This window comes from Roseibium sediminis (assembly GCF_008711325.1).
GTDB lineage: Bacteria > Pseudomonadota > Alphaproteobacteria > Rhizobiales > Stappiaceae > Roseibium > Roseibium sediminis.
Genome location: NZ_VXDB01000024.1, coordinates 1 through 55745 on the forward strand (window position 1 = coordinate 1; position 55745 = coordinate 55745).

General features: G+C 58.3%; 59 protein-coding genes and 2 riboswitches (1 of these 61 running past the window's edge). Of the genes, 40 read left to right on the forward strand and 19 right to left on the reverse strand.

Features of this window, described 5'->3' with window-relative positions:
- Positions 1-253 (forward strand): hypothetical protein (locus F0155_RS23665; RefSeq protein ID WP_204934538.1); only part of this gene is annotated, 253 nt, incomplete at its 5' end.
- A gap of 14 nt (positions 254-267) precedes the next feature.
- Here F0155_RS23665 and F0155_RS19085 read toward each other — a convergent pair.
- Both F0155_RS19085 and F0155_RS19090 read right to left on the reverse strand, forming a co-directional pair.
- Complete coding sequence (locus tag F0155_RS19085) at positions 268-1515, reverse strand: GGDEF domain-containing protein (protein WP_150526159.1); 1248 nt, start codon at positions 1513-1515, stop codon at positions 268-270.
- 304 nt (positions 1516-1819) lie between these two features.
- On the reverse strand, positions 1820-2401 hold the full coding sequence (locus F0155_RS19090; RefSeq protein WP_204934540.1) for a DUF6101 family protein: 582 nt from the start codon (positions 2399-2401) through the stop codon (positions 1820-1822).
- Between the two features lie 280 nt (positions 2402-2681).
- Here F0155_RS19090 and F0155_RS19095 point away from each other — a divergent pair, with 280 nt between their 5' ends.
- The 6 genes from F0155_RS19095 to lpxK all read left to right on the forward strand — a co-directional run bounded on the left by F0155_RS19095 (position 2682) and on the right by lpxK (position 8254).
- Entirely contained in the window at positions 2682-4025 is a 1344-nt protein-coding gene (locus tag F0155_RS19095; protein WP_150526160.1) for a TldD/PmbA family protein, read from the forward strand.
- Entirely contained in the window at positions 4012-4824 is an 813-nt protein-coding gene (locus F0155_RS19100; RefSeq protein ID WP_192913847.1) for a 3'(2'),5'-bisphosphate nucleotidase CysQ, read from the forward strand. Before F0155_RS19095 ends, F0155_RS19100 begins: the two co-directional genes overlap by 14 nt.
- Positions 4825-4856: 32 nt before the next feature.
- A complete protein-coding gene (locus F0155_RS19105; protein ID WP_150526161.1) occupies positions 4857-5093 on the forward strand; it encodes a DUF4170 domain-containing protein in 237 nt (78 codons plus the stop codon).
- A gap of 37 nt (positions 5094-5130) precedes the next feature.
- Positions 5131-5829 carry a lysophospholipid acyltransferase family protein gene (locus F0155_RS19110; RefSeq protein ID WP_150526162.1) on the forward strand — a complete coding sequence of 233 codons (699 nt, stop codon included), beginning with the start codon at positions 5131-5133 and terminating at the stop codon, positions 5827-5829.
- Positions 5822-7111 carry a 3-deoxy-D-manno-octulosonic acid transferase gene (locus F0155_RS19115; RefSeq protein WP_150526163.1) on the forward strand — a complete coding sequence of 430 codons (1290 nt, stop codon included), beginning with the start codon at positions 5822-5824 and terminating at the stop codon, positions 7109-7111. Before F0155_RS19110 ends, F0155_RS19115 begins: the two co-directional genes overlap by 8 nt.
- A gap of 117 nt (positions 7112-7228) precedes the next feature.
- Positions 7229-8254 (forward strand): tetraacyldisaccharide 4'-kinase, encoded by a 1026-nt coding sequence (gene lpxK / locus F0155_RS19120; protein WP_150526164.1) that lies wholly within the window; start codon positions 7229-7231, stop codon positions 8252-8254.
- Positions 8255-8271: 17 nt separating this feature from the next.
- Here the strand turns inward: lpxK and F0155_RS19125 are convergent, their stop codons facing one another.
- On the reverse strand, positions 8272-8490 hold the full coding sequence (locus F0155_RS19125; protein WP_150526165.1) for a DUF2093 domain-containing protein: 219 nt from the start codon (positions 8488-8490) through the stop codon (positions 8272-8274).
- A gap of 303 nt (positions 8491-8793) precedes the next feature.
- Here F0155_RS19125 and tldD point away from each other — a divergent pair, with 303 nt between their 5' ends.
- The 3 genes from tldD to F0155_RS19140 all read left to right on the forward strand — a co-directional run bounded on the left by tldD (position 8794) and on the right by F0155_RS19140 (position 12679).
- Positions 8794-10218, forward strand: a complete 1425-nt coding sequence (gene tldD / locus F0155_RS19130; RefSeq protein ID WP_150526166.1) for a metalloprotease TldD — start codon at positions 8794-8796, stop codon at positions 10216-10218.
- 7 nt (positions 10219-10225) lie between these two features.
- Positions 10226-10885 carry an HAD family hydrolase gene (locus F0155_RS19135; RefSeq protein ID WP_150526167.1) on the forward strand — a complete coding sequence of 220 codons (660 nt, stop codon included), beginning with the start codon at positions 10226-10228 and terminating at the stop codon, positions 10883-10885.
- A 63-nt stretch (positions 10886-10948) separates the two neighbouring features.
- Positions 10949-12679, forward strand: coding sequence for a monovalent cation:proton antiporter-2 (CPA2) family protein (locus F0155_RS19140; protein ID WP_150526168.1), 1731 nt, complete (start codon positions 10949-10951; stop codon positions 12677-12679).
- Between the two features lie 67 nt (positions 12680-12746).
- Here F0155_RS19140 and F0155_RS19145 read toward each other — a convergent pair whose 3' ends face one another.
- Entirely contained in the window at positions 12747-13244 is a 498-nt protein-coding gene (locus tag F0155_RS19145) for an invasion associated locus B family protein (protein WP_208999378.1), read from the reverse strand.
- Between the two features lie 617 nt (positions 13245-13861).
- Between F0155_RS19145 and coxB the strand changes: the two genes are divergently transcribed.
- The 8 genes from coxB to F0155_RS19180 all read left to right on the forward strand — a co-directional run bounded on the left by coxB (position 13862) and on the right by F0155_RS19180 (position 20530).
- Positions 13862-14785, forward strand: coding sequence for a cytochrome c oxidase subunit II (gene coxB, locus F0155_RS19150; RefSeq protein ID WP_150526209.1), 924 nt, complete (start codon positions 13862-13864; stop codon positions 14783-14785).
- 77 nt (positions 14786-14862) lie between these two features.
- Positions 14863-16458 carry a cytochrome c oxidase subunit I gene (ctaD, locus tag F0155_RS19155; protein ID WP_150526169.1) on the forward strand — a complete coding sequence of 532 codons (1596 nt, stop codon included), beginning with the start codon at positions 14863-14865 and terminating at the stop codon, positions 16456-16458.
- A gap of 156 nt (positions 16459-16614) precedes the next feature.
- Positions 16615-17547 (forward strand): heme o synthase, encoded by a 933-nt coding sequence (locus F0155_RS19160; protein WP_150526170.1) that lies wholly within the window; start codon positions 16615-16617, stop codon positions 17545-17547.
- Positions 17544-17705, forward strand: a complete 162-nt coding sequence (locus F0155_RS23610; protein WP_192913848.1) for a hypothetical protein — start codon at positions 17544-17546, stop codon at positions 17703-17705. Before F0155_RS19160 ends, F0155_RS23610 begins: the two co-directional genes overlap by 4 nt.
- Positions 17706-17723: 18 nt before the next feature.
- Complete coding sequence (locus F0155_RS19165) at positions 17724-18335, forward strand: cytochrome c oxidase assembly protein (RefSeq protein ID WP_150526171.1); 612 nt, start codon at positions 17724-17726, stop codon at positions 18333-18335.
- Positions 18336-18381: 46 nt separating this feature from the next.
- Positions 18382-19248 (forward strand): cytochrome c oxidase subunit 3, encoded by an 867-nt coding sequence (locus F0155_RS19170; protein ID WP_150526172.1) that lies wholly within the window; start codon positions 18382-18384, stop codon positions 19246-19248.
- A 132-nt stretch (positions 19249-19380) separates the two neighbouring features.
- A complete protein-coding gene (locus tag F0155_RS19175; RefSeq protein ID WP_150526173.1) occupies positions 19381-19758 on the forward strand; it encodes a DUF983 domain-containing protein in 378 nt (125 codons plus the stop codon).
- Positions 19751-20530 (forward strand): SURF1 family protein, encoded by a 780-nt coding sequence (locus F0155_RS19180; RefSeq protein ID WP_150526174.1) that lies wholly within the window; start codon positions 19751-19753, stop codon positions 20528-20530. The genes F0155_RS19175 and F0155_RS19180 overlap by 8 nt, the downstream gene beginning before the upstream one ends.
- A gap of 85 nt (positions 20531-20615) precedes the next feature.
- Here F0155_RS19180 and F0155_RS19185 read toward each other — a convergent pair whose 3' ends face one another.
- Positions 20616-21098 carry a peroxiredoxin gene (locus F0155_RS19185; protein WP_150526175.1) on the reverse strand — a complete coding sequence of 161 codons (483 nt, stop codon included), beginning with the start codon at positions 21096-21098 and terminating at the stop codon, positions 20616-20618.
- A gap of 117 nt (positions 21099-21215) precedes the next feature.
- Positions 21216-22064 carry a protein-disulfide reductase DsbD domain-containing protein gene (locus F0155_RS19190; protein WP_150526176.1) on the reverse strand — a complete coding sequence of 283 codons (849 nt, stop codon included), beginning with the start codon at positions 22062-22064 and terminating at the stop codon, positions 21216-21218.
- Positions 22065-22250: 186 nt separating this feature from the next.
- On the opposite strand from F0155_RS19190, the gene F0155_RS19195 reads away from it, so the two are divergent.
- From F0155_RS19195 to F0155_RS19215, 5 genes are all read left to right on the forward strand, one after another.
- Complete coding sequence (locus F0155_RS19195; protein ID WP_150526177.1) at positions 22251-22847, forward strand: YqgE/AlgH family protein; 597 nt, start codon at positions 22251-22253, stop codon at positions 22845-22847.
- A 139-nt stretch (positions 22848-22986) separates the two neighbouring features.
- The gene (thrC, locus tag F0155_RS19200; protein WP_150526210.1) at positions 22987-24393 is read left to right on the forward strand and encodes a threonine synthase; all 1407 of its coding nucleotides are present in this window, start codon (positions 22987-22989) and stop codon (positions 24391-24393) included.
- A gap of 2 nt (positions 24394-24395) precedes the next feature.
- Entirely contained in the window at positions 24396-25682 is a 1287-nt protein-coding gene (locus F0155_RS19205; RefSeq protein WP_150526178.1) for a M16 family metallopeptidase, read from the forward strand.
- Between the two features lie 13 nt (positions 25683-25695).
- Positions 25696-26334 carry a GNAT family N-acetyltransferase gene (locus tag F0155_RS19210; protein WP_192913849.1) on the forward strand — a complete coding sequence of 213 codons (639 nt, stop codon included), beginning with the start codon at positions 25696-25698 and terminating at the stop codon, positions 26332-26334.
- A gap of 105 nt (positions 26335-26439) precedes the next feature.
- Positions 26440-29277, forward strand: coding sequence for an EAL domain-containing protein (locus F0155_RS19215; RefSeq protein ID WP_280177013.1), 2838 nt, complete (start codon positions 26440-26442; stop codon positions 29275-29277).
- 15 nt (positions 29278-29292) lie between these two features.
- On the opposite strand, the gene F0155_RS19220 is transcribed toward F0155_RS19215, so the two are convergent.
- From F0155_RS19220 to ispH, 4 genes are read right to left on the reverse strand one after another with little or no spacing between them, the layout of a single operon-like run.
- On the reverse strand, positions 29293-30171 hold the full coding sequence (locus F0155_RS19220; RefSeq protein ID WP_150526180.1) for a diacylglycerol/lipid kinase family protein: 879 nt from the start codon (positions 30169-30171) through the stop codon (positions 29293-29295).
- Positions 30172-30215: 44 nt separating this feature from the next.
- A complete protein-coding gene (gene rnhA, locus F0155_RS19225; protein WP_150526181.1) occupies positions 30216-30665 on the reverse strand; it encodes a ribonuclease HI in 450 nt (149 codons plus the stop codon).
- Entirely contained in the window at positions 30662-31627 is a 966-nt protein-coding gene (locus F0155_RS19230; RefSeq protein ID WP_150526182.1) for a homoserine kinase, read from the reverse strand. Before F0155_RS19230 ends, rnhA begins: the two co-directional genes overlap by 4 nt.
- A gap of 6 nt (positions 31628-31633) precedes the next feature.
- Positions 31634-32632, reverse strand: coding sequence for a 4-hydroxy-3-methylbut-2-enyl diphosphate reductase (ispH, locus tag F0155_RS19235; RefSeq protein WP_150526183.1), 999 nt, complete (start codon positions 32630-32632; stop codon positions 31634-31636).
- A gap of 182 nt (positions 32633-32814) precedes the next feature.
- Between ispH and F0155_RS19240 the strand changes: the two genes are divergently transcribed.
- The 7 genes from F0155_RS19240 (at position 32815) to gcvPB (ending at position 39277) form a co-directional block, all read left to right on the forward strand.
- Positions 32815-33408, forward strand: a complete 594-nt coding sequence (locus tag F0155_RS19240; protein WP_208999375.1) for a hypothetical protein — start codon at positions 32815-32817, stop codon at positions 33406-33408.
- Positions 33409-33682: 274 nt separating this feature from the next.
- Positions 33683-33776: riboswitch (glycine riboswitch) on the forward strand.
- 3 nt (positions 33777-33779) lie between these two features.
- Positions 33780-33883, forward strand: a riboswitch (glycine riboswitch).
- A gap of 59 nt (positions 33884-33942) precedes the next feature.
- A complete protein-coding gene (gene gcvT / locus F0155_RS19245) occupies positions 33943-35094 on the forward strand; it encodes a glycine cleavage system aminomethyltransferase GcvT (RefSeq protein WP_150526184.1) in 1152 nt (383 codons plus the stop codon).
- A gap of 23 nt (positions 35095-35117) precedes the next feature.
- Complete coding sequence (gene gcvH, locus F0155_RS19250; protein ID WP_150526185.1) at positions 35118-35489, forward strand: glycine cleavage system protein GcvH; 372 nt, start codon at positions 35118-35120, stop codon at positions 35487-35489.
- Positions 35490-35504: 15 nt separating this feature from the next.
- Positions 35505-36005 (forward strand): OsmC family protein, encoded by a 501-nt coding sequence (locus tag F0155_RS19255; RefSeq protein WP_150526186.1) that lies wholly within the window; start codon positions 35505-35507, stop codon positions 36003-36005.
- Positions 36006-36012: 7 nt separating this feature from the next.
- Positions 36013-37359 (forward strand): aminomethyl-transferring glycine dehydrogenase subunit GcvPA, encoded by a 1347-nt coding sequence (gcvPA, locus tag F0155_RS19260; RefSeq protein ID WP_150526187.1) that lies wholly within the window; start codon positions 36013-36015, stop codon positions 37357-37359.
- The gene (locus F0155_RS19265; RefSeq protein WP_150526188.1) at positions 37356-37688 is read left to right on the forward strand and encodes a hypothetical protein; all 333 of its coding nucleotides are present in this window, start codon (positions 37356-37358) and stop codon (positions 37686-37688) included. Before gcvPA ends, F0155_RS19265 begins: the two co-directional genes overlap by 4 nt.
- Complete coding sequence (gene gcvPB / locus F0155_RS19270; protein WP_150526189.1) at positions 37685-39277, forward strand: aminomethyl-transferring glycine dehydrogenase subunit GcvPB; 1593 nt, start codon at positions 37685-37687, stop codon at positions 39275-39277. Before F0155_RS19265 ends, gcvPB begins: the two co-directional genes overlap by 4 nt.
- Positions 39278-39338: 61 nt before the next feature.
- Here gcvPB and F0155_RS19275 read toward each other — a convergent pair whose 3' ends face one another.
- Positions 39339-40010 carry a glutathione S-transferase family protein gene (locus F0155_RS19275; RefSeq protein ID WP_150526190.1) on the reverse strand — a complete coding sequence of 224 codons (672 nt, stop codon included), beginning with the start codon at positions 40008-40010 and terminating at the stop codon, positions 39339-39341.
- Between the two features lie 92 nt (positions 40011-40102).
- Between F0155_RS19275 and F0155_RS19280 the strand changes: the two genes are divergently transcribed.
- Both F0155_RS19280 and F0155_RS19285 read left to right on the forward strand, forming a co-directional pair.
- On the forward strand, positions 40103-40555 hold the full coding sequence (locus F0155_RS19280; protein WP_150526191.1) for a MarR family winged helix-turn-helix transcriptional regulator: 453 nt from the start codon (positions 40103-40105) through the stop codon (positions 40553-40555).
- A gap of 111 nt (positions 40556-40666) precedes the next feature.
- Complete coding sequence (locus F0155_RS19285; RefSeq protein WP_150526192.1) at positions 40667-41566, forward strand: glycoside hydrolase family 18 protein; 900 nt, start codon at positions 40667-40669, stop codon at positions 41564-41566.
- 12 nt (positions 41567-41578) lie between these two features.
- Here F0155_RS19285 and F0155_RS19290 read toward each other — a convergent pair whose 3' ends face one another.
- The gene (locus F0155_RS19290; RefSeq protein ID WP_150526193.1) at positions 41579-42451 is read right to left on the reverse strand and encodes a LysR family transcriptional regulator; all 873 of its coding nucleotides are present in this window, start codon (positions 42449-42451) and stop codon (positions 41579-41581) included.
- A 132-nt stretch (positions 42452-42583) separates the two neighbouring features.
- On the opposite strand from F0155_RS19290, the gene F0155_RS19295 reads away from it, so the two are divergent.
- From F0155_RS19295 to F0155_RS19315, 5 genes are all read left to right on the forward strand, one after another.
- Positions 42584-43645 carry a sodium-dependent bicarbonate transport family permease gene (locus F0155_RS19295; protein WP_150526194.1) on the forward strand — a complete coding sequence of 354 codons (1062 nt, stop codon included), beginning with the start codon at positions 42584-42586 and terminating at the stop codon, positions 43643-43645.
- Positions 43646-43879: 234 nt separating this feature from the next.
- Positions 43880-44347 carry a MarR family winged helix-turn-helix transcriptional regulator gene (locus F0155_RS19300; RefSeq protein WP_150526195.1) on the forward strand — a complete coding sequence of 156 codons (468 nt, stop codon included), beginning with the start codon at positions 43880-43882 and terminating at the stop codon, positions 44345-44347.
- A gap of 19 nt (positions 44348-44366) precedes the next feature.
- A complete protein-coding gene (locus F0155_RS19305) occupies positions 44367-45017 on the forward strand; it encodes a cysteine hydrolase family protein (protein WP_208999376.1) in 651 nt (216 codons plus the stop codon).
- Between the two features lie 227 nt (positions 45018-45244).
- Positions 45245-46525, forward strand: coding sequence for a tyrosine--tRNA ligase (gene tyrS, locus F0155_RS19310; RefSeq protein WP_150526196.1), 1281 nt, complete (start codon positions 45245-45247; stop codon positions 46523-46525).
- A 124-nt stretch (positions 46526-46649) separates the two neighbouring features.
- A complete protein-coding gene (locus F0155_RS19315) occupies positions 46650-47285 on the forward strand; it encodes a DUF1287 domain-containing protein (RefSeq protein ID WP_150526197.1) in 636 nt (211 codons plus the stop codon).
- 2 nt (positions 47286-47287) lie between these two features.
- On the opposite strand, the gene F0155_RS19320 is transcribed toward F0155_RS19315, so the two are convergent.
- Entirely contained in the window at positions 47288-47899 is a 612-nt protein-coding gene (locus F0155_RS19320) for a TetR/AcrR family transcriptional regulator (RefSeq protein WP_150526198.1), read from the reverse strand.
- Positions 47900-48034: 135 nt separating this feature from the next.
- Here F0155_RS19320 and F0155_RS19325 point away from each other — a divergent pair, with 135 nt between their 5' ends.
- From F0155_RS19325 to F0155_RS19335, 3 genes are read left to right on the forward strand one after another with little or no spacing between them, the layout of a single operon-like run.
- The gene (locus F0155_RS19325; RefSeq protein ID WP_150526199.1) at positions 48035-48412 is read left to right on the forward strand and encodes an MAPEG family protein; all 378 of its coding nucleotides are present in this window, start codon (positions 48035-48037) and stop codon (positions 48410-48412) included.
- A gap of 41 nt (positions 48413-48453) precedes the next feature.
- Positions 48454-48795, forward strand: coding sequence for a TfoX/Sxy family protein (locus tag F0155_RS19330; RefSeq protein ID WP_150526200.1), 342 nt, complete (start codon positions 48454-48456; stop codon positions 48793-48795).
- Positions 48795-49442 (forward strand): TIGR02453 family protein, encoded by a 648-nt coding sequence (locus F0155_RS19335; RefSeq protein ID WP_161599843.1) that lies wholly within the window; start codon positions 48795-48797, stop codon positions 49440-49442. The genes F0155_RS19330 and F0155_RS19335 overlap by 1 nt, the downstream gene beginning before the upstream one ends.
- 71 nt (positions 49443-49513) lie before the next feature.
- Here the strand turns inward: F0155_RS19335 and adh are convergent, their stop codons facing one another.
- The 6 genes from adh to F0155_RS19365 all read right to left on the reverse strand — a co-directional run.
- On the reverse strand, positions 49514-51034 hold the full coding sequence (adh, locus tag F0155_RS19340) for an aldehyde dehydrogenase (RefSeq protein ID WP_150526202.1): 1521 nt from the start codon (positions 51032-51034) through the stop codon (positions 49514-49516).
- A gap of 134 nt (positions 51035-51168) precedes the next feature.
- Complete coding sequence (locus F0155_RS19345) at positions 51169-52131, reverse strand: helix-turn-helix domain-containing protein (protein WP_208999377.1); 963 nt, start codon at positions 52129-52131, stop codon at positions 51169-51171.
- Positions 52132-52301: 170 nt separating this feature from the next.
- Positions 52302-53384, reverse strand: a complete 1083-nt coding sequence (locus F0155_RS19350; RefSeq protein WP_192913850.1) for a site-specific DNA-methyltransferase — start codon at positions 53382-53384, stop codon at positions 52302-52304.
- A gap of 198 nt (positions 53385-53582) precedes the next feature.
- A complete protein-coding gene (locus F0155_RS19355) occupies positions 53583-54260 on the reverse strand; it encodes a DNA-3-methyladenine glycosylase I (RefSeq protein WP_150526204.1) in 678 nt (225 codons plus the stop codon).
- Between the two features lie 375 nt (positions 54261-54635).
- Positions 54636-55433, reverse strand: a complete 798-nt coding sequence (locus F0155_RS19360; protein ID WP_150526205.1) for an amino acid ABC transporter permease — start codon at positions 55431-55433, stop codon at positions 54636-54638.
- A gap of 46 nt (positions 55434-55479) precedes the next feature.
- Positions 55480-55745 carry the 3' portion of a transporter substrate-binding domain-containing protein gene (locus tag F0155_RS19365; protein ID WP_192913851.1) on the reverse strand. It continues 541 nt past the right edge of the window, so only the last 266 of its 807 coding nucleotides appear in the window; its start codon lies beyond the right edge, outside the window; it ends in the stop codon at positions 55480-55482.

Below are 55745 nucleotides of genomic sequence, written 5' to 3' on the forward strand. Positions count from 1 at the left end.
GCAGCGGGTGCCCCTTTGGCACGCGAGCCTCAAGATCCACGTAGGAAAACAGCTGAGAAGGCCGAAAATCCGCACCGCGCATCCGCATCTATCCATTGCCAATCACGATGTCATCATCCAACCAGGATTTGAGCGAAAAAACCAGCGGGTTATTCAGCAGCCTGCTAGAGCATTTCCAGGCGAAGTGGATACCGGTTCGCCGTCAGGAAATGCTCCAAATCAATTATTTAGAGCACGTCGAGTGATTCAGTGAATGCGAGACGTGCTCTAGGCGTCGGGTCTGAGAATGGCGGGACTCAAAGCTTTGTTGGATAGCGGCACTTTCGACACAGCCGGTGTGGCCGCTTGGACGCGGCGGCTATAGTACACGCGGTTGCGACCGGAGTTCTTGGCGTCATAAAGTGCACGGTCGGCCTGGCGGAGCGCGTTCGAGAGCGTGCAGTCCCCTGCCATATCGTGGTGGTATCCCGCACTCAGCGTTGCCTGTATCCGGGCAGTTTCCAGACGTTCGACCTCGGCGGGAAACCGCTCCCGAATTGTTTCTGTGAACGCCCATGCGTCCTTCACGGTGCAGCCCGGCAGGAAGATTGCAAATTCTTCTCCCCCCATCCGGCCAATGATAGCGCCTCTTGGAGCATGAGCACGCAGGGTGTTTGCCGCGATCTGGAGAACGCGGTCGCCGGTTGCATGGCCGTGTATGTCATTGACTGTCTTGAAGTGATCAAGATCTACCATGATGACCGCAAACCCGGTTCCGTTGTTTTTTTGCAGCCAGCCTTCATTCTGCTCCATGAACGAGCGCCGGTTGGCGAGGCCGGTCAGGGGGTCCGTATGGGCGAGCTGCTGGTACCGATGCTTCTCTCGCTCCATGACCATCGCGAAAACCAGCACCACAGTCGCCAGCAGCGTAACCGCCATGGCTGCAAGGTATCCCCCGGCAGAATTCAGCCCGACATAGGGCTGCAGAGCCAGTATCTGCGGAGCGAGTGCCGTAACCACCACATAGGAGTGGATCAGGGCTGCTGCGAATATGTTGACGGCAAGCCAGTTACCGGTCCGCAGTCTGTCATCGTTGCACGCAAAGGACACAATTGATGTTGCGATCCAGATCAGCGTCAGGGAAGTGTGAATGTAAACCAAAACACCGGTGTAGTTGGTCGTGACAGGCGTCGTCAGGCAAAGCGCAACCCAGACCAGTCCGGGAACTGCAGAAAACTGCCAGTAGGACTTACGCCCCCAGAAGACCGAAAGGGCAACCCGGCGCAGATCTGCACCAAGGAGCAGGATGGCGTTTCCGAGGATCATGCTGAGCCAGATCGGAGCGATCCCACGAAGCGCCAGAGCAAAAAGCGCGGTTCCGACGAGAACGTGGGATATGGCCCAGATGAGAACACTTCTTTTGCTTCGGGGGTCGATTGATCCTCTGGCCGAGCACAGGAAGAGAAACAAAAAGAGTGCGCCGATAAGCTCGATGGCTATGGCAATGATAAGCAACGTAACAACATCGAGTGTCATCGCGGCTCGGTGCCTCTCCTTTGATCTTTCACTTGCGGAACTGCGTAGCTGAGCGACGCTTCATGCTAAAGGTCTTTGGCCAAGTGAACGACCTTGTTGTTTTGGAGGTTCAGTGCAGTTCAATCATTGCGTGTGAAACCTCGTCAATTCACGCAATGTTAACCATTCCAGTTGTGATGGGAACGTAATCTCTGGATATTTCCGTTAAATGCACAGAAAACACGAAACCAGACGGCGGGAGGAAGCCGTCTGGTTCGGTGTTTTGAACGACGCATCCGGAGGAGGAGTGGATGCGTAACCAAGGTCAATTGCGTGCAATGATCTCGCGTTCATGCCGGTGAATGACCGGGCATCCTTCGCGGTGCTTGCCAATCTCGCGCTTGACCAGAAAACGCGGACGTCGTCCGGTGAGCATGGCGAGCTTGCGACGCGGTGTCGGTGTTGCGGCTGGTCGAGCGCTGTAGGCCTCGATTGGCTTGATGTCGCCATTGATATCGCAGACGAGCATCGGCAGAGCCAGCAGCTTTGACCACTCGGGCCAGAGCGTGGAAAACGCCTCCGGCTGTACGGTTTCAGCCAGAACAAGCGAAATCGCCGGATCCTTATGTTTCAGCGTCAGGGACGCAAGGACCGTTCCGGGAACGTCGCCGGGAAGAACGGTGACAACAATTCCCTCGAACATGTGAACGGGGACAACAAGTGTCAGCGGCAGCCCATTTGCCCTACGCTTGATGATTACGGTATCCCGGTCCAGATATATTTGCGCGGGCTGATCGCAACCCTGCATCTGTTGGGTGAAGTTGTGAGGCATGGAGCCGGGATCAAGAAAAATCCTGTATCCCGGTTCCAAACCTGTGGCTTCACTGTGAGCTGTTTGACGTCTCAATTTGCCTCTCCGTCGGACCTATTTGTTTTTTTCATCGGTCGTTGGACGAATACATGAATAGATCACGGGGAGTGCTTATTCGCTTAAGAAGCAGGGTTAAAAAAGTATAATCCTTAACACGGTTACTGGTTTCTCACCTGCCCCTTCACACCTTGTTAACCTGTTCACAGGTGGGCACATCGGGAGAACTGTGTTTGACGAGTTGCCGCGCGCTGCGCATCGTCCTAAACAACTTGAGTACAAAAACGCCTGAGTCCCTTCGGCCAACCGCAGGAAAACCATGTCTGACCTGATTGACCAGAACGCCCTTGCAGCAAAGGCTGCCCAACTGGTTGAAGCGGCCCGCAAGGCGGGCGCCGACGCCTGTGACGCTATCGCCCTGACTGGCACCTCCATGACGGTCGAGGTGCGCGATGGCAAGGTCGAGGAGACAGACAGGGCAGAAGGGGATGATGTCACGCTGCGGGTCTTGGTTGGCAAGCGAACAGCGGCGGTTTCCTCCAATTCGTTCAGCGACCCGGCGGCTCTGGCCGAACGCGCTGTCGCAATGGCGAAGGTTGCGCCCGAAGACCCTTATTCAAGTCTGGCTGATGAAGACCGCTTGCTGAAAACAATTCCGGAGCTGGAACTGCTGGACAAAACTGAAGTCTCGGCATTGCAGCTCACCGAATGGGCACGCGAAGCCGAGGCGGCAGGGCTGGAAGTGTCCGGTGTTTCCAAGTCCGGTGGGGCGAGCGCCTCATGGCGCCTGTCTGGCGCGGTACTGGCGACGAGCCACGGCTTTTCAGGTGCCTATGTCTCCTCCCGCCATGGCTTGTCCATGACCGCTGTTGCCGGTGAGGGCACGGGCATGGAGCGGGACTATGATTACGACTACCGGACTTTCCTGGAAGACATGGAAAATCCGGCAGTCATAGGCCAGCGCGCAGGAGAGAGGGCCGTCCGCAGGCTGAGCCCGAAAAAGCTCAAGACCGGCAAGGTCAACGTCATCTATGAATCGCGGGCCGCCAAAAGCCTCGTCGGTCACTTCGCCAGGGCCATCAATGGCTCCTCCGTGGCCCGCAAGACAAGCTTCCTGAAAGACAAGATGGGCAAGCCGATCTTTGCCCCCGGCATCCGCATCACCGATGATCCCCACAAGCGCAGGGGGGCAGCAACGCGCCCCTTCGACGGCGAGGGGACGGGAGCAGACCTGCTGCACATGATCGACGATGGTGTGCTTCAACACTGGTTTCTTGATACGGCAACCGCCCGTGAACTGGGCCTTGCTCCCAATGGTCGGGCGCACAGGAGCGGAGCAGGAACCTCTCCGGGCGCAACCAACCTGACACTTGAGCCGGGCAGCAAGAGTGTCGAGGAAATGATGGCCGAGACCGGATCGGGTCTTCTGGTGACCGATCTGATCGGACACGGTGTCAATGCAGTGACCGGTGATTATTCGCGCGGGGCGTCCGGGTTCTGGTATGAAAACGGCCAGATCGTGCATCCGGTCGCCGAGATCACCATTGCTGGCAACCTGATCGACATGTTTGCCCGCATGGTTCCCGCCAGCGATCTCGATGCCCGTTATTCCGTGGCAGCACCGTCCATCTTGATCGAAGGGATGGCCCTTGCAGGTGAATGATCCCGGTCGTGCCGCAGCTGGGAATGCTGCTGATCTTGAAATTCTGAAAGAGGCGGCGCTGGAGGCGGGCGAACTGGCGCTGACTTATTTTGGCAAGGATCCCGAGACCTGGTTGAAGGGCGGGAAGTCCCCGGTGTCGGAAGCCGATATCGCCGTGGACAAGTTCCTGGCGTCCGAGTTGCGCGGCAATCGCCCGGACTACGGCTGGCTGTCGGAGGAAACAACCGACAATCCAGACCGTCTGGACCGGTCCCGCACCTTCATCGTTGATCCGATCGACGGGACCCGTGCATTTCTTGCCGGTGGTGATGAATGGACCGTCGCGCTTGCCGTTGTGGAAGAGGGACGGCCGGTTGCCGGTGTGGTCTACGCACCGGTTCGCAAGGAGCTCTATTTCGCCCAAAGCGGGCACGGCGCGTTTCTGGACAAGGCTGCAATCTCGGTGTCTTCGGTCACGATGGTGTCAAACGCGACGCTGAGCGGCCCACCTTCTGTTGTCGACAACAAGGGACTTGGCGAGCATGGCATAATTGCCAGACCCTATATCAGATCGCTGGCCTACAGGATGGCCTTGGTGGCCAACGGGCAGGTGGATATCGGCGTTGCCCGGGCCGGCCCCAGTGATTGGGATCTTGCAGCCGCAGACCTTTTGGTGCAGGAAGCGGGCGGACAACTTACGGACCTGATCGGTGAACCGCTGCTGTACAACAAGGCGCGCACCCGCCATCCGGCCCTTATTGCAACCTCTCGAGCGTTGCAGGAACCGGCGCGGGAAGCCCTTGGCGACCTGCTCCGCTGATCTCTGACTGACGAATTCTGAAAGGGCCTCACATGAGCGGCACCGAACAATCCAAGCAGCTTCTTCACCTTGTTTTCGGCGGTGAGCTGGAGTCTCCGGAAGGCCTGACCTTCCGCGATCTCGACGAGCTGGACATTGTCGGCATCTATCCGAATTACGCCGAAGCGTATACTGCATGGAAGTCCAAGGCGCAGTCGACAGTCGACAACGCCCACATGCGCTATTTCATCGTGCACATGCATCGCCTTCTGGACCCGGAAACGGCGTGATGATCGCCGCTAGGTTTGAGCAGGTGATCTGAACAACATGTTGAAGAAGCTTGGCCGCCATCCCCGTCTGCTCCATGCCGTTGGTGTGATCATGGCGGAGTATCTCAGGTTCGTGTACCGCACGAACCGGTTTACCGTCGCGCCGGACGGCATTCTTGACACGGTGGAGGATGATATTCCCTATGTCGTGGCCATGTGGCACGGGCAGCATTTCATGATGCCGTTCACCCGCCCGCAGCATGTTCCGGTCAGCGTTATGATTTCCCGCTCCGCGGACGGTGAAATCAACGCAGTTGCCGCCAAGCGTCTGGGCATTGGCCTTATCCGGGCTTCCGGCAGCCAGAAGGCACATCAGATCCAGAAGCGCGGCGGGCTGCGCGGCTTCATCGAGTGCCTTCGCACCCTGAAGGAAGGCACAAGCGTGGCCTTGACCGCTGACGTTCCCAAAGGGCCAGCGCGCGTGTCGGGCATGGGGATTGTGCAGATTGCAAAGCATTCGGGTCGACCGATCATGCCGGTCGCGATCTGCACCAGCCGCAGCATCGAACTGAACAGCTGGGACAAGGCGAGCATCAATCTTCCCTTTGGCAAGGGCGCAATCGTTTACGGCGAACCGATCCATGTGAAGGACGGGGCAACCGACGAGGAACTGGAAGAGGCGCGCCTTGCTGTCGAAAACGGTCTGAACGCGGTCACGCAAAAGGCCTATGAAATGGTTGGCAGGCCGAATGGCTGAAAACCGCCCCCTTCCGGTTACCTTGTATGTGGCGGCAGCTCGTGCTGCCGAGCCCCTTTACCGGATGCTGCACAAGCGCCGCGTCCACAAGGGCAAGGATGATCCGGAACGAGGTGCAGAGCGGTTCGGAGTTGCCGGCAGGCCAAGGCCGGGCGGCCAACTTGTTTGGCTGCATGCCGCCAGCGTTGGCGAAACCAATTCCATCCTCCCCCTGGTGCGGTCGCTGTCGGATCAGGGAACCACGGTGCTTTTGACCACCGTCACGCGAACGTCGGCTGAGATCGCAGAAAAGCAGCTGCCAGAGAGCGCGATCCATCAATATGCGCCGTTTGACAGCCCGCGCTTCATTTCCGCTTTCCTTGACCACTGGCAGCCGACACTTGCGCTTTTCGTGGAATCCGAGATCTGGCCGGCAACGCTGTCTGCGCTGAGGGACAGAGGTTGCCCGGTGCTGCTGGTAAATGGCCGGATGTCTGCCCGCTCTCACAAGGGCTGGTCGCGGGCTGCAAGATCGGCTCGCGATATTTTCGGAACCTTCGATCTTGCGTTCGCGCAATCGGAGCAAGACGGCAAACGTCTGGCGGAACTCGGCTGCACCCGTGTCGAATGTCCCGGCAATTTGAAATTCGATTCCCAGGTGCCCGACCCCGGCACGGCGGACCTTGCGACGCTGCGTGCTGCCATTGGAGAGCGGATTGTTTGGCTGGCAGCCTTGACCCATCCGGGGGAAGACGAGGCAGCGCTGGCGGCACACAAGCAGGTTCTAAACCATCATCCGGACGCTCTCTTGTTGCTGGTGCCGCGCCATCCGGACCGGCGAGCTGAAATCCGCGATCTGGCAAACCGCGAGGGGTTTTCCCTGCATGCCCGTTCTGAAGGCGCAATGCCCCATCCTGACTGTCAGGTTTATCTGGGGGATACGCTGGGCGAAATGGGGCTGTTCTATTCGCTCGCCAATGTCGCGTTTTTGGGCGGATCAGTGACCGATCGTGGCGGCCATAATCCGCTGGAAGCCATTCAGTTCGAGACGGCGCTCGTGACCGGACCTCACGTGGCCAACGCGCGAAACGTCTATCGCGATATGTGGAGCGCCAAGGCAGCCCGCCGGATCGAAGAGGCAGGCGAGCTTGGACGTGAAATCATTTTTCTGCTTGAAAACACAGCCGAAAGAACGGCACAAATATCCCGTGCTAAAACGATTATTGAAAATGGCCGGGGTGCCTTGGGCCGGGTGATGGCCCATATCGAAACCTATTTGAAGTCCGCCGGAGACAAGGCCTGACGCTGATTTTGACAGGTATCCGGGTTGGGTAAGCCATAGGGGACGGGCGGAACTGTTCGAAGACAGAGCCGCGCAACGGTATAAGATCCAACAAGGCCTTTGAGGGGTAGACGTTCAGTGAAAGCTCCTGACTTCTGGTGGTCCAGATCCCGGACGCTGTCCGCGCTCCTGCTTGCCCCTGTCTCATGGATTTATGGTTGGGTTTCCGGGCGGCGCATGCACGCCAAGCCTCTAGGCGAATGTGCTGTTCCTGTTGTTTGCGTTGGAAACTTCGTTGTTGGCGGAACGGGCAAGACACCGTTTTCCCTGATGCTGGCGGAAATCCTGAAGAATCAGGGTTTCAAACCGGGTTTCCTGCTGCGTGGATATGGTGGCTCTGAAATCGGCCCGCTTGTCGTGGACCCGGCCACACATTCCGCAGCCGAGGTTGGTGACGAAGCGCTGATGCTGGCCAAGGTGGGGCCAACCGTCATTTCCAGCGACCGCGTCTATGGCGGACAACTGGCCGAAAAGCAGAATATCGATGTGCTGCTGATGGATGACGGGTTCCAGAACCCGACCCTCCACAAGGATCTTTGTTTTGTGCTGGTTGACGCAGCCACCGGGACAGGCAACGGCATGTGTTTGCCGTCTGGCCCGCTGCGCGCTCCCTTGGCAAAACAGATTGTCTCGACCGATGTGCTTGTTGTCGTGGGCGAGGGATCCAGGGCCGAAGAGGCCGTGAAGCTTGCCTCTCGAAAAGGCATCCCGATCATCTATGCCCGCCTTGAAGCAGGATACTGTGAAGAGCTTCGGGATGTCAGCTTGCTGGCCTTTGCCGGCATCGGACGCCCCGAGAAGTTCTTCGACACCTTGAGGGCGCTGGAGCTTGATGTTGCCGAGACACGGAGTTTTGCGGACCATCACGCATTTACCGAAGCCGAGGCGCAGTCGCTGCTCAAGGATGCTGAAAGCAGACATCTGCAACTGGTGACGACCGAAAAGGACATGGTCCGGATCGAAACCGCACAACCGGAAATCTTCAGGTGGCTGGAAGTCAGAAGCGAAGTCTTGCCGGTGCAGATGCGGGTTCCGGATGCGCTGCGCCTGTCACATATCGTGCAGGAGCGGGTGAAAAAGCGGCGTTTTCAGCTCGGAATATAGGCCGCGGCCGGATTATCTCAGCGGCTCACGGTTTCCTGAAAGCGCTTCAACGAGGCTGCCGCGTCCACATAAGGCTCCTGCAATTCAACCGACCAGTATTTCAGCTCGTCGAGAGGGATCGTGGTGCCAGTTACGGCGCAGCGGACGAACGTGCCCGGTGATTCGACCTGATAGTCGCCGTCCAGATATCTGATGCGCGCTTCGGTTGGCATGCCTGATTTTTCAAAGCGGTTCATGGACCCGCTGCCCCTTGATTGTGGATCGGCCCCTTTTAAGCGAGCTTGTCCGCAAGAGCAACATTAGGGCACCGCCAATAACGCAGCTCTTGCCTTACCATCGCAGCGATGCGGCGGTAATTGCTTCACAAATCTGCGTACGGCCCGATGGTTTTGGGTGATTTGGGCGGCAAATGCCCTATTGTTGGGAACAAGGTTCGAATCTGCGGGTTTCGCCCTGTCTGACGCTGCCAGCCCAAATGGCCAAGACACATCGCTCAGGCAACCAGCAAGTGGCCCGCGACCAGCATGCGAGGATGATCCATGTCCGATATTAGCACCGATCTCATCGAAGCCTCCGGTCTTGGACTGGAAAAAGCCCGACAGATCACCCGTCAGGCTCTCGACGGCGCAGACGATGGCGAATTGTTTGTGGAGTATAAGCAGACAGAGGGGCTGGTTTTCGACAACGGGCGCCTCAAGGCCGCCAATTACGATACCTCGCAGGGCTTCGGTCTGCGCGCGGTTGCCGGTGAGGCTGCGGGATACGCGCATGCCGGCGATATCTCCGAAGCCGCACTGAAGCGCGCCGCAGATGCCGTGTCTGCCGTAAAATCGGGCCATTCCGGCACTTATGCCGCTGCCCCCTCACGCACCAACCAGTCCCTGTATTCCGACATCAATCCCATTGGCAGCCCGACCTTCGAGGAGAAGGTTCGTCTTCTGCAGGAGATCGATGCCTATGCCCGCCAGAAGGATCCGCGTGTTCGTCAGGTAACGGCATCTCTTGCCGGACAGTGGCAGGTGGTCGACATCCTGCGCGCCGACGGGCACCGCGTTCGCGACGTGCGCCCGATGGTCCGGTTGAGCATTTCGGTGGTTGCGGGCAATGACGATCGTCAGGAGAGCGGCTCCTATGGCTGCGGCGGTCGGGAAGCGTTTGGCCGGTTCATCGATACCGCCAACTGGCAGGCCGGGGTGGACGAAGCCCTGCGTCAGGCCTTGGTCAATCTGGAAGCTGTTCCGGCGCCCGCTGGCACGTTTGACGTGGTTCTGGGGCCGGGCTGGCCGGGCATTTTGTTGCACGAAGCTGTCGGACACGGGCTTGAAGGCGACTTCAACCGCAAGAAGACGTCCGCCTTTGCCGGGCTGATGGGCCAGCGGGTTGCAGCGCCCGGCGTGACGATTGTCGATGATGGCACGATCCCGGATCGGCGCGGGTCCATTTCCGTTGATGACGAGGGAACACCTTCATCACGAACCGTTCTGATCGAGGACGGTATCCTCAGGGGCTACATGCAGGATCGACAGAACGCTCGCCTCATGGGCATGGAGCCGACCGGCAACGGTCGTCGCCAGTCTTATGCGCATATTCCCATGCCGCGCATGACCAACACTGTCATGATGAACGGTGACAAGGATCCGAAGGAGATCCTGGAATCTGTGAAAGACGGCATTTACGCCGTATCCTTTGGTGGCGGTCAGGTTGACATCACCTCCGGCAAGTTCGTTTTCTCCTGTACCGAAGCTTACCGCGTCGAGAACGGCAAGGTCGGGGCACCCGTGAAGGGGGCCATGCTGATCGGCAACGGTCCGGATGCCCTGACCCGTGTCTCGATGATCGGCAACGACATGCAGCTTGATCCGGGACTTGGAACCTGCGGCAAACAGGGCCAAGGCGTGCCGGTTGGCGTCGGCCAGCCCTCCATGCGCATCAATGCACTGACAGTTGGTGGAACGGCGGTCTAGGAAGGAAATGACAGAAGAACACCGTGAAATCAGGTTCGTCATCTTCGATCTGGACGATGTCCTTTACGATTTTGACCACCCTCTGCGACTGAGACTGCTTCATGAGCTGACAGGCCGCCCGGCCGCCGATATTGACCGCGACGTGTGGGGTGGGCCGGAAGAAGATCTTGCCGAAACCGGGGTTCCGGCAACTGCCGAGGGGTATTTGCAGCAGTTTGGCGACTTGCTGAAATATCCCATCGACTATGAAACCTGGGTGGATATCCGCACCAGAATGCTGCGCCCGCGTCCGCAGGTTCTGGACATGGTGCGCCAGCTGAAAACGCAGGCAGACATCGCGCTCCTGACCAACAACGGCATGCTGTTGAAGAAGGCCTTGCCTGTCTGCTCGCCGGAAGCGGTGGAGCTCTTTGGTGAAAAATCCCACGTTTCGGCGGATTTTGGAGCCAGAAAGCCCGATCCTGTGGTCTATCAGCGCATCTGTGACCATTATGGCTACGCACCGTCACAGTGCTTCTTCGTTGACGACAAGCCGGAAAATATTGAAGGCGCGGAACAGGCCGGGTTGAAGGCGCATCTTTTCGTCGATGCCGATGGGCTGTTGCGCTCGCTCAAGGCACTCGGGTTCAAAATGACTGATATTCAATCAGAAAGTGCGGTCGCATAGACAGCACGTTTTTGGTCAGCCCCGGGATTGTGGGCAGGACCGTCCTCTAGTTTCGGAAAAATCATGGCTTCAGAGAATGCCCCTCCGTTTTTTGCAGAATCCATCGTGTTTCTGGCCGCAACCGTGGTGGCCGTGCCGATTGCAAAACGTCTGGGTCTCGGATCGGTCGTGGGGTATCTGGCCGCTGGTGCAGCCATCGGTCCGTTTGGCCTCGGTTTTCTGGGATCGGGAGAAGACGTTCTCAAGATTGCGGAGCTCGGCGTCGTCCTGCTGCTTTTCGTGATCGGACTGGAGCTTGACCCGGCAAAGCTCTGGCGCATGAAGCGCGATATCTTCGGACTGGGAACCGCTCAGGTGATCCTGACCGGGATCAGTCTCTTCAGCATCGCGGCCTATTCGGGCATGGGAATGAGCGCGGCGGTGGTCGCCGGGTTCGGACTTGCCCTGTCGTCGACGGCCTTCGCGTTGCAGATCCTGCAGGAACGCGGTCAGCTTTCCTCCGCCTATGGCCAGCGTGCGTTCGGCATTCTTCTTCTACAGGACATCGCCATCGTTCCGCTTTTGGCGATGGTTGCCATCCTCTCCCCGAACAAGGCCAGCAGCTCGGGCGCCGGGGCCTTTATGGAAGTCGGCACGGTTCTGGCCGCCGTGGCAGCGGTTATTGTCACGGGTCGTTACCTGATTTCGCCAGTCTTCTCGCTTCTGGCAATGACCCGTGCCCGCGAGGTCATGTTGTCGGCTGCCCTGCTGGTGGCCCTTGGCAGTGCCGGGATCATGCATGCGGTCGGTCTTTCCATGGCACTGGGCGCGTTTCTTGCCGGGGTGCTTTTGGCAGAATCCAGCTTCCGCCACACGCTGGAAGCCGACATCGAACCCTTCCGGTCCCTTCTGATGGGGCTGTTCTTCGTTGCTGTCGGGATGTCACTCGATTTCAGCGTGCTGGTCGACAATCTCGGCCTGGTCTTTCTTGGCGTTTTGGTGGTCATGCTGGTGAAGGGGTTGTTTCTTTGGGCGGTCTCCCGGGCGACGGGGTCTTCCAACTCCGATGCATTGCGTATCGCGGTGACCCTGCCTCAGGGGGGGGAATTCGCCTTTGTCCTTTTCACCGCAGCTGTCAGCGGCGGTCTGCTGGCCTTTGAAACTGTCAATCTTCTCAACGCCATCGTGATCCTGACAATGCTGTTCACGCCCGTTGCCTGCCTCGGGCTCGACATGATTGCTGCCCGGATCAAGGCGAGCGGGGTCGAAACAACGGCCATCGAGACATTCGATGAAGCAACGCCCACTGTGCTGGTCGTCGGTTTCGGTCGTTTCGGCATGACAGTTGCTGAAACGCTGACTGCAGATGGTCTGGAAATCACGGCGATCGACAATCGCCCGGACCGGATCTCCTATGCTCGCAAGCTCGGGTACAAGGTTTATTACGGCGATGCCACGCGCGCTGACGTACTGATGGCAGCAGGTGGGGGCAAGGCACCGCTGATTGCCCTTTGCATCGAGAATGACCGCGTCATGGAGCGGGCCATCGACATGATTCGGGACGATTTTCCGAACGCAAAACTGTTCTGCCGGGCCACAGACCGGGCTCATGCCCGCTCCCTGAAGCTAAAAGGCGTGGATTACCAGATCCGTGAAACCTTTGAATCCAGCCTTGCCTTCGGCCGTGCTGCGCTTGCAGCGCTGGGCACGCCGACGGATCGGATACAGCAGATCGAGGAAGAAGTGCGCGAGCACGACCGCGAGCGGATGGAAATTGAACTCGCCGCAGAGATTGCCGCCAAGCCTGCCAAATAGGCGCCGCCGTCGCTTGCCCGGGCTGATCGGGAAATAAAAAAGGGGCCAATCGGCCCCTTTTTTAAGTTTATGGCAGGGCCGTGAAGCCTGCTGAAAAGCCTTTCAGAGAGATCGGGATGCCGATCCCTTCTTCCGGTGTCTGGAAAATGATGAAGGTTGCCAGCGATCCTGCCTGGAATTTCGACAGGAGCTCATCTTCCAGAATGACTTCGGCAATGCAGCCGTTGGGCAGGCAGCGCACGAAAGCCGCACGGCCGATGTCGGCATTGTCCACCTTCAGCCCGAGACCGGACGGCAACAGCACGCCCAAGGGAGCAAGAACACGAAGGATCTTGGCCTGCTTGTCAGCCGTCTTGAGCACGATGACTGAAAGCCCGACATTGTCGCGATCCTCGGCGGTCACGTTCTGGATCAGCGCACATTGCTCGCCGCCGGCACCTGGAGGTGTGTCGCAGCGCAGCTGCCAGTCGCCATGAGTCGACTTGATTTCACCCTGGGCCAAAGCGTTGCTGTTGGAAGCAGCCACAATGCCCATCGTGAGAAGGGCGGCACAAGCCACGCGCATCACCTGATCTTTCAGGCAGAATGGGGACCACCGCGACAAGTCTGGACGAGGAAGGTTCGTGAAGGTCAGCAAGGGTTCCTCCGGGAGGCTTCGGTATTTCACGCGGAACGAACGAGAGGGTCGCCTTGCGCGAATCAGGTCAAATTTCATTTCAGGACATTGCAACATGGCTGGGGACGATTCCAGCCCCTTCGAGGCCGACTTTCCCCAGATCTCCATAAGCTTGGTGGATTTACTTAAACTCTGTGTTGTCCTTGATCTTCATCAAATGCATAAGTGACACAGAAGCTCGGCGAAAAAGAGTCATAATCGTTGCGAATGGGCGCTTCTTGTGGTTTTTGTGCGCCTGAAACATGTCCGGTCAGGAGATGCGGCACTTCGCCGCTCAGACTAACGGCTCCGTCGCCATATATGCGCGTTTATGATTACACTTGCGCGCGAGTGGCCAAACAAGTCGACTGGACGTGCGAATTCGGACGTCTGAACAAGATGTCGACCGAAGGTTTTTTGATCATTGAAGCCCGTCAGGGGTTTCGACAACTTGCATGCGAAGGCCGCACGATTGGGTGCGGTTGAGGGAAGGGAGCGCAGACGTGAAGGCAGTCTTCAAGCGTCTCATGAGCTGGATCGCAATGGCGATCGCATTTGCCGGAGTAGCCCCTGCGGCGCTTGCGGCTGAAAACGGGATGTCACCTTGGCAGCTCGGTTTGCAAAGATCCGTATCAGATGTGATGGACTACATCATCTGGTTCGAACAATTCACCTTGGCCATCATCGTGGTCGTCGTTCTGTTCGTTCTGGCGCTGCTGATCTATGTGATGGTTCGCTTCAATGCGAAGTCCAATCCGGTTCCGTCCAAGACATCGCACAACACGGCGATTGAAATTGTCTGGACCATTGCGCCGATCCTGATTCTGGTCGTCATCGCCGTACCGTCCTTCCGCCTGCTGAACAAGCAGCTGGAAATTCCGGAATACGAAATGACCATCAAGGCGACCGGTTACCAGTGGTACTGGGGCTATGAGTATACCGATGAGAACATGAACGGCTTGTCCTTCGACGCCATCATGGTTGGCAATTCGCTTGATCTGGAAGAAGACAGGATTGCCCGCCAGGAAGTGGCTGACGAACGAGGCGTTTCCCTCAACGAGGTTCCGCGCCTTCTTGCGAACGACTATGACCTCGTTGTCCCGGTCGACACCGTTGTTCGACTTCAGATTGCTGCTGCTGACGTGATTCACGCGTTTGCGATGCCGTCCATGGGCGTGAAGATTGATGCGATACCGGGGCGTTTGAACGAAACGTGGTTCAAGGCTCGTGAAACCGGCGTTTTCTACGGTCAGTGCTCGGAGCTTTGCGGCAAGGACCATGCATTTATGCCGATCTCGATGCGTGTAGTTACCAAGGAGCAATTCGCTCAGTGGTCTGAAGCCGCTCAGGACGACATCGATGTTGCCAACGAGCAGCTCTGGGCTGCAGTTGCTTCCGAAAAGAAGGCTGCGTCTGCAGCTTCCGACGCAATCTCTGTCGCCGCAAAGTAATTTCGGCGTTTCGTAATCGGGCGAGGGGCGCCAGTTCGGGCGCCCGCCCTTCAAAGGCTTAGTAGAGGGAGCACACAATGGCTGCTACCGACGTGCACGGTGCACATGACCATCCGACAGGATGGAAGCGGTGGGTCTATTCGACCAACCACAAGGATATCGGACTTCTCTACCTGTATTTCGCGATCTTCGCGGGTATCATAGGTGGTGCGCTCAGCGTCGGGATGCGTCTCGAACTGCAAGAGCCGGGCATGCAGATTTTCTCCAATCCGCATACCTTCAACGTGTTCACCACGGCACACGGCCTGATCATGGTCTTCTTCATGGTCATGCCGGCTGTTATCGGTGGTTTCGCCAACTACTTCGTGCCGATCATGATCGGTGCGCCGGACATGGCGTTCCCGCGGATGAACAACATCTCGTTCTGGCTTCTGCCGCCCGCATTCCTGCTGCTGCTCCTGTCCCTCTTCGTTGAAGGACCTCCGGGTGCATACGGCGTTGGTGGTGGCTGGACGGTCTATCCGCCGCTGTCGACCTCCGGGCAGCCTGGCCCGGCAATGGATCTGGCGATCCTGTCCCTGCACATTGCAGGTGCCTCGTCGATCCTGGGTGCGATCAACTTCATCACGACCATCTTCAACATGCGTGCGCCGGGCATGACCCTGCACAAGATGCCGCTGTTCGCATGGTCCGTGCTGGTAACCGCATTCCTGCTGCTTCTGTCCCTGCCGGTTCTGGCTGGTGCGATCACCATGCTTCTGACCGACCGTAACTTCGGCACGACCTTCTTCGATGCCGCAGGCGGTGGCGACCCGATCCTGTTCCAGCACCTGTTCTGGTTCTTCGGTCACCCGGAAGTGTACATCATGATCCTGCCGGGCTTCGGCATCATCAGCCACATCGTCTCGACCTTCTGCCGCAAGCCGATCTTCGGCTACCTCGGCATGGCTTACGCCATGGTCGCCATCGGTGTTGTCGGCTTCATCGTGTGGGCACACCACATGTATACGGTCGGCATGTCAGCTGAAACGCAGGCCTACTTCGTAGCCGCGACGATGGTGATTGCAGTTCCGACCGGCGTTAAGATCTTCTCGTGGATCGCCACCATGTGGGGCGGCTCCATGGAGTTCAAGACACCGATGGTCTGGGCAATCGGCTTCATCTTCCTGTTCACCGTTGGTGGTGTGACAGGCGTGCAGCTTGCCAATGCCGGTCTCGACCGCGCGTTCCACGACACCTACTACGTTGTGGCTCACTTCCACTACGTTCTGTCGCTCGGTGCCGTGTTCGCGATCTTCGCAGGCTGGTACTACTGGTTCCCGAAGATGTTCGGCTACATGTACAACGACACGATCGGCAAGATCCATTTCTGGGTCACCTTCGTTGGCGTGAACCTCGTCTTCTTCCCGCAGCACTTCCTCGGCCTGAACGGCATGCCGCGCCGCTATGCCGACTACCCGGATGCGCTTGCAGGCTGGAACGCGATTTCCTCCTACGGTTCCTACATCTCCGCCTTTGCGGTCTTCATCTTCCTTTACGGAGTGTTTGAAGCTTTCGCCAAGAAGCGTGTTGCAGGCAACAACCCGTGGGGCGAAGGGGCAACGACCCTGGAGTGGACCTTGACCTCTCCTCCGCCGTTCCACCAGTTCGAAACCCTGCCGCGCATCAAGTAAGATCCGGCATGGGGTGGCTCGGGGGTCCCACGGCCACCGGCTAGAAAAAACAGACCGCGCCTGCCTCGGGCGCGGTCTGGCCAACTCAGAACGAAACGACCCGGCCCCTCATGAAGGTGCCAGACAAACGGTCGACAAAAACAAGGAATTGACGGCATGTCGCTTGCCGATCGCCAGGATACATTACCCGCCGCATGGGAAGGCGGAATGGGCTCTGCCGGGGACTACATCGCCCTGCTGAAGCCGCGCGTGATGTCACTGGTCATTTTCACCGCATTTGTCGGCATGATGCTGGCTCCGGGCAACGTTCACCCGGTCATTGCGGTCGTTGCGATCCTGTGCATTGCAGTTGGTGCCGGAGCCTCCGGTGCCCTGAACATGTGGTATGACGCCGATATCGACCGCGTCATGTCGCGTACCGCCAAGCGCCCCATCCCCGCTGGCAAGGTAACCCCCGATGAGGCGCTCGCCTTTGGCATCACGCTGTCGATCGGCTCCGTGCTTACGCTCGGCCTGCTGGTCAACTGGTTTGCCGGCGCGTTTCTGGCCTTCACGATCTTCTTCTATGCCGTCGTCTACACGATGTGGCTGAAGCGCTCGACCCCGCAGAACATCGTGATCGGTGGCGCGGCTGGCGCATTTCCTCCTATGATCGGATGGGCAGCCGTAACCGGCAACGTCTCGCTGGAAAGCTTTGTCCTCTTCCTGATCATCTTCATGTGGACGCCGCCGCATTTCTGGGCTCTCGCGTTGTTCAAGAAGGGCGACTACGAGACCGCCGGTGTCCCGATGATGCCGGTGATGGCAGGCGAGACGGTGACCCGTCACAACATTCTGGCCTATTCCATCCTCTTGGCGCCAATTGGTGTCGCACCCTATTTCCTCGGCTATGCGAGCATCGCCTATGGTATGATGGCTGGCGCGTTGGGTCTGGCCTTTGTCGCGCTTGCCTATGACGTTTGGCGCAAGCGCGAAGGGGACGTGGCCCGCGTTGCCTGTGTCCGCCTGTTCAAGTTCTCGCTCTACTACCTGTTCCTGCTCTTTGCCGGTCTTCTGGCAGAAAGCCTCGTTAAGGGGTTCGTGGCATGAGCGGGGAAGACAACGGGATCAAGTTGACGGACGACCAGAAGTCCAAGCGCCGTTCGCGCTCCATCGCCATTGCCGTGACCCTTTTTACACTCGTCGTCGTGTTTTACATCGTGACGATCGTGAAGATGGGTCCCGATATCCTGAACCGACCCTTGTAAGAGCGAGCCGGGACTGAAATGAACCAGGAAGACCAGACAAAACAGCAGACAACAGCAAAGGCAAATCGCAAGGTTGCCATTGCCTGTGTGGCGCTATTTGGCACGATGGTCGGTGCCGCCTATGCAGCGGTGCCCCTTTACGATCTCTTTTGCCGCGTCACCGGATTCGGCGGCACCACACAGGTTGCCGATCAGGCCGCCGACGTGGTTCTGGATCGCATTGTGACAATCCGTTTCGATGGCAACGTGAACCGCGACCTTCCTTGGGAATTCAAGCCCGAACAGCGCTCGGTTACACTGAAGATGGGCGAGACAGGGCAATTGTCCTACGTCGCCAAGAATGTCAGCAGCGGACCTACCGTCGGAACATCAACATTCAACGTGACGCCTCTGGAAGCGGGAGCCTATTTCAACAAGCTTCAATGCTTCTGCTTCACGGAACAGGCGCTTGCCTCGGGCGAGCAAGTCGAAATGCCGGTAATTTTCTTCGTGGATCCTGAAATGGACAAGGATCCCGTGCTCAAGCACGTGAAGGAAATCACCCTGTCTTACACCTTCTTCCCGGCTCATGATGCCGAGCAGCCCGTTGCTGCCCGTGTCAAGGCGTCGGAGACCGAAACGAAATTGTGAAATTCCGTCCGAGAGGGCGGGTAAACTAGTGTTGGGGAGCTAGCCTATGGCTGAGGCACATACCAAAAACCACGATTACCATCTTGTAGACCCGAGCCCGTGGCCGTTCCTGGCATCTATCGGTGCCTTCATCATGGCGCTGGGTGCGATCGGTTTCATGAAACTGTCGAACGGATCCGAATTCGTCATCGACTTTCATGTCTTCGACATCGACCTGACCGGCTGGGGCCTGTTCGCCATTGGTCTGGTGATCGTCCTCTACACGATGTTCGTCTGGTGGCGTGACACGATCCGTGAAGCTCATGAAGGCTATCACACGCGGGTTGTTTCCCTGCATCTTCGCTACGGCATGATCCTGTTCATCGCCTCCGAAGTCATGTTCTTCGTTGCCTGGTTCTGGGCCTATTTCGACGCTTCGCTCTATGCCGGCGAAGCGATCAACTATGCCCGTGCAGAATTCACTGGTGGTCAGTGGCCTCCGGTCGGTATCGAAACATTCGATCCCTGGCACCTGCCGCTCCTGAACACCCTGATCCTGCTGCTCTCCGGCACCACGGTCACCTGGGCGCACCATGCCCTGCTGCACGATGACCGCGAAGGCCTGAAGTGGGGCCTGATCTTCACCGTGATCCTCGGTGTGCTCTTCACGATCTGCCAGGCTTACGAATACAGCCACGCTGCGTTCGAATTCGGCGGCAACATCTATGGCGCGACATTCTACATGGCGACCGGTTTCCACGGCTTCCACGTGATCGTCGGAACCATCTTCCTGGCGGTCTGCCTGTTCCGTGCGCTTGCCGGTCATTTCTCCGCCAAGCAGCATTTCGGCTTCGAAGCTGCTGCCTGGTACTGGCACTTCGTTGACGTCGTCTGGCTGTTCCTCTTCGTCGCAATCTATATCTGGGGCGAATAAGAGCCAGTCTCGGGAAACCCGAGTGATCCAATAATCGAAGGCGCCCGGCTCTGGTTTGGAAGTCGGGCGCTTTTTTTTGCCCACCGCATTGCATGGGTGATGCGGGTGCCAGGAAAGGCAAAGGGAAGCGGAATGGAAGACAAGGCCCTCTTTCCGCCGGTCAATCCGGTATATTCCGCCCTGAAGGGCCAATGCCCCAATTGCGGGCAAGGGCGGCTGTTCAAGGGCTTCCTGACAATTGCGCCCGGTTGTCAGGCCTGCGGTCAAAAGTTCGACTTTGCCGATTCGGGCGACGGCCCGGCCGTGTTTGTCATCATGATCGTTGGATTTGTGATCGTCGGCCTCGTGCTCTGGCTGGAACTTTCCTATGAACCGCCTATCTGGGTGCACATGGTCCTATGGCTGCCTCTAACGGCAATTCTTGCTGCGGCGGTGCTCAGGCCGCTGAAGGGTTTGATGATCGGCCTGCAATTCAAGCACAAGGCGGAAGAAGGGAAACTGGATGACTGAAAAGCCAGAAACCGGCGAGGTGTCGGCAACGCCAATACGAAAGCTGCTTTTCCCCACGCTTGCCGCCATCGCGGGTTTGGCGGTGTTGCTGAAACTCGGGTTTTGGCAGCTCGACCGACTGGACCAGAAGAACGCGCTTATCAGCAGGGTTGAGGCGGGCGTTTCGTCGAACCCGGTTCCGGCCCCTGAGCCTGCGGACTGGGGCGGGCTGACGATTGAGGACGACTACAAGCGCATCACGGTCTCAGGCGCGTTCCTGGATGGTGTGGTGTTCTACTATACGGCCCTCACCAGTTCTGTCGGCCCCTATGATGGGCCCGGCTACCTTGTCTACAGCCCGTTTCTGACGAATGACGGCTGGACGCTGATGATCAATCGCGGCTTTATCCCGCAGGACCTTCCCGAAGATGTCAGGCAGGCAGCGATCACGTCGCCTGCGGGGGAACAGCAGATCACCGGGCTGCTGCGTCTTTCCGAAAAGCCGACTTGGACCACACCGGCAGCTGACCCGATGAGCCGGATCTGGTTTGCCCGCGACACAGCCGACATGGCGTCGATGCTCGGAGTATCCGGCGAGATCCTTGCGCCCTTCAGCGTTGATGCAGGGCTGGTAGAGAACCCTGTCAGCGTGCTGCCTCAGGCTGGGGAAACTGTCGTCAGGTTCAAGAATGATCACCTGGGTTACGCGCTGACTTGGTTTGGTCTCGCGGCCACCCTTGTTGGGGTCTACCTTGCATTTGTCGCCCACCTCCTGCGCCGAAGACCAGTCTAGCGCCGTTTCGCACGGTGGCCTTCAAGCAACAAAAAAGCGCGGAATTTCCGCGCTTTTTCTTTTGAAGAACATTCGTAGCTTGCACTCAGAGAGCGGCAAGCACTGCAGCTGCTCCCGTCGCTGTTGCTTCGCCCGGGCTTTCCTCGATGGAGAGGAACGTGATTTCGCCGTCCTTGGCGATCAGGGCGAAACGCTGCGAGCGAGTATGACCGAAGATCGGTGCGTCGAGGGCAAGACCTGCCGCCTTGACGAAGCTTGCATCAGTATCGGAAAGGAACGTCACCTTGCCGTTCGCGTTGGACGCTTTCGACCAGGCGTCCATCACGAAAAGGTCGTTCACGGAGACCACGGCAATCGTGTCCACGCCCTTTGCCTTGATGGTTTCCTCATGCTCGATGAAACCCGGCAGGTGGTTCATGTGGCAAGTCGGAGTGAAGGCTCCCGGAACACCGAAGAGAACGACGGTCTTGCCGCCAAAGAGGTCAGCGCTCTTGAGCTCACCCGGTCCATCAGCTGTCATCACCTTGAATGCGGCTTCCGGCAACCGGTCTCCAACCTTGATCGTCATGGAAAGTACTCCTGTTTGAAATTGAGCTAAAGCCAGCCCCTTGCGTCAGTTAGGGTCTCAAAGGGCAAAGGTCGAGAGTCTGAAGCGGTCATCGACCGGATTTTTTTCTCCGGCCTGTCACTCCTTATTGATCGGGATCGTCACGTCCCTGACACCTTCAACGGCTGTGGCGCCGTCGACAAGCACAAATCTGATCTGGGTTTTGCCGTCGGAATGGGCCAGACCATTGAGAGACAGGGTCCAGGTGGCGGTATTGCCTGTCCGCGTAAGCAGCTTGGGCACGCCAATATAGGACCCTTCAGGCCCTTCCGCGAAAAGCTCGGTCTTGTCTGCACCGGGATCTGCAAGTTTGGCCGAGAACTGCATGACTTTGCCATCCTCGCCGTTGACGACCTCTATCTGTGTGATCCTTGGCGCATCGTCCCTTTCGGGAACAGGCACAGCATCCAGATCGCGCTGGATGAGAGCAAGGACGGACCGATCCGCGGCTTCGGATGGCGAAAGGTCAAGCGCCAAATCCGCCTCGCCGGGCACGCAAATGTCGCTGCAGATGCCGAAAAACATCTTCGCGTTCAGCCGAACGGGTTGATCCGGTCGCGCAGGCTTGATCCGCAGCGGCAGGACCACACCATGGTGGTAGACAATGGATGTGGAATAGCCGTCGTCATAGCGTTCTGGAGCCGGATAGAGAACTTCAATGCTGCCCAGATTCTCGGAGGCTGAGAAGTCCAGCTCTGGGGGAATGCCGGCTTCACCCGGATAGCGCCAGTAGGTGTGCCAACCCTGCTCAAGTATGAACTCGATGCCACCCAGATAACTGCCATCCTCCAGGACATCCGCTGACACCAGCCGAACGGCTCCGCCCATGACGCTTTGCCAATCGGTTGTGCCAGCTCGAACATCGGTGCTTCCGCCAAGCACCGACAAGGCCACCGCAACCCCGCAAAAAAAATGGGTCCTGTTCATCGTTCTAAAGACTCTCTTAGACGTTTCGTCGGGACTATAGGGGCTTGTCCGGTCAATGCGGAGTGACAGAATAGTGAACAGCCGCCACTTGATCCGTTTTGGCGAGTTAACATTTACAGGACAAGAAGCTAGCATAGGTTGTTCTCCGGGCCTACCAATCGGAGCCGACTGGACGAGGAGTGGCCGATGACAGACACCAGAATTGCCAGTTCCCTCGAGGGACAGATTCTGATCGCCATGCCGAATATGGATGACGGCAGATTTGACCATTCGGTCATCTACATGTGTTCCCACTCCGAACAAGGGGCAATGGGGCTCGTGCTCAATCAGGTTGCCCGGCACCTGTCCTTTGAGGACCTGCTCATGCAGCTGGATATCGTGAATGACGATTCGGCCATCCTGTTACCGAAGAGCATTCGCGGCATGAATGTCTACAAGGGCGGGCCCGTCGAGGTCGAGCGGGGTTTCGTTCTGCATTCCGACGACTATGTCATCGATCGATCCACGCTTCCCATCGACAACGGCATCTGTCTGACAGCAACGCTGGAGATCCTGAAGGCGATGGCTGACGGGCGCGGTCCGACGCGCGCGCTTCTGGCTCTTGGCTATGCCGGGTGGGCTCCCGGTCAGCTCGAAACCGAGATCCAGGAAAATGGCTGGTTGACGGGACCGGCGGATCCCAATCTGATCTTCGATCCGGAGTCCGAGAGAAAATGGCAGCGAGCCATGGAATCTATCGGAATTGATCCGGCCATGCTGAGCGGCGAGGCGGGTCACGCGTGATCCAGCGCATGCAAATTGCGCAAAACAGCCTTCGCAATATGACGGAAGACTTCCAGTTTAATTTGCCAGCAGTATGGTCTAGTGTGCGCCGGAACGGGATACGATCCCCACATGAATAAATCCGGAGGCAATGGACGCGGTGAAATACTTCAGCACCCGCGGTGAAGCACCTGTACTCGAATTTTCCGACGTACTTCTTCAAGGTCTTGCACGTGATGGCGGGCTCTATCTTCCCGAGAGTTGGCCAACTTTTAACGCAGAAACAATAGCTTCCTTCGCCGGTCGGCCCTATGCCGAAGTGGCTTTCGAAGTCATAAAGCCTTTTGTCGGCGGAAGCATTTCCGACACCGACCTGAAGGCGATGATCGATGATGCCTACGCCGGTTTCCGGCACGAGGCCGTGACCCCGCTGGTCCAGATCGGTCCGAACAGCTTCGTGCTGGAGCTCTTCCATGGTCCGACCCTGGCCTTCAAGGACGTGGCCATGCAGCTTCTTGGGCGCATGATGGATCATGTGCTGACGGAGCGTGGCCTGCGCGCAACCATTGTCGGCGCGACCTCCGGGGATACGGGCGGAGCAGCCATCGAGGCCTTCCGTGGGCGCGACCGCACCGACATTTTCATTCTTTTCCCGGATGGCCGGGTCTCGCCGGTTCAGCGGCGCCAGATGACGACGCCGTCTGAGGAGAATGTCCACGCGCTTGCGCTGACCGGCAATTTCGATGATTGCCAGAGCATCGTGAAGGACATGTTCAACAACTTCGGCTTCCGCGACCGCGTCGCCCTGTCGGGTGTGAATTCGATCAACTGGGCCCGCATTCTGGCACAGATCGTCTACTACTTCGTGTCCGGTGTCGCCGTTGGTGCACCGTACCGGAAGGTCTCCTTCACGGTTCCAACGGGTAATTTCGGCGATATTTTCGCCGGATATGCGGCCATGAAAATGGGACTGCCGGTCGAGCAGCTCGTCGTGGCGACCAACGTCAACGACATTCTGGTCCGGTGCCTTGAGACAGGTCGTTATGAAACGCAGGGCGTTACCGCGACCACTGCGCCGTCCATGGACATTCAAGTCTCCTCCAACTTCGAGCGGCTGCTCAGCGAGGCAAGTGGTCGGGATGCGGAAGCGATCCGCCGCATGATGAGCCAGCTCCGCCAGTCGGGCAGCTTTACCGTGGAAGGGCCGACTCTGGAGGCCATCCGTGAGAAATTTGCTGCAGGGCGGTGCTCCGAGGCGGAAACGGCTGAAACCATCGACCGCACCCTGAAGTCCAGTGGCTATCTTCTGGATCCGCATACTGCAATCGGCGTGCATGTGGCAGCTGAACATGAAAAGCCCGGCGTGCCCATGATCGTGCTTGGAACCGCTCATCCGGCCAAGTTCCCGGATGCGGTGGAAGCGGCTTGTGGTGTTCGTCCGGAGCTGCCGCCGGAATTGCAGCCCATGATGGTCGCACCAGAGCGCCAGCAGGTGCTTGACGCAAGTCAGAATGCGGTGGAAGCATTTATAGAGAAACATGCGCGTGCGGTGCGCAGCGGGGTTTGAGAATGGACGTAAACACGACAGTTTTGAAGAATGGCCTGACTGTTGTGACCGACAGGATGCCGCATCTGAAAACCGCCGCCCTTGGTGTGTGGATCAAGACCGGCTCCCGTTCGGAGCGGCTTGAGCAGAACGGCATCACTCATCTTCTGGAGCATATGGCCTTCAAGGGCACAGCCACCCGCAGTGCCCGTCAGATTGCCGAGGAAATCGAGGCAGTTGGTGGTGAACTCAATGCGGCAACAAGCATTGAGCACACCAATTATTATGCCCGTGTTCTGGCCGAGGATGTGCCTCTGGCGGTCGATATGCTTGCCGATATTCTCCAGAATTCGTCCTTCGATGCCGAAGAACTGCGGCGCGAACAGCACGTCATCCTGCAGGAAATCGGTGCAGCCGCCGATACGCCGGAAGACAAGGCTTTTGACCTCTTCCAGTCATCGGCATGGCCGGATCAGGCCATCGGACGTCCCATTCTCGGAACTCCGGAACAGGTGCAGGCCTACAAGTCTTCGGACCTCAACGCCTATCTTGCCGAGCGCTATCGCGGGCCGGATATGGTGCTCGCGGCCGCCGGTGCCGTCGATCACGATCAGCTGGTTGCCCTGGCCGAAGAGCGGTTTGGCTCTTTCAGCAGCGAAGAGGCTGCTCCTGACGAATTTGCGACTTACAAGGGCGGCGAGACGCGCCTTGTGAAAGACCTCATGGAAGCGCAGGTCCTGATCGGTTTTGAGGGGCGGCCTTACAAGTCGAAAGACTATTACGCCATCCAGATCCTTGCCTCCGTTCTCGGCGGCGGCATGTCCTCACGGCTGTTCCAGGAAATTCGTGAAAAGCATGGCCTTTGCTATGCGATTTACAGCTTCCACTGGGCGTTCAGCGATACCGGGCTCTTTGGATTGCATGCCGCGACCAGCAAGGAAGATCTCCCAGCTCTCATGCCAATGATCCTTGACGAGCTGCGGGCAGCCGGAGAGACGATTGGCGATGAAGAAGTCAACCGTGCGCGCGCCCAGATCCGCGCTGGTCTGATGATGGCTCTCGAAAGCCCGGCAGCTCGTGCCGGTCAGATTGCACGCCAGATTCTGGTGCATCGCCGGGTTCTATCGATGGATGAGGTCTCGGCCAAGATCGAGGCTGTTACAGCCGCGGATATCCGCCGTGTTGCACGCGAAACCTTCCTTGGCACAACGCCGACATTGACAGCGGTCGGTCCCGTTGACAACTTGTTGAGCGCGGAAGATATCGCAAACAGTCTGAACTCTCCGGTCTTGAGAGCTGCATCGATCTAGCAGGTAGGCGGGCATGGCACTTTTCAAGGTATCCCTGGCGCCGGAAAACGAGCCAAGGATAGAAAGTTCCAGTCATTTTTTACGCTACCCGGTGATGGCCGATTTTCCGGAATGGGCGGCCCTGCGCGAGCAAAGCCGTGCCTTCCTGAAGCCGTGGGAACCCGTCTGGCCCGAGGATGACCTCACCAAGGCAGGGTTTCGCCGGCGCATGCGGCGTTACGTAAAGGAGCGCAGGGAGGGGCGAAGTTATCCGTTTTTCCTGTTTGAGCGCCGCAACAACAAGATGGTTGGCGGGCTGACACTCTCCAATGTCCGGCGAGGCGTCAGCCAGTGCGCGACGCTCGGCTATTGGATGGGAGAGCCGTTTGCAGGCGCCGGGCACATGAGCGCCGCCGTTTCGCTGGTTCTTCCTTTTTGCTTCAACACGTTGCGCCTGCACCGTGTCGAGGCGGCCTGCATTCCTTCCAACCAGCGATCAATCCAGCTTCTGGAGAAGATGGGTTTCCGTCGGGAAGGTTATGCGAAAAAGTATCTCCTGATAGATGGTGTTTGGCAGGATCACTTGTTGTTTGCTTGTTTGCAGGAAGACTTTGCTTCCGCCAACTGGGCCCGCTCGATGAGAGCCGGGGGCAACCTGAAAGAATTCTTGTGACAAGCAGCGCAACATTATACTGCTTCGAGTATGTCTTATATCTGGTCTGAATTCTGTCGAGCGTCCAAAGGGCTCCTGTTTTGCATTATGGCCGCAGTTTGCCTGATGGTCAGCGCGCAGAATGTGATGGCGGTCGAGCCCATTCCCGTCCCCCCGGATATCGACGCGCTGGAACTCACTGATTCGATAGACATCCACCGCGATCCCGTCCCCCGTCTTCAGGTGTCCACGGCGCCGGGCGCTGACGGAATTGTTCGCCGGATCGAGGTTCCCTCCCGCGACGGCAGCAGTCGCAGCTGGGCCGTGTTCGCCCTGGCCAATACCAGTGACGAGCAGGTCGACCGCCTCCTGGTCGCTCCGTATTTCCAGCTTGTTGGCTCGCGCCTGTTCTGGCCGGAACTCGGGTCTTCCCGCATCGTGGCAATCACCCCCAGCCAGGGATTGGCGCCGGTGCGCGAACATTCGCTGGAAGCCGACGTGTTCATGATCACGCTGGACCCCGGCGCGGTCGTCACCTTTGTGGCCGAACTTGCGACCCCGGAACTACCTCAGCTTCGCCTCTGGAAGCCGGAAGTCTACAAGGAAACTGTCAACGGCTACACGCTGTATCGCGGCATCGTTCTCGGCATTTCAGGTCTGCTAGCGCTCTTCCTAACCATCCTCTTCGTGGTCAAGGGAACGGTCATGTTCCCGGCAACCGCAGCGCTTGCATGGTCCGTGCTTGCCTATCTGTGCATTGATTTCGGCTTCATAAATCTTCTGCTCAAACTCAATGATGGCGGCGAACAGCTGTATCGCGCCTCGGCAGAAGTCATGCTGGCGGCCAGCCTGATCATCTTTCTGTACGCCTATTTGAACCTCAACCGCTGGAACATCCACTATTCCCATCTGGCGTTGACAACACTGGTTCTTCTTCTCGGCCTGCTTGGAGTGGCCGTGTGGGATCCGTCGATTGCATCGGGCATCGCCCGTCTGGCGATGGGGATCATCGGCGTTCTCGGTTTTGCGACCATTCTGGTGCTGGCTTGGCACGGGTATGACCGCGCCATTCTCCTCATTCCAACCTGGTTCCTGTTGATTGCCTGGCTTGTCGGAGCGGGAATGACGGTTACAGGAAACCTTGCCAACGACATCGTGCAGCCTGCATTGGGCGGCGGACTGGTGCTGATCGTTCTGCTGATCGGGTTTACGGTCATGCAGCATGCTTTCGCCGGTGGTGCGATTGCGCAGGGTTTGATTTCGGACGTTGAACGGCGGGCATTGGCGCTCACCGGCGCCGGCGACATCATCTGGGACTGGGACATTGATCGCGACCGGATTTTCACGGGCAATGAGGTCGAGGAACTTTTGAACCTCAAGCCGGGCACGCTGGAAGGCCCGGCCCGTGACTGGCTCGATGTTCTTCATCCTCAGGACCGGGACCGCTTCCGCGCAACGCTGGATGCCGTCATCGACAAGCGTCGCGGCAAGGTCGTGCAGACATTCCGCCTGCGGTCCGAGGACGGGCATTTCCGCTGGTTCCGCCTGCGCGCCCGCCCGATTGTTGGCGCGGATGGCGAAGTCATCCGCTGTGTTGGCACCTTGCTCGACGTGACCGAGGAACGGACTGCAGAAGAACGCCTCCTGCATGACGCTGTGCACGACAACCTCACAGGCCTGCCCAACCGCGAGCTTTTTATGGACCGCCTGCGCAGCGCGGTGATTCAAGCAAATGCGGATACCGCCGGCACCAAGCCGACCGTCATTATGTTGAACCTCGACCGGTTCAAGCAGGTGAATGACAGTATCGGGATTTCCGCTGGAGACAGCATTCTTCTGACGGTAGCCCGCCGTTTAAGCCGCCTGATTGGCCAACAGGATACATTGGCGCGATTGAATGGCGACCTTTATGGCCTTGTCGTTCTGTCTGAAAAGGAACCGGACCGTGTGGTCGCGCTGGCCGATTCCCTGCGCAAGGCCGTTCGTTCACCGATTACCTTTGGCGAGCGTGAAATCTTCCTCACCTGTTCTGCCGGCATTTCGCTATTCGAAGGCGGCAAGCAGGGCATTGAAGATCTCATGGCCAACGCGGAAATCGCGCTGAACCATGCCCGCCGCCTCGGTGGAGACCGGCAGGAAGTTTTCCGCCCGATCCTGCGCCCGCTCGGCAAGAACGTTGTCGATCTGGAAGCGGATCTGCGCGAGGCGATCAAGAAGGAGAATCTTGGCGTCCACTTCCAGCCGATTGTACGGCTTGAAGACCAGAGTGTGGCCGGTTTCGAGGTTCTCGCCCGCTGGAAACACCCCAAGCGCGGACAGATTTCACCGACGGAATTCATTCCGATTGCGGAGCAGTCCGGCCTGATCCACGAACTTGGCATGTATATGCTGGAAAAAGGCGCGCATCAGCTATCCTATTGGCAGCGGGAGATAAAGACACCCAATCCGCTCTTCGTGTCGGTCAATCTGTCGTCCCGCCAGCTTCTCAACCATGACCTGATCAACGATGTGAAGGCCGTGCTGTCGCGTTCGTCCCTGATACAGGGCACGCTGAAACTGGAGCTGACAGAATCTCTGGTCATGTCCAACCCGGAATACTCCGCCAAGGTGCTGGAGCGCCTGCGCGGGCTCGGCGCGGGTCTGTCACTTGATGATTTCGGCACGGGTCACTCGTCGCTGTCCTACTTGCAGCGCTTCCCGTTTGACACGCTCAAGATCGACCAGTCATTCGTGAAGCCGAATGGCCAAACTGCACGCTCCGTGCTCTTGCGGACCATTGTTGCCATGGGGCACGACCTCGGCATGTCGGTTGTGGCTGAGGGCGCGGAAAGCGAGGAAGAGGCGCTGGAGCTCTATCAGCTTGGCTGTGAATACGCGCAAGGCTTCTTCTTCGGTCAGGCAGTTACTGCGGATGAAGCAACCAAGATCCTGCGCAAGATGCCGATGGAAGAAGCGGCGTCCTGACGGCAAAGACGCCGGTCAGGGCACAATGATCGCAAAGCTCTCCGGCGCGGCCGCAATTTCGGCAGGTGTCGTTCCATACGGGTCGCCGTCAATCTGAACGGCGGACGGGGGCGCACTGGTGAGCCGGAGTGTGTCGCAGGCCATAACGCATACGCCCTTCGTTCTGCCCAGCCGGTTGGTCACAAGACCGAGGGCAAAGCGCAGTATCGATAGCGGGTCATCACGCTCCAGGACCAGAAGATATAATCCGGGATGGGAAACCGAGGCCTGCGGTGCCACACAGAACGGGCCGCCATAATAGCGACCGTTGGTCACTACAATCAGCTTGCCCTCGATCATCGTCCCATTCACTTCAGCGCGAAGTTGAACCGGGGAGCGCTTGCGAATGAGCCGAAGGGCCGTGACGACATAAGCCAGTTTGCCGAAGCGTCGCTTGAGGGACAGGGGCAAGGCATGAACAACCTCCGCATCAAAACCGGAAGAGGTCATGAGAACAAATGGATGGCTGTTGGCGGTGCCTGAATGCAGGGACACCGTGCGCCCGGCGATGATCATTTGAATGATCTCATCAGCACGCCTTGGCAGGTTCAATTCCAGCGCCAGGACATTGGCGGTACCAAAGGGGATAACGGCAAGGGTTGGTGGAAGCGGACAATCCTGAAGACCTGCAAGCGCATCGTTGACCGAGCCATCGCCGCCAGCAATCACCAGAATACCCGCGTCAAAATCGGGGTTCTTGCAGAGTTCGCCGATTTCGCCCGCATGGGTTGTCAGGTGCAAGGTGGCGTCGAAACCGGCTGCGTTCAGTCCGCCGCGAACCTGTTCCAGAAGATCGCCGCGATATCCGCCCGCCGTCGGGTTCGCAACAATGAGAACCTTGTCCGGCTTCAGCATCTGTCGCAGGTCCGATCCGAATTGCAGCAGGACAACAGGTCTACCTATCCCGCCTTGTAAGGCGCCATGCCACCGCGAGCCAGTTCGTCCGCCCGTTCATTGTCCGGGTGCCCTGCGTGGCCCTTGACCCAGTGCCAGGTCACGTCATGGCGGTCTCGGGCAACATCCAGTTCCTGCCACAGGTCGGCGTTCTTCACCGGTTTCTTGTCAGCCGTTTTCCAGCCGCGGGCCTTCCAACCGTTCATCCACTCCGAAATGCCGCTGCGCACATAGGTACTATCGGTATAGAGATCCACTTCGCAGGGGCGTTTCAGGGCATTGAGGGCCTGAATGGCAGCCGTTAGCTCCATGCGGTTATTGGTCGTCTCCTGTTCACCGCCTGAAAGCTCCTTTTCATGTTCCCCGAACCGCAGGATGGCTCCCCATCCGCCGGGCCCCGGATTCCCCGAACAAGCGCCGTCGGTATAGATCACGACCCGTCTTGCCTCGCTCATAACGACATCCCGTATGCATCGGGAGTTGTGGCATCTTGATGAAAGCGCAGCTTCTTGACGTATTCCATCGGATCCTTCGGGGTCACCAAGGCACCCTCTGGAACGTTCAGCCAGTCATAGAGTCGTGTCAGAAGGAAGCGCAGGGCCGCGCCCCGTGCCAGGATCGGCAGGGCGTTGAATTCCGCATCGCTCAAGGGGCGCACGGACGTATAGCCCTTCAGCATTGCCTGAGCCTTCGTGACATTGAAGGACCCGTCATGCTCGAAACACCAGGCATTCAGGCAGATGGCCAGGTCATAGGCCAGCGTATCCGTGCAGGCGAAATAGAAGTCGATCAAGCCCGAGAGCTCGTCCTGCAGGAAGAAGACGTTGTCGGGAAAAAGATCTGCATGGATCACGCCGCGCGGAAGATCTTGCGGCCAGTTGGCTTCCAGAAAGTCCAGATCGTCGGCGATCAGTTTGGCAAGGCCGTCACAAACGGTGTCGGCCCGCTCCGCACTCATGTCAAACAGCGGGCGCCAGCCGGTAACGTCCAGCGCATTCTTGCGCGTCATGTCGAAATCGGCAGCTGCCAGATGCATCTGCGCCATGGCCGCGCCCAGCATGTTGCAGTGGTGGACCTGCGGACGCTTGACCCACATGCCATCAAGGAAGGTCACGATCGCGGCGGGGCGTCCGGCAAGCGTGCCCAGAACCGCGCCGTCGCGGGTTGCGACCGGGCTCGGACAGGAAAAGCCCTTGCTCGCCAGATGTTTCTTGAGGTCTAGAAAAAAGGGCAGATCCGCCGGGTCGACCCGCTTTTCATACAGCGTCAGAATGTAGAAACCGCTTTCGGTATGAACAAGGTAGTTGCTGTTCTCAACACCCTCGGCAATGCCCTTGTAGGAAAGCAGTTGGCCAATGGAATAGCGGTCGATGAAGGCACCAAGTTCCTCATCCGTGACTTCGGTATAAACGGCCATGAAATCCTACTCGGCTGCGCTCGCGGAGGAGAGGGCTACGTCCCGCAGCTCTCTGGGAAGGTTGAAGGCGATGGTTTCTTCCGCGGTGCGGACAATATCGACACTGACGTCGAACCGCTCTGAAAAGGCCGCAATGATCTCCTCGACCAGCAGTTCGGGTGCAGACGCTCCGGCTGTCAGGCCGAGGGAGGTAATGCCGTCAAACTTCGCCCAGTCGATCTCGCTTGCCCGCTGAACCAATGCCGAAACGCGGCAGCCGGAGCGCTCGGCAACCTCCCGAAGGCGCTGGGAGTTGGACGAATTTGGCGCACCGACAACAATCATGGCTTCCACTTGCGGGGCGACGGCCTTGACCGCTTCCTGCCGGTTGGTGGTGGCGTAGCAGATGTCTTCCTTGTGCGGGGCAACGATATCCGGAAAGCGGTCCTTCAGGATGGCGACAATCCCGTCCGTGTCATCGACCGACAGGGTGGTCTGGGTGATGAAGGCAAGCTGGCGTTCCGTGCGCGGCTGGAAGCTGCGTGCGTCCTGCTCGGTCTCGATCAGGGTAACGGCGCCGTCTTCCAGTTGACCCATTGTGCCGATCACTTCCGGATGGCCCTTGTGGCCGATCAGGAGGATCTCGCGGTCGCGGCGGTGATGAATTTCCGCTTCCTTGTGAACCTTGGAAACAAGCGGGCAAGTGGCATCGAGGTAGAACATGTTCCGGTTCTGCGCGTCTGCCGGAACGGACTTCGGCACCCCGTGCGCGGAGAAGATCACCGGACGGTCCTGATCGCCTTGCGGGATTTCATCGAGTTCCTCGACGAACACCGCTCCCTTGGCGCGCAGGCTGTCGACCACGAACTTGTTATGAACGATTTCGTGGCGCACATAGACCGGACGCCCATATTTTTCCAGCGCCAGCTCTACGATCTGAATGGCCCTGTCGACGCCCGCACAAAATCCGCGCGGGGCGCAGAGTTTGAGGCTCAAAGGCGGTTTTTTATGAGAAGTTTCAGTCATGCTTGCCCTTCAGATCAGCGTCACGCGCAATAAGGGTTGTATGGCCTTTGCTGTCAAGGGCAAAGCCCTCCGGCCTGTTGCAGACCCAACGCAAGTTGCACCTCCTTGTCGCCCAAGTCTCGCCAAGTTTTACAGGACCTGATAAGAACCGCTGAATTCGAAACGAAACGGTTGGAATACTGATGGCGTCTGGAGTCAAAATTTGGGCAAATCGCAAGGTGCGGATGCTGGCCATTCTGGGTGGTCTGGCGGGGGCACTGGCAGGGTGCGAAAGCGTCGGGGAAACCAGCTCCGAGTTTGCCAAGACGGTGATTGCAGGCGGTCAGGAACCGGTCGTGGTCAGCCAGGACACGTTCGCCGGTCCGGTCTATTGCCCGCCGATCCAGCTTCAGCGCAACAGCTTCCTGATCATGAAATTCGCCCGTGGCAGGGACGATGATCCTGCAGGGCTGATGTATCAGGCCACCATCGAGGATTGGGCCAAGAGCTGTACCGTAGACCCGAGCGGTGAAACCCGCATCAAGATCGGCCTGAAGGGGGATGTGACCCCGGGACCGGCCTGGAAGGGCGGCGATGTCACGCTTCCCGTTCGCATTGCCATTGTCCCGACCGAGGATGGAGCCAAGCCGATCATTTCCGAGCTGATCAAGCTTCCTGTTTCGGTCGGTGAGGGGGCTCCAAGCGTTGGTTGGGCCATCGTGGAGGACAAGTTCCTTGTGCCGGCCAATACCGAGCTGAAAATCCTCTTTGGTTTTGACGAGGGCGGACGTCGCTAACAGGTCCGAAAGTGCCTCGTTGGACAGCCTGACGGTTCGGACTTGTCGGATTTCCGGAGCAGGAAATCTGATTCTCTGGGCCTCATGTGCGGCAAGAAACTGCGACCAAAGGCGTAAATCGGCTTTGCCGTCAAAGAGATGCCGCAGGGGCTTCATAGTAGCTGTTTTCAGCTGAATGTCTTTTATTGACAACAAGGGGCCGCATTCGCAATATCAGGCCCGTCAGGATCGTACCCTGACAACCATGCCCTGAAAGGTTTCACAGTGGCATGGCGACGCACATGCGGGAGAGGCCGGGTGAAAGGATCCTGGCGCCGAAGGAGCAACCGCCCCGGAAACTCTCAGGCGAAAAGGACCGCATGGGCTCAACGCTCTGGAAAGCAGTGCTCCGCGTGATGCGGACTGCTCACCGAAGGAGTAACCGTGTGGAGGTCTTTGGACCCCGGCGGGAAATCTCTCAGGTTCTGGGACAGAGGGGGCGCGCGCAGGTCAGCCGACTTGCGTCCAGCGCCAACCCGAGCCCAAGGACCATTTATGGCCGAGCCTGCTGATACACAAAATCTATCTCTCACGCCGCTGAACGACCTTCATGTCGAGCTGGGCGGTCGCATGGTGCCTTTCGCAGGCTACTCCATGCCGGTTCAATATCCGTCCGGCATCATGACCGAGCACCAGCACACGCGCGATCACGCAGGTCTGTTTGACGTGTCCCACATGGGGCAGGCCTGGCTGATCGGTCCGGACCACGAAACCACCGCTCGTGCGCTTGAAGCCCTTGTGCCGTCGAACATGGTGGAGCTGGCGCGCGGCAAGCAGCGCTACACTGTCCTCCTGAATGACGAAGGCGGGATCGTTGACGACCTGATGGTCACACGCCCGCTCGCTGAAGACCGTGACGGGCAGCTATTCATCGTGGTCAACGCGTCGCGCAAGGACGTGGACTACGCACTGCTTCGTGAAAAACTGCCGGAAAGCGTCCGCCTGGAACTGGTGGAAGATCGCGCGCTGATCGCCCTTCAGGGTCCGGAAGCCGTTGCCGTTGTCGCCGCTCATGCACCTGCAGTCAGCGAGCTGGGCTTCATGGAAGCCGATTTCATGGAATTCGACGGCATTGCCTGCCACATTTCCCGCTCCGGCTACACCGGCGAGGACGGGGTTGAAATGTCCGTTCCAGCTGGCGCTGCAGAAGCAATTGCAAAGGCGCTCCTCGCAGATGAACGTGTGAAGCCGATCGGTCTTGGCGCGCGCGACTCGCTGCGCCTTGAGGCAGGTCTCTGCCTTTATGGCCACGATCTCGACGAGACCACATCCCCGGTTGAAGGCTCGATCACCTTTGCGATGCAAAAGCGTCGCCGTGAGGAAGGCGGCTTTCCCGGTGCAGCCCGCATTCAAAAGGAACTGGCAGAAGGCACATCCCGCATTCGCGTCGGCTTCCGTCTGGACGGCAAGGCTCCCGCACGCGAAGGCGCGGAAATCCGCCTTGGCGACGGCACTGTGATCGGAACCGTCACGTCGGGCGGCTTTGCGCCGACCCTCGGCGCCCCGATTGCCATGGGCTATGTCGATGCCGCCCATTCCGAAATCGGAACCAAGGTGAACCTTGTTGTCCGCAACCGGGAACTCCCGGCTGAGGTCGCCGCCATGCCGTTTGTGCAGCAGCGCTATTACCGCAAACCAAAGAACTAACTTCCAGAGACTGGACCTGACCCATGACGACTTATTACTCCAAAGACCACGAGTGGATCTCCGTAGACGGCGACATCGCGACTGTCGGTATCACCAACTACGCCCAGGAACAGCTCGGCGACGTTGTGTTCGTGGAACTGCCGGACACCGGCAAGACCGTTTCTCAGGGCGATGAAGCCGCTGTTGTTGAATCCGTAAAGGCGGCCAGCGAAGTCTACGCGCCGCTCGACGGCGAGATCGTTGAAACCAATGGCATTCTGGCTGACGAGCCGGCCAAGGTGAACGAAGACCCGGAAGGCGCTGCCTGGTTCGTGAAGATGAAACTGTCCAACCCGGACCAGCTGTCTGAACTGCTGGACGAAGCCGGTTACAAGGCGTTCATCGCAGACCTCTAAGGCTTTGGAGCAGGCATGAAAAACCACCTATACACCGCAGAAGTTTGCTGGACGCTCGACGGGGAGTTCCCGCGCGGCAAATATTCCCGCAAGCATGTCTGGCGGTTTGACGGTGGCATTGACGTGCCTGCATCTGCCTCCCATCTGGTTGTGCCGCTGCCCTGGTCTGACAAGGCGGCGGTCGATCCAGAAGAGGCGCTGATAGCCTCCATTTCCTCCTGCCACATGCTGACCTTTCTCGACATCGCCCGCCGGGCGAAGCACTCGATCGTCAGCTACACCGACAAGGCAGAAGGGATCATGGAGGAAATCGCTCCAAAGCGCATGGCGGTGACAAGGGTGACTCTCAATCCCGAGATCGTTTTTGAAGATCAGTTGCCAAGCCGGGAAGAGCTGGACGCCCTGCACCATGAAGCCCACGAAATCTGCTTCATCGCCAATTCCGTAAAATGCGAAATCACTGTGGCGCCGGATATCGTGCGCCTCGTTTCCGTAGAACCGCAAGCAAGGGTTTGATCTCCCGATGCGTTATTTGCCTCTGACTGACACAGACCGCGCCGACATGCTGGCCAAGGTCGGTGTCGACACCATTGACGAGCTTTTTGCCGATATTCCGGAAAAGGCTCGTCTGAAGGGTCTGGTAGACCTGCCGCGCCGCGCCAGCGAAATGCAGGTGGAGCGCCAGCTGTCCGCCATGGCCGCCAAGAACACCCCGGCCAGCTCTGTGCCGTTTTTTGTTGGGGCAGGGGCTTACAAGCACCATGTTCCGGCAACGGTTGACCACCTGATCCAGCGTTCGGAGTTCTTGACCTCCTACACGCCGTATCAGCCGGAAATCACCCAGGGCACCCTGCATTACCTCTTCGAGTTCCAGACACAGGTTGCCCGCCTGACCGACATGGAAGTGGCCAACGCCTCCATGTATGACGGCTCCACCGGGACTGGCGAAGCCGTGCTGATGGCGCACCGCGTCACCAAGCGCAAGAAGGCGGTTCTCTCCGGTGGCCTGCACCCGCAGTACCGGGAAGTCGTTGAGGGCCTCTCCAACATGGCCGACGATCAGGTCGTCAGCTTGCCTGCAGACCCGACCGGCACCGAGGACATTCTTGCCCAGATCGACGATGAAACCTCCTGCGTGGTGGTTCAGTCTCCGTCCTTCTACGGCCAGATCATCGACCTGAAGCCGATCGCCGAAAAGGCCCATGAAAAGGGCGCCCTGCTGATCGCCGTCTTCACCGAAGTGGTTTCGCTCGGCCTCATCGAGGCTCCGGGCACGCAAGGCGCGGACATCGTGGTTGGCGAAGGCCAGTCCATCGGCAACGGCCTGAATTTCGGCGGACCTTACGTTGGCCTCTTTGCCACCCGCCAGAAATACATCCGCCAGATGCCGGGCCGCCTTTGCGGTGAAACCGTCGATGCAGAAGGCAAGCGCGGTTTTGTGCTGACGCTCTCCACCCGCGAGCAGCATATCCGCCGCGACAAGGCAACGTCCAACATCTGCACAAACTCCGGTCTGTGTTGTCTGGCCTTCACGATCCACATGTCCCTTCTGGGGCAAAAGGGTCTCGGCAAGCTGGCGCGGATCAACCACGCCAACGCCGTCAGCCTGAAGAAGCAGCTTGCGGCTGTTCCGGGCGTTGAAGTGCTGAACAAGGCCTATTTCAACGAGTTCACCGTCAAGCTGCCGAAGTCGGCAAACGACGTTGTCGAAGCTCTGGCTGCCAAGGGTATTCTGGCCGGTGTGCCGGTCTCCCGCCTGGTTCCGGGCAAGGCAGAACTCGAAAACCTTCTGGTTGTTGCTGCAACCGAGGTGAACACCGACGAAGACCGTGCAGCCTTTGCCGCTGCCCTGAAGGAGGTGCTGGCATGAAACCGCAGTGGCTATATAGCGTAGAGAAGTGCGAAGCAGCTTTAGATATATTGCTATCTCCAAGTCGGTCATATCAAGAAAATATTGCACTTGCTTGGAAGACTGAGCTAATGCATCTAAGGGATGATAGTATTCCGGATAATTGTTTGGCTGAGTTTGATGAGTTTCGTAGAAAGGTTAGAGAATACGGTAAGCATACTGAGGGGCATGGTCTCCATTTTGATGGAGTGAGCGGCGCTTCTCTGGAGAAGATAACGGATTGTTTCTTGGGGTTTTATCGAAAAGTCCTCTCTGAGAGCCGTTGTGAAAAATCGGAGGTGCTGGCATGAGCCTGAACAATCAGGGGCGCCCGACCCATGTGGGCGAAGTGGGCGACAGCTTCCGCCCGACAACCTTTACCGGCAACCGCGGCCTCGACATGGAAGAGCCGCTGATCTTCGAATTCGGCCGTCTGGACAATACAGGCGTCGACCTCGATGAGCCTGAAAGCTTCGAAAGCGAACTTGGCGGTCACGAGCGCACTAACGAACTCGGCCTGCCGGGCCTCGCCGAGCCGGAAGCCATGCGCCACTATGTGCGCCTGTCGCGCAACAACTACGCGATCGACAGCGGCCTGTATCCGCTTGGCTCGTGCACCATGAAGCACAATCCGCGCCTGAACGAAAAGATGGCGCGCCTGCCGGGCTTCGGCGACATTCATCCGCTGCAGCCTGCCTCCACGGTTCCGGGCGCGCTGGAGCTGATCGACGAGCTGGCCCACTGGCTGATGGTCACCACCGGCACCTCTGCGGTTGCCATGAGCCCGAAGGCCGGTGCGCACGGCGAGCTTTGCGGCATGATGGCCATCAAGGCGGCGCACACCGCCAATGGCCGCAAGCCGGAGATCGTTCTGGTTCCAGAAAGCGCCCACGGCACCAACCCGGCAACGGCAGCCCTTCTCGGCTACAAGGTTGTGGCAATTGATGCCAAGGACGACGGCACCGTCGATCTGGATGCGCTCAAGACCACCATCGCCAAGCACGAAGGCAACATTGCCGGCATCATGCTGACCAACCCGAACACCTGCGGGCTGTTCGAGCGGGACGTGATGACAATTGCCGACCTGATCCACGAGGCTGGCGGCTACTTCTACTGCGACGGCGCGAACTTCAACGCCATTGTCGGCAAGGCTCGTCCGGGTGATCTTGGCGTCGATGCCATGCACATCAACCTGCACAAGACCTTCTCGACCCCGCATGGCGGCGGCGGTCCGGGCTCCGGTCCGGTGGTTCTGTCCGATCGTCTGGCGCCCTATGCTCCGCTGCCCTTCATCCGCAAGACGGATGCAGGTCTGGAGCTGGTTGAGACCGACGCGCAGACCAAGGGTGACGAAAAGCCGTTTGGCCGCATGACTGCCTTCCACGGTCAGATGGGCATGTATGTCCGTGCGCTCAGCTATATGATGAGCCATGGCTCCGACGGCCTGAAGCAGGCATCCGAGGATGCAGTGCTGAACGCGAACTATGTCCGCGTCGGCCTGCAGGACATCATGTCCCTGCCGTTTGGCGAGCGTCCGTGCATGCACGAAGTGCTGTTCGACGATTCGTTCCTGAAGGACACCGGCGTCACCACGCTCGACTTTGCCAAGGCGATGATCGACGAGGGCTATCACCCGATGACCATGTACTTCCCGCTGGTGGTGCATGGCGCGATGCTGATCGAGCCGACCGAGTCGGAAAGCCGTGCGGCTCTCGACCTCTTCGTTGCCACCATGCGCGATCTGGTCCTCAGCGCAAAACGCGGCGAGACCGAGCGTTTCGCCGGAGCGCCTTACCTTGCTCCGCGCCGCCGCCTGGATGAAACCGGCGCTGCCCGCAAGCCGATCCTGAAATGGACCGAGCCTGCCCCGGCAGAAGTCACTCCGGTCGCAGCCGAATAATCGCGGCAACGCAAATCTGAAAAAGCGAAGGGCGATCCAACCGGATCGCCCTTTTTTGTACTCAGGCGGCCATGAGAGTGGTCATCCAGCTGTTGCGCTTGATCAGGAAATTTCGGAGCAAGGTCGGGTAGGTCTCAGACACCGCATTGCGAACCGATGGACGATTGAACAGCGCCAGACGCCACCGCTTGACGGACTGCAGTCCGTCAAAAATGCCGGTGTAGGAAAAGTCCTCAAAAACATCGAAATAACGGAAAACCGGCCCAAATGCCGCGTCGACAAGGGAAAAGTCGCTTCCCGAAAAGAACGGACCATCATGGTCAATCATCTTATCAAGATGCTCGAATTTGGCTCGAAGATTGAGCGCTGCCTTTCGAAACGCAATCTCATCACCTGCGCTGTAGAGCGAGCCGATCCCGTTCAGGATTTGCGAGGCAAACTCCACATAGGCGCGATGTCTTGCGCGTTCTTCCGGGTTCTCCGGCAGCAGGCGACCGGGGAGAGTTTCGTCCAGATATTCAGCGATTGCCGCTGATTCGAACAAAAACTGGTCATCATCGACTTTCAGGAGCGGCACTTTTTCCAATGGCGAAGCTTTTTTGAACCAATCCGGTTTGTCCGCGAGATCGATTGTAATCCGTTCAAAGGCAACGCCCTTTTCCTGAAGAACGATGGCAGCTCGCTGGACATAGGGGCAAAGGGCGTGGCTTACCAAAGTGTATTGATGTGTCATGATCATTCCTTTCATGCAGCTGCATGAATATAAATGCACCTACATTGAAAATCAATATTGATGCAGCTGCATGAAGAAGGTATCGATGCATCATGAATGATGACACTTCGGATCGGGTCCGGACTGACAGGTTGATGAATGTCTGGGCCCGCGTGATCAAAACCAGCCACAACCTGCTTGAACGGGTGGAGCGAAAACTCAAGAACGAGGGGTTTCCCCCCTTGAGCTGGTACGATGTCCTGCTTGAGCTTCGCCGCGAAGACAGCAAGGCGCTGCGGCCCGTCGACATCGAAAGGCGCACCTTGTTGGCGCAATATAACGTTTCTAGATTGCTCGAACGAATTGCAAAGGCAGGCTACGCGGAAAAGGCCAGATCTGAGGACGATGGGCGCGGCACGGTCGTGAAATTGACCGCATCCGGTGAGCAGCTCCTTGATGCAATGTGGCCGGTTTACCGATCAGCGGTCGAAAATGAGCTTGGTCAACATCTCACCGAGGAGGAGATGAAGCTGATTTTGGAGGCTCTTAAAAAAATACCAGAATAGATTGCTACCTGTGACAGACTAACCGAGTTTGGTTGATCACAAGAAAAGGCGGCGTGCGTCCTCAAACGGGAATGTGCTGGAAGCCAGCACAGGCAACTATGAGGAGGCCTCATGTCATCGACCCCACGCAACATCATCTATGCTCTCAGTCAGGAAGCGCCGATCAGCGGCATAGTTGGCAGTGATTTCACCCATGTGATCCTGTCCTTCCTGCTGCCCAATGCGGATGGAACAGTGACCCCGAGTGGAGAACTTGAATCCCTGCTGCAGTCGGTGGACGCGATCCGCGAAGGCGGGAAGCGAAAGGTGATGGTCTCGCTTGGCGGGGGAACGGCAACGCCGGAGGGCTGGGCAGGACTTGCTGCCAATGTCGATCAGGCAGCTGCCTCCATCATGGCCTTCGTGCGCCAGAACAAGCTCGATGGTGTCGACATCGACTACGAAATCACCGAGGCATTCTATAATCCGGCAGGCGCAGGTTATGACCCGGTGGCATTCCTGAGCGACCTTTCGACCGCCCTCAAATCAAGCGCAGGCTTTGATGGGACGCTCGTATCCCACGCCCCTCAGCCACCCTATCTTTATCCGAACGAGTATCCGCAATATCCGGCAGGCCCCTACTGCGGGGTCCTGCAGAAAGCGGGGCGCCACATCGACTGGCTGAATATCCAGTATTACAACAATCCGTCTTTTGTCGGCGCATCTGCGGACGAGCAGGCGAACCTTGTTGTCGGGTCGACAGCGTCCACAGCCTTTGCCTCCAGCATTCTGGCCTTGAGCAACGCCTTTCCTGCTGACCAGTTGGTTCTCGGCAAGATCTCGTCCCCGGAAAATGGTGGCAGCGGCTATCTGTGCGCTCAGGATGTCGCCACCTATCTGGTGACGCCGATCGTCCAGCAACTTGGCTCCAAATTCGGCGGGGTCATGGCCTGGCAATTTGCCCTCAACAACGGAACCAATCAGAACGCCTGCGAATGGGCGAGCATCATCCAGGCAGCGCTGGATAGCTAGATTGCCGAGCGGTCAGTCGAGCGCGCCGTTCAGCAAAGCACCAAGCACCGGGTGCGGAAAGGCCCGCTCGACCGTGACCGCATAAAAAGCCTCGAAAATCTTGAGGTCAAATGGCGCCGTGGCGATCAAACCGGAAGCAATTTCGTCCGCAAGGACGACGGATGGGGCAATGGCAAGGCCCACATTCTCGCGGGCCAACAGGCGGACCATGGCCATGTCGTCCACATCGGCGATGATGTTTGGAGAAAGACCCAGCCGGGCCACGAGACTGTCGAACCCGGTGCGGATCGAGCTTTCGCTCGGCAGGATCAGCGGTTCGCTTGCGAGCAGGTCAGGCAGTTGCCTGTTTGCAAGGCGTGCCGGGTTTCCGTGAATGAAAACAGGCTGCTCGGCAAGCCGGTGCGCGGTGAAATCTCCCGACAAGGTACTGTCAGGCGGACTTGTGGTCAGCACTACATCAAGTGCCAGCGACTTCAGCGCATCCAGAAGGACGCTGGCGCTTCCCGAGCGAAGGGCGAGTGAATGTGGCCCCTGCTCAAGAACGGGTTTCAGGAAGCGCAGCTGAAAGTTTCTCGACAGTGTTGACTGTGCACCGACGCGCAAGGGGGGCGCCGACTGGCCGGAGCGCTGCAAGGTGGCGACCAGTTCTTCTCCGGTTCCGAAGATCCGGTCCGCATGGTCCAGCACGATCCGTCCCACTTCTGTCAGCACCAACTGGCGTCCGGACCGGTCGAAGAGGGCATGACCCAATCGGGCTTCAAGCTGCTTGATCTGCATGGACAGGGCCGATTGCGACAGGTTCACCCGTTGCGCTGTGCGCGTCAGGTTTCCCTCATGCGCCACTTCCCGGAAGTAGCGCAAATGGTGGTAATTCAGATTGTCCATATGAGGTCCTCAAGCAGCGCCACGCGTGTTCAGTTAAATAGAACAAAAATACATAAAAGATATATTTTTATTATTTATTGGTGTGGGGCATATCGGTCGCCAATTGCTCACACCCAACAGAGAGACCGAAACATGGCGATGATCCTCGAAGTGGCCGCAACCCTTGTGGGGCAGCTGCAAAAGCCAACGATGGCATTCCTCATTGGCGGCATGGTGCTGGCCGCGCTCGGCAGCAAGCTGGAAGTCCCTGCACCCGTTTACAAGTTTGTTGTCCTGCTCCTGCTCTTGAAGGTGGGGCTGAGCGCGGGGATTTCCGTGCGATCCGCAGATGCGCTGTCTTTGGCCGTCCCGGCCCTCCTTGCTGCACTCATCGGCATCGTCATCGTGCTGTTCGGAGCAAAGATCTTCTCCTTCTGGGAGGGTGTTCCAAAGGCGGATGCAATGGCGACCGTCGGATTGTTCGGAGCTGTATCTGCTGCAACTCTGGCCGCCGGCATGGCGATGCTGGATGCGGAAGGGATCTACTACGAGGGCTTCATTGGTGCCCTCTATCCCTTCATGGATGTTGCGGCCCTTGTCACAGCGATCTTCATGGCACGGATGAGCATGGTCAAGGCGACGGCCATTTCGTCAACATCTAGCGGAACAGCTGTGATCGGCGGTGGCCACAGCAGCTTCACCGGCGACTTTGACAGCAAGCTTGCAAGGGACATCATCGTCGATACGATCAAGAGCCCGGCCATTTCTGCGCTGCTTCTGGGCATTGCCATTGGCTTGCTGGCCCGGCCCGAGGCGGTCTTCGCCAGTTTCTATGAGCCGCTCTTTCGTGGTCTCCTGACGATCCTGATGCTGGTTATGGGCATGGAGGCCTGGTCGCGGTTGGCGGAACTGAAGAAGGTGGCCCACGCTTACGTGCTCTATGCGCTTGTCGCCCCGCAGATCCATGGTCTGCTCGGCTTTTCCCTCGGACTGGTGGCGCACCACTTCACCGGCTTTTCGGCGGGCGGTGTGGTCCTTCTTTCCGTCATGGCGGCGTCCAGCTCGGATATTTCGGGGCCGCCCACCATGCGGGCAGCCCTGCCGGAGGCAAACCCGTCTGCTTATGTCGGAGCTTCAACCGGCCTGGGCACTCCGGTCGCAATCCTCTCCATTCCCCTCTTCATGGCCTTGGCGGATTACGTGATCGGCTTCTAGCGAGCTCAACGTGGAGCGAGATGCGGCGGCTTCTTGGCGCGGCAGCTCGCCCCAAACCCGAAACCAGTTGGAATGCGTGCGGAAGTGGGAGCGCCATGCAAACGCCCTGTTAGGTCAGGCGCGCAGACTGCTGTTGGTCGTCCTTTAGGAGAGAAATCTGATCCAAGCTCCGGAAATAAAAGTTGACAAATTAAATGTCAACATGACAATACAATTGTCAAATAAGGAGGCAGTGTGACCAAGACTGATCAAGCCTACGCAATCATCCAGCTCATTCGACCGGTTCACCGTCGATTGGCGAGGGCCGTCGAGACGAAGCTCGCAGGATCAGGCATCAGCGTTGGCATGCGGGCTGTCATGGAAATTCTGGCGGTTAAGGGGAAATCGTCGGTTCCGGAAATCGCCCGGAACCTGTTCTTGAAGCGCCAGCAAATCCAACTTCTGGTGAATGAGCTGGAGGCCAAGGGATATCTGGAAAGAGGCCCAAACCCGGCACACAAGCGGTCGCCGCTTTTTGCGCTGACGAAAGATGGTTTGTCTGAATTCGAGAGAATTCGCCAGACTGAAAACATGGAACTTGAGGCCCTGGTGACCCCTCTGTCTCAAGCGGAGCTCGCGTCGACCGAAGTCGTTTTGCGCCAGCTTTTGGAGCATTTCTCTGCATTTGAAGACGATCCGGATAATCTCGGTTCGCTTGAATGAGCAATTTGAAGGTCAAGTCATGAGTATCGACGTTTTGATCGGGGTTCTGGCCATGTGCATCGCCGTGGGAGTTTTCTACGTCCTATTTGCGCTGGCCCGGGTCGGGCGACCCACACGAGGTCCTCGGATTGACCGAAGCGCAAGGCTGAACACTGCTTTGATTGTCATTGATGTTCAGGAGGACTTTACCCGAAACACCGGCAAGCACGCCTACAACGGGCAGGCAACCGAAACGGCCTTGTCCGAAATCAACAAGGCCGTTTTCGAGGCCCGTTCTGATGGAACTCCCGTCGCTTTCATTAAATACGTCTTTCGGGACAAGCCTGTCATCTGGGCGATGAAGATGACCGCAGGCGGGATGGGTACGCCGGGTCGGGAAGGATTGAGACTTGACCGGGCGCTGGATGTGGGAACCGCGCCCACATTTGAAAAGTCGATTGGCGACAGTTTTTCCAACCGGGAGTTTGAAGCCTGGCTGGAGGAAAACCACGTTGGTCAGCTTGTTCTGATGGGCCTTGATGCCTGTCACTGCGTGCAGCTGACGGCGAAAGGTGCGCTTGCCCGTGGCTATGAGGTGGAAATCCGTGAGGCCGGGACGCTGACCAACACACTCGAAAAGTGGCGGGATTTAAGGTCTGAGTTAGTGGGAATTGGTGTGCAGGTCGCCTGAAACTGCGCAGCCATTCTATCTGCCTTGACAGACCTGCAGATTTCGACAAGATTGCGCGCATGACCAAGATCCGCACCGCAGCATTCGTATATTTTTATTACGTCTCCGACATATCGGCGGCTGCGTAGGATTTTGCTCTGACAAATCAAACCTCACAAAAGCCGCCGCGTCAGGCGGCTTTTTGATTTGTGAAGGCACCTGGCGGGCACTCCACCGGGAAAGCCAAAATGACCAGACACATGCTTGAAGCCGGAAAACCGGCAACGCGTCTCAAATCGGAAACCTTGCAGGTTCTTCTGGAACGCGGCCTCGTCAATCAGGCCAGCGATCTTGAAGCTCTTGATGCCCGCCTGGCCGAAGGTCCGGTCACCGTGTACGCCGGGTTCGATGCAACAGCGGGCAGCCTTCATGTCGGACATCTGATGCCGCTGATGGCCATGCGCTGGATGCAGAAACTCGGGCATCGTCCGATTGCTGTTCTGGGCGGCGGGACCACGCAGGTTGGTGATCCAAGCTTTCGCAACGAAGCGCGTCCCCTGCTGAACGATCTCCAGATTTCTGCAAATGTTGCCGGGATTCGCCGGTGCATCGATCGGCTTGTCGACATGAGCGGTGAAGACGGTGCGATCATGGTCGACAATGCCGAATGGCTCACCGAGTTCCGGTTCCTCGAATTCCTGCGGGACTACGGCTCCCAGTTCACGGTCAACCGGATGGTGACATTCGAGAGCGTGAAGTCCCGGCTGGAAGCCCAGTCCCCGCTGACCGTCCTTGAGTTCTGCTACATGATGCTGCAGGCGGTCGACTTCCTCGAGCTGTCCCGTCGCTACAATTGCGAGATGCAGATTGGCGGATCGGACCAATGGGGCAATATCGTCAATGGCATTGAGCTGGGCCGCAAGGCGGACGGGCGCAAGTTGCACGGCCTGACCGTTCCTCTGCTCACCACGGCAGGCGGGGCAAAGATGGGCAAGACAGCGGCTGGTGCGGTCTGGCTGCATCCCGAACATCTGTCGCCCTTCGGTTTCTGGCAGTTCTGGCGCAACACGGCCGATGCCGATGTTGGCCGTTTCCTGCGTCTCTTCACCGAGCTTCCCATCAATGAGGTCGAGCGGTTGTCGCTGCTTCAGGGCAACGAGCTGAACGAGGCCAAGAAGATCCTTTCCACGCAGGTGACGGCGATTGTTCACGGAGCCGAAGAGGCCAGAACGGCGTTGGAGCAGGGAGAGGCGCTGTTTTCCGGAGACGGAGACCTGACCGACCCGACCCATGTTCTGCCTCGCGAGTGTTTGTCGGAAGGCCTTGGCCTTCTGGAACTGCTGGTCCGGATTGGATTTGCGGACACAAACGGGGAAGCTCGGCGGCTCGTGGAAGGGGGTGGTGTTCGCCTCAATCGACAGGTGATCGAGGATGTCCGCCGTCAAATCAGTGTCGGCGATCTGCAGGCGGAAGACCGGCTGGCAGTGGCCGTCGGCAAGCGGCGAAAGGCATTGGTCGGCTTTTCCTGATCTCGTTTACGGCCTGAGGCCGGGGCTCATGGTGCGTCCCGGCCTGCCTGTTCGCCGGAATTTCTGCTCGTGCCACAGAATTGACCCAGCGTCCCGAGTAGGTTGCCCGAAAAGGAGAGCGAACATGGACCGAAGGACTTTTCTGATGGGCGCTGCCATGGTGTCGGCGTCGACCATTGGGCTCAATTGCAGGCTTTCCGCCGCGACGCTGCAGTCCGAAAGATGGGCATTGAAGCTGGTGGAGGCCGCGAAAAGCCAGATCGGCGTGACCGTGATCTACGATCCCGCTTATGTCGGCCTAAAATTTCCAAACGGGGATGTTCCGCGGGACCGGGGCGTGTGTTCCGATGTTGTGATCCGCGCCTACCGGGACGCGTTCGGGTTTGATCTGCAGGAAGCCGTTCACAAGGACATGAAAGCAAATTTCTCGTCCTATCCGACACGCTGGGGCCTGAAGCGCCCCGACCGGAATATCGATCATCGGCGGGTGCTGAACCTTGCGAAGTTCTTCGAGCGGCGGGGCGCACGCCTGCAGGTGAGTGACCGGGGAGAAGACTTCCTTACGGGAGATATTATCGAGCAGGTGCTGCCCGGAAACTTGCCCCATATGGCGATCGTCAGCGATCAGGCCGCACCCGGTTCAAACCATCCGATGGTCATTCATAACATCGGTGGCGGCACGCGATTGGAAGACCGGCTGTTCACTTTCGAGCTCACAGGGCATTTCCGCTTTCCCCCGCCGGGGGTCGAAGGTGCATGAGGTCAGTCGCCGCCTGCCTCCAGAGGCCTGACATGGGACAATGCTGTCTCGCGGGCCGCATTACGCACTTCGTCTTTCAAAGCCTTGTTTTCGATTGTGCGTGACAGGACCATTCCGCCCACACAAAGGGCAGACAGGGCCAGCGCCTTTTGCCGGGTATCCGCCTGAGGTTCTGCGCCTGCAAGATTGTGTTCAAACAGCCAAGTCATCGCCTTTAACAGGGATTCATAGGATGCCTTCACTTCCGGTGTGGCGCGGGCAACGTCCGAGGGAAGGGCAATCATCGGGCATTGGCCATCCAGATCCCCGAGATGTTCGGTGGAGAGATAACTGTCGATCATGGCCCGAACGGTTTCGGGGCCTCCAGACTGCAGGTCGATGCCCGCCTGATCGCGCCATTCCTTGCCGCGCCCGTTCAGGAATCCCGAGATTGCTTCCGCATAGACCTCGTTCTTGTTCTTGAAATGATTGTAGAACCCGCCTCGGGTCAGGCCAACTTCGGCCATGATGTCGTCTATGGACACCTCGGAAAACCCGCGGCGATTGAACAGGATCCGGGCATTCTCGACGATTTTGGCCCTGACGCGCGCCTTGTGTTCGGGACTGTATGGCATGGCTTCCTCTGTGGCTTCGGCGCAGCATAGCCGATCCCTAAATATGTTCTTGAACATATTTAGAATGCCGTCAGGTTTCCAGCATGCGCCCCTCACCGGGATGCCTCGGAAAGTTGCAAAGTTGAGAGAAGTTAAATGGTTCTACCCGTCACATTCACATTCATTGGTCTTTACGCGATCGCTCTCGTGGTCTTGACCAGCTGGATCGGTCTTTATCGCGGAGCAACCAACCAGTTGAGGGGAGAGGGTACCGACCCCGTGTTGTTCAAGCGATCACGGTTCCATGGCAATCTGGTTGAGAATGCGCCAGCAACGGCCTTGGTGCTGGGGGCTGGAGAGGCGCTTGGACTGGGTACGAATTGGCTCTGGCTGGCGGTGCTGTCGTTTATTGTCGGGCGGGCTCTCTATTTTGTCCTGTATGATCAGAAGATGCGGGCACTGCCGATGACGATGACCCAATTCCCGGCTGCACTCATCGGTGTCTGGGTGCTTTACACGCTCTGGATGGCCTGAGCGACAGGGGGCTGGACGCGCAACTGACCAGGGAGGCAGATATGGCGTATGACGAGGAGCTGACCAACCGCTTTCGTGACTTTGTCGACGGGCTTCCGGGCCTCTCGGAAAAGCGGATGATGGGCGGCGTCTGTTTCATGGTTCAAGGCAACATGATCGGTGGGGCAGATCGCTCGAAGGAGGGTGTGCCGCGGTTCATGTTTCGTGTCGGCAAGGAAAACGAGGCCCGCGCCTCCGCCTTGCCCGGTGCGGAGCCGATGGTTCAGGGCGGGCGGCGCATGTCGGGCTTCTTCTTCGTGAATGCGGAAGATCATGAGGACGGGACCATCAGGGAGTGGGTTCAGCTTGCCGTCGGGCATGCCATGACCTTGCCGGAGAAATGATGCCATTTTCCGAGGCAACCGTCGATTTTCTCACCGATCTCAGGGCCAACAACACAAGCGACTGGTTTGGCGCAAATCGCAAGATCTATGAGACTGATGTGCGGGATGCTGCGAAGTGGTTTTCAGCGGAAGTCGTCCGCATGCTTGAGGAGAAACTGGACGCACCGCATCGTGCCCGGATCTTCCGGATCAATCGTGATCTGAGATTTGCCAAGGACAAGACACCCTACAATACGCATGTCCATATGGCCTTCATGAAAGGTGACGGCGAGAAGGACGGGCCAGCGCTGATGCTGGGGCTCGAGCCGGGCAAGCTCACCTTCGGGGCTGGCATCATGCAATTTGCGCCGGGGCGATTGGCCCGGTGGCGGGACTTCGTGTCAGGCGAAGGCGGGGAACGTGTGGTCGCAGCTTTGAATGCACTGGAGGGGCTGGGAGCGAGAGTGCCGAAACCTGATCTAAAGAAGGTGCCCGCGCCTTTTCCGCAAGATCACCGGGCGGCGGATCTGCTGAAACGCAAGGGACTGACTGTCTGGATTGATCAGGAAGATGTCACGCCTGCACTTGGAGCCGACGGGCCGGAAAACTGCGTGGACCGCCTCATCGTGTTCGCGCCAATCGTAGAGCTTCTGGGTGAGATTGAATGAAAAAGGGGCGGCGAAAAATCTCGCCGCCCCTGAACCCTGCCTGATTGCCAGAGGGATCAGAACCTGAGCGATCAGAAGAAGCCCAGCTTGTTTGGATTGTAGCTCATCAGGATGTTCTTGGTCTGCTGGTAGTGGTCCAGCATCATCTTGTGGGTCTCGCGGCCAATGCCCGACTGCTTGTAGCCGCCGAAGGCCGCATGCGCCGGATAGGCGTGATAATTGTTCACCCACACACGGCCTGCCTCAATGGCACGGCCAAAGCGGTAGCAGGTGTTGGCATCGCGGGACCAGACACCGGCGCCAAGGCCGTACATCGTGTCATTGGCAATGGCGAGCGCCTCTGCCTCGTCCTTGAAGGTGGTGACGGAAACAACCGGACCGAAGATTTCTTCCTGGAAGACGCGCATCTTGTTGTGCCCCTTCAGGATGGTCGGCTGGATGTAATAGCCATTGGCCAGATCGCCGCCAAAATCGGCCGCGCCGCCACCCACCAGCACTTCGGCCCCTTCCTCACGGCCAATCTGCAGATAGGAGAGGATCTTCTCCTGCTGCTCACGGCTCGCCTGCGCGCCAACCATCGTGTCGGCAAGACGCGGGTCGCCCTGCTTGATGGCCTTCACGCGCTGGATGGCCCGCTCGATGAAGGCGTCATAAATGTCTTCCTGGATCAAGGCACGGCTCGGGCAGGTGCAGACTTCACCCTGGTTGAAGGCGAAGAGCACAAACCCTTCAACAGCCTTGTCGAGGAACGCATCATCTTCGCGCATCACGTCGGAGAAGAAGATATTCGGGGACTTGCCGCCGAGTTCCAGTGTGACCGGGATCAGGTTCTCGGTCGCATATTCCATGATCTTGCGGCCCGTTGCCGTGGAGCCGGTGAAGGCGATCTTGGCAATTCGCTTGGAGCGCCCGAGGGCCGCACCAACTTCCGCGCCATATCCGTTGACGACGTTCAGGACACCGGCAGGCAAAAGATCGGCAATCAGTTCCACCAGAACCATGATGGCGGCCGGGGTTTGTTCTGCAGGCTTCAGGACAATGCAGTTGCCGGCAGCCAGCGCGGGAGCCAGTTTCCATGCGGCCATCAGCAGCGAGAAGTTCCACGGAATGATCTGGGCAACCACACCCAGCGGCTCGTGGAAGTGATAGGCGATCGTGTCGGCGTCAATTTCCGACATGGAGCCTTCCTGACCGCGCAGGATGCCCGCAAAATAGCGGAAATGGTCGACGGACAGGGGAATGTCGGCTGCGGTGGTCTCGCGGATCGGCTTGCCGTTGTCCCAGGTTTCCGCCTGCGCCAGAAGGTCGAGATTGGCCTCGATCACATCGGCGATCTTCAGGAGAATGTTGGACCGGGTCGCTGCCGGGGTCTTGCCCCATGCATCCTTCGCAGCATGGGCCGCATCCAGCGCCAGCTCCACATCCGCGGCATCCGAGCGGGCGACTTCGCAGACAGCGGCGCCGGTAATCGGTGTGATGTTGGAAAAGTAGCGGCCATTGACCGGGGCAACAAACTTGCCGCCGATGAAGTTGTCGTAGCGCGCTTTGAAAGGTGAGCTGGCGTCAGCCACAATCTTGGACATTTCGTTCATGGGGGTCTCCTCCACTTTGGTCCCTGGCTCCTCCGCCAAGGCTGAGGGGAGTGTGCCCATGTGCGAGGAAGATATCACCGCCCCGAAGAAGGTCCGGGGGCCAACCTGTCTCGCTTCTGAGACAGGTTGAGGGGTCAGGTTTCGATCTGAAGCCGCTTCATGCGCCGGTATAGGGTTGCACGGCCAATTCCAAGGTCTCTTGCCGCCTTGGATGCGTTGCCCTGCGCCCGCGTCAGCGCCCGCTGGATTGCGGCACGTTCGGCCTTGGCAAAGCCTGTCGCCCCGTCTTCACGGCCAAAAAGATCTGTTGCAGGAACATGGGAGAAGGGACCGGAGGCAGGCAGATGAAACGCCTTGCGCGCCCCGCGGGTCGCCCCGATCACGATGTCGTCGCTGTTGACGGCCAGGAGAGCGACTGCGTCCGAGGGCGCTTGATCTGCACACAGGATCCGTGCACCGGGAAATGTCGCCCGAAAGGTCTCGGCCTCAATGCGCTGGGCCATCTGGACAACGGACGAGGCGATAAGCCGGTTGAGCATGTCGGTCTGGTTGGCGCGTGCCGACGAGACATCCAGAGCGCCGATCAGCTGGCCCTCGGCACCGTGGATCGGAGCGTCGACACAGCTCATGGCAACATTGCGGGCAAGGAAATGTTCGGGACCGTGAACAATAACCTGCCGTTGCTCGGCGAGGCATGTGCCGATGCCGTTCGTGCCTTCGGCGGCTTCGCTCCAGTCGGCCCCCTCGCGAAGCCCCCATCTGTCGAAGTCAGCCGTATCTGCAACACTGCAGCGGCGATCGAGAACAATGCCATCCGCGTCGGTCAGGATAACCGTGCAGCCGGCGGAGCCAAGCAGGCCATAGAGGTGGTCGAGTTTGGACGCGGCAAGCCTCAAAAGTTTTGCCAATGCTGCCTGTCGATGGCCAAGCGCGTGGCTTTCAAGACAATCCCGGCTCTTGCTCGCCGCCGGGTCCAGTCCATGAAACATCGCCGACCGGGACCAGGACGCTGCAATCAGGCTAGCTGCCGGAGCCGAGCGCGAGTGGACCGTTCGCAGGACTGTGTCGACATGGTTCTGGGCGGTTGCGATTTCCAAACTCCGATCCTGACCAAACGGGAGATTGGCATTTTGAATACATCAAACGCGGCCAGGTGTATGTCTGTACATAGGTGCAAGGGGGCAGGGCAGGCATGAAAAAACCCCCGGTGTTTCCATGGAAACAAACCGGGGGCAGATATTCGCGGGGATCGCGAAGCGTGTCCTGCTTATTTCTGCAGGCGGGATCGGAGATCTTGTCTCAGTTCGTCAATCGGCGTGCGGGACTTGCCTGAACCGGTGTGCCAGAAAGTCCAGCCATTGCAGGACTGCTGACCCTGAACCAACGCACCGACCTTGTGAATGGACCCGGTGTGATTGCCCGACTTCAGGGAACCGTCCGCGCGGACGACAGCCAGATGCTGGCCCTTGGAGCAGGACAGTTCGGTTCCGGGTTTCAAGATGCCGGTTTCCAGCAGGGAGCCGAAGGGAATGCGCTTTTCCGCGCGCTTGCCCTTTTGCATTTCCAGAGATTCAGCATCTCCAGGGGTGATTGCGGCAAGGCGGGCTTCCGCGTGGCGGATATACTCTTCCTCGCGCTCCACGCCGACATAGTTCCGGCCGAGTTTCTTGGCGACAGCCCCAGTCGTGCCCGTGCCGAAGAAGGGATCAAGGACAACGTCGCCCGGCTGGGAAGAGGCGGTCAACACCCGATAAAGCAGGGCTTCCGGCTTCTGGGTCGGATGAACCTTCTGGCCAGCCTCGTCCTTCAGGCGCTCGCCACCGGTGCACAGCGGCAATTGCCAGTCGGAACGCATCTGCAGATCGTCATTGAACGTCTTCAGGGCGTCGTAGTTGAAGGTCGGCTTGGCATCCTTGGACTTGGTTGCCCATATGATGGTTTCATGCGCGTTGGTGAAACGCTTGCCCCGGAAGTTCGGCATCGGGTTGGACTTGAGCCAGATGATGTCGTTCATGATCCAGAAGCCAAGATCCTGAAGGATCGCGCCAACGCGGAAGATGTTGTGGTAGGAGCCGATCACATAAAGGGAAGCGTCCGGCTTCATCACGCGCCGCACGGCAAGCAGCCATGCGCGGGTAAAGGCATCATAAGCCTCGAAGCTCGCAAACTGGTCCCAGTGGTCGTCACAAGCGTCGACCTTGGAATCGTCCGGCCGCAGCAGATCACCCCCAAGCTGGAGGTTGTAGGGCGGGTCGGCAAAAACCAGGTCAACCGATTTGGACGGCAGTCGTTCCAGCGCGGAAACACAGTCTCCGCGGTGAATGGTGTTGAGCCAGGATGGTTCCGCCATGGAACCTTGGGATTTAAGGGGTGTCGCGAAGGACACCCCAGTACGCAGAACACTCATTGCGACGCAATACCTCACGCAATTTCGAGTGTCATGGTTACCGGGTTTGGTAAATCAGGCGTTAAGCAGGAATCAGAAAAGAGTCCTATGAATCAATGCTTTGTTTACATTAGTAAAGCCTTGACCTTACGGTGACTATACCTAGCCTACGGAAAAGGCCAGAATTCTGCTGATTTCGTTCAACGAACGACCACTTTCAGCTTTCCATTCGTTAAAGCCTTGCTGAATCGCCTGAAGATTTTTTTTCGATGGCTTGTCAGAAAATGCAACTTTTTCGCGAATCAAAGCAGCTATTACATCCCTGGAAAGCATGAAACTCTCCTTGCCGATGAATCGCAGCGCAAGTGATCCGGTCGCGCCGCCGAGTCGCGAACCCCGTTTCTTGAGAAGGTCCATGAGCCCGATCTGGTCTGTAACCGGGTAATCGGCGAAGAAGCGTGCCGCGCTGCCGTGCTCGGCGGCCAGGTCTTTCAGGAAGAGGGCGTTGGCTTGAACGGAACGGATCTTCATGCCGTTGCGGACAATTCGCTTGTCGCTGGTCAACCGGTCATATTCTTCATCCGGCCAAAAGGAGAGGAGCCCAACGTCGAACCCTTCGAAGGCTTCCTCGAAACCGGGCCATTTCTGGTCGATCACTTTCCAGCTGAAGCCGGTGTAAAAAACGCAGCGCGTGAACATGGCGAGCCAGCGATCGTCGCTGATCGCCGCAAGTTCCTCAGGCGTCTTCGGCCCTTCCCGCTCGGCCAGAAGGCTGACAAGCGTGTCGTGCCCTCCTTTTTGCTCTGCCGCGAGGGCCTCGATTTCCGAAAAGGGACGCATGCACGTTACTCCGCAGGGTAAGAACGGCCTACGCTGCCTTGCCTTGTGAGAATTGGCAAGAAGGGAGCCGCAGTCTAGAGCACATCCACCCAACCTTGGATCAGTTTGATGGAGTGGAATTTTCTGGCCAGTAAGGAGAAGACCACAGAATGATGCCCACGCATCATTCGAGGATTTCGACGACGCTGGTCTGGAAAATCTGCCCAAGCGTTCACGAAAAGGGACTTGTCCGGGGATGAGACCGCTTGAACTTGGTTTTGTCCGCCCTGACGGCGTTGCGTTTGCCTTGCGGTGGATGTCACCGCAGCGTCAAACGCGCCTGGTCAGCTCGAACACTCCCGGCGCTCAAACGGTTCAAGGTTGGGTGGATGTGCTCTACCGCTCCTCGATGCGGGTCTTTCTTTCGAACTTGCGAAGGGCGAGGGACAGCGAGACGGTCATCGTGAGATAGATGAAGGCTACGACGTTATAGGTCTCAAAGAAGCGGAACGACCCGGCGGCGTAGACCTTGCCGAGTTGGGTAATGTCTGCAACGCCAAGCACGGAGACGAGGGAGCTGTCCTTGATCATGGCAACGAAGTCGTTGCCGAGCGGAGGCAGGATGGTTCTAAGCGCTTGCGGGAAGACGATCAGGCGAAACCGCAACCAGCCGTTCATGCCAAGCGCCTTGGCAGCCTCGATCTGCCCCTTGTCGACGGCCTGAATTCCCGCACGAAACACTTCGGCGATGAAAGCCGAATAGCCGATGGTCAGCGCAACGATGGCGCGCCAGATCAGCGGAAAATCACGCGTCTTCATCTCGCCGAGCCCGAGCGGTTCGATGATCGCATTGATGATGGCCACAAGGAGCGGCGTTGCCACGAAGGCGATGTAAAGCAGCAGCACGAGAATCGGCAGTCCCCGCACGACCTCGATATAGAACCGGGCGATCTGGCGTATGGCCAGAAATCTGGAAAGGGAAGCGACGGCCAACAGAAGGCCAAGCGCCGAGGCAAGGGAAAAGCCGACAAGGGTGACGAACATCGTGATGCCGATGCCCTTTGCGACAATGGCAAACACCTGCCCGTAAATGTCGCTGACATAGGCATAGACGGCAAAACCCGTCGCCAGAACGCTCAGGGCGACCAGCCAGTAGGGAAAATCTTCGTTTTTGTCGGAAGAAGAATGCGCCATGAAAAAAGTGCCCCGCCGGTCGGGTGATCAGCGGGGCTTGTTTCTCTTACTGGCCAAGCTTGTAGTCGAGGAACCACTTCTTGTTCAGGGCATCCATCGTGCCGTCTTCCTTCATGGAAGCAATCGCGGCATTGATCGGCTCGACGAGGTTGGAGCCTTTCGGGAAGATAAAGCCGAAGTCTTCGCTGCCCAGCGGATCGCCGATCAGCTTGAAGGTATCCGGGTTTGCGCTGACATAGCCCTGGCCGGCAGTGCCGTCTGTGAGAACGAGATCAACGTCGCCAGCACGCAGGGCCTGAACCGAAGCGCCGA

Coding starts and splice junctions, on each gene's coding strand:
- F0155_RS19085 (WP_150526159.1), bottom strand. CDS start 1,515: ATGACACTCGATGTTGTTACGTTGCTTATCATTGCCATAGCCATCGAG.
- F0155_RS19095 (WP_150526160.1), top strand. CDS start 2,682: ATGTCTGACCTGATTGACCAGAACGCCCTTGCAGCAAAGGCTGCCCAA.
- F0155_RS19105 (WP_150526161.1), top strand. CDS start 4,857: ATGAGCGGCACCGAACAATCCAAGCAGCTTCTTCACCTTGTTTTCGGC.
- F0155_RS19110 (WP_150526162.1), top strand. CDS start 5,131: ATGTTGAAGAAGCTTGGCCGCCATCCCCGTCTGCTCCATGCCGTTGGT.
- F0155_RS19115 (WP_150526163.1), top strand. CDS start 5,822: ATGGCTGAAAACCGCCCCCTTCCGGTTACCTTGTATGTGGCGGCAGCT.
- F0155_RS19125 (WP_150526165.1), bottom strand. CDS start 8,490: ATGAACCGCTTTGAAAAATCAGGCATGCCAACCGAAGCGCGCATCAGA.
- tldD (WP_150526166.1), top strand. CDS start 8,794: ATGTCCGATATTAGCACCGATCTCATCGAAGCCTCCGGTCTTGGACTG.
- F0155_RS19135 (WP_150526167.1), top strand. CDS start 10,226: ATGACAGAAGAACACCGTGAAATCAGGTTCGTCATCTTCGATCTGGAC.
- F0155_RS19140 (WP_150526168.1), top strand. CDS start 10,949: ATGGCTTCAGAGAATGCCCCTCCGTTTTTTGCAGAATCCATCGTGTTT.
- F0155_RS19145 (WP_208999378.1), bottom strand. CDS start 13,244: ATGCGCGTGGCTTGTGCCGCCCTTCTCACGATGGGCATTGTGGCTGCT.
- coxB (WP_150526209.1), top strand. CDS start 13,862: ATGAGCTGGATCGCAATGGCGATCGCATTTGCCGGAGTAGCCCCTGCG.
- ctaD (WP_150526169.1), top strand. CDS start 14,863: ATGGCTGCTACCGACGTGCACGGTGCACATGACCATCCGACAGGATGG.
- F0155_RS19160 (WP_150526170.1), top strand. CDS start 16,615: ATGTCGCTTGCCGATCGCCAGGATACATTACCCGCCGCATGGGAAGGC.
- F0155_RS23610 (WP_192913848.1), top strand. CDS start 17,544: ATGAGCGGGGAAGACAACGGGATCAAGTTGACGGACGACCAGAAGTCC.
- F0155_RS19165 (WP_150526171.1), top strand. CDS start 17,724: ATGAACCAGGAAGACCAGACAAAACAGCAGACAACAGCAAAGGCAAAT.
- F0155_RS19170 (WP_150526172.1), top strand. CDS start 18,382: ATGGCTGAGGCACATACCAAAAACCACGATTACCATCTTGTAGACCCG.
- F0155_RS19175 (WP_150526173.1), top strand. CDS start 19,381: ATGGAAGACAAGGCCCTCTTTCCGCCGGTCAATCCGGTATATTCCGCC.
- F0155_RS19180 (WP_150526174.1), top strand. CDS start 19,751: ATGACTGAAAAGCCAGAAACCGGCGAGGTGTCGGCAACGCCAATACGA.
- F0155_RS19185 (WP_150526175.1), bottom strand. CDS start 21,098: ATGACGATCAAGGTTGGAGACCGGTTGCCGGAAGCCGCATTCAAGGTG.
- F0155_RS19190 (WP_150526176.1), bottom strand. CDS start 22,064: ATGAACAGGACCCATTTTTTTTGCGGGGTTGCGGTGGCCTTGTCGGTG.
- F0155_RS19195 (WP_150526177.1), top strand. CDS start 22,251: ATGACAGACACCAGAATTGCCAGTTCCCTCGAGGGACAGATTCTGATC.
- F0155_RS19205 (WP_150526178.1), top strand. CDS start 24,396: ATGGACGTAAACACGACAGTTTTGAAGAATGGCCTGACTGTTGTGACC.
- F0155_RS19210 (WP_192913849.1), top strand. CDS start 25,696: ATGGCACTTTTCAAGGTATCCCTGGCGCCGGAAAACGAGCCAAGGATA.
- F0155_RS19215 (WP_280177013.1), top strand. CDS start 26,440: ATGGTCAGCGCGCAGAATGTGATGGCGGTCGAGCCCATTCCCGTCCCC.
- F0155_RS19220 (WP_150526180.1), bottom strand. CDS start 30,171: ATGCTGAAGCCGGACAAGGTTCTCATTGTTGCGAACCCGACGGCGGGC.
- rnhA (WP_150526181.1), bottom strand. CDS start 30,665: ATGAGCGAGGCAAGACGGGTCGTGATCTATACCGACGGCGCTTGTTCG.
- F0155_RS19230 (WP_150526182.1), bottom strand. CDS start 31,627: ATGGCCGTTTATACCGAAGTCACGGATGAGGAACTTGGTGCCTTCATC.
- ispH (WP_150526183.1), bottom strand. CDS start 32,632: ATGACTGAAACTTCTCATAAAAAACCGCCTTTGAGCCTCAAACTCTGC.
- F0155_RS19240 (WP_208999375.1), top strand. CDS start 32,815: ATGGCGTCTGGAGTCAAAATTTGGGCAAATCGCAAGGTGCGGATGCTG.
- gcvT (WP_150526184.1), top strand. CDS start 33,943: ATGGCCGAGCCTGCTGATACACAAAATCTATCTCTCACGCCGCTGAAC.
- gcvH (WP_150526185.1), top strand. CDS start 35,118: ATGACGACTTATTACTCCAAAGACCACGAGTGGATCTCCGTAGACGGC.
- F0155_RS19255 (WP_150526186.1), top strand. CDS start 35,505: ATGAAAAACCACCTATACACCGCAGAAGTTTGCTGGACGCTCGACGGG.
- gcvPA (WP_150526187.1), top strand. CDS start 36,013: ATGCGTTATTTGCCTCTGACTGACACAGACCGCGCCGACATGCTGGCC.
- F0155_RS19265 (WP_150526188.1), top strand. CDS start 37,356: ATGAAACCGCAGTGGCTATATAGCGTAGAGAAGTGCGAAGCAGCTTTA.
- gcvPB (WP_150526189.1), top strand. CDS start 37,685: ATGAGCCTGAACAATCAGGGGCGCCCGACCCATGTGGGCGAAGTGGGC.
- F0155_RS19275 (WP_150526190.1), bottom strand. CDS start 40,010: ATGACACATCAATACACTTTGGTAAGCCACGCCCTTTGCCCCTATGTC.
- F0155_RS19280 (WP_150526191.1), top strand. CDS start 40,103: ATGAATGATGACACTTCGGATCGGGTCCGGACTGACAGGTTGATGAAT.
- F0155_RS19285 (WP_150526192.1), top strand. CDS start 40,667: ATGTCATCGACCCCACGCAACATCATCTATGCTCTCAGTCAGGAAGCG.
- F0155_RS19290 (WP_150526193.1), bottom strand. CDS start 42,451: ATGGACAATCTGAATTACCACCATTTGCGCTACTTCCGGGAAGTGGCG.
- F0155_RS19295 (WP_150526194.1), top strand. CDS start 42,584: ATGGCGATGATCCTCGAAGTGGCCGCAACCCTTGTGGGGCAGCTGCAA.
- F0155_RS19305 (WP_208999376.1), top strand. CDS start 44,367: ATGAGTATCGACGTTTTGATCGGGGTTCTGGCCATGTGCATCGCCGTG.
- tyrS (WP_150526196.1), top strand. CDS start 45,245: ATGACCAGACACATGCTTGAAGCCGGAAAACCGGCAACGCGTCTCAAA.
- F0155_RS19315 (WP_150526197.1), top strand. CDS start 46,650: ATGGACCGAAGGACTTTTCTGATGGGCGCTGCCATGGTGTCGGCGTCG.
- F0155_RS19320 (WP_150526198.1), bottom strand. CDS start 47,899: ATGCCATACAGTCCCGAACACAAGGCGCGCGTCAGGGCCAAAATCGTC.
- F0155_RS19325 (WP_150526199.1), top strand. CDS start 48,035: ATGGTTCTACCCGTCACATTCACATTCATTGGTCTTTACGCGATCGCT.
- F0155_RS19330 (WP_150526200.1), top strand. CDS start 48,454: ATGGCGTATGACGAGGAGCTGACCAACCGCTTTCGTGACTTTGTCGAC.
- F0155_RS19335 (WP_161599843.1), top strand. CDS start 48,795: ATGCCATTTTCCGAGGCAACCGTCGATTTTCTCACCGATCTCAGGGCC.
- adh (WP_150526202.1), bottom strand. CDS start 51,034: ATGAACGAAATGTCCAAGATTGTGGCTGACGCCAGCTCACCTTTCAAA.
- F0155_RS19350 (WP_192913850.1), bottom strand. CDS start 53,384: ATGGCGGAACCATCCTGGCTCAACACCATTCACCGCGGAGACTGTGTT.
- F0155_RS19355 (WP_150526204.1), bottom strand. CDS start 54,260: ATGCGTCCCTTTTCGGAAATCGAGGCCCTCGCGGCAGAGCAAAAAGGA.
- F0155_RS19360 (WP_150526205.1), bottom strand. CDS start 55,433: ATGGCGCATTCTTCTTCCGACAAAAACGAAGATTTTCCCTACTGGCTG.